At 70.4% G+C, this 57,671-nt stretch carries 49 protein-coding genes (1 of these 49 running past the window's edge); 18 read left to right on the forward strand and 31 right to left on the reverse strand.

The genetic code is table 11. The features are described 5' to 3' along the window. Nucleotides 1-867, reverse strand: an 867-nt coding sequence (gene hemG / locus IE212_RS16775) for a protoporphyrinogen oxidase (RefSeq protein ID WP_229864379.1), incomplete at its 3' end; no start/stop codon positions are given. A gap of 160 nt (nt 868-1,027) precedes the next feature. Here hemG and IE212_RS16780 point away from each other — a divergent pair. Both IE212_RS16780 and IE212_RS16785 read left to right on the forward strand, forming a co-directional pair. Further along, complete coding sequence (locus tag IE212_RS16780) at nt 1,028-2,023, forward strand: DUF4349 domain-containing protein (RefSeq protein ID WP_190198665.1); 996 nt, start codon at nt 1,028-1,030, stop codon at nt 2,021-2,023. Between the two features lie 27 nt (nt 2,024-2,050). Then, on the forward strand, nt 2,051-3,460 hold the full coding sequence (locus IE212_RS16785) for an FAD-dependent oxidoreductase (protein WP_190198666.1): 1,410 nt from the start codon (nt 2,051-2,053) through the stop codon (nt 3,458-3,460). A 95-nt stretch (nt 3,461-3,555) separates the two neighbouring features. On the opposite strand, the gene IE212_RS16790 is transcribed toward IE212_RS16785, so the two are convergent. Further along, entirely contained in the window at nt 3,556-3,888 is a 333-nt protein-coding gene (locus tag IE212_RS16790; protein WP_190198667.1) for a hypothetical protein, read from the reverse strand. Nucleotides 3,889-4,022: 134 nt separating this feature from the next. Here IE212_RS16790 and IE212_RS16795 point away from each other — a divergent pair, with 134 nt between their 5' ends. Continuing rightward, nucleotides 4,023-4,841 carry a rhomboid family intramembrane serine protease gene (locus IE212_RS16795; RefSeq protein ID WP_190198668.1) on the forward strand — a complete coding sequence of 273 codons (819 nt, stop codon included), beginning with the start codon at nt 4,023-4,025 and terminating at the stop codon, nt 4,839-4,841. Between the two features lie 257 nt (nt 4,842-5,098). Here IE212_RS16795 and IE212_RS16800 read toward each other — a convergent pair whose 3' ends face one another. After that, complete coding sequence (locus tag IE212_RS16800; protein ID WP_190198669.1) at nt 5,099-6,022, reverse strand: carbamate kinase; 924 nt, start codon at nt 6,020-6,022, stop codon at nt 5,099-5,101. 250 nt (nt 6,023-6,272) lie between these two features. Between IE212_RS16800 and IE212_RS16805 the strand changes: the two genes are divergently transcribed. Further along, entirely contained in the window at nt 6,273-6,737 is a 465-nt protein-coding gene (locus IE212_RS16805; RefSeq protein ID WP_190198670.1) for a cyclic nucleotide-binding domain-containing protein, read from the forward strand. Between the two features lie 124 nt (nt 6,738-6,861). Here IE212_RS16805 and IE212_RS16810 read toward each other — a convergent pair whose 3' ends face one another. From IE212_RS16810 to hemE, 4 genes are all read right to left on the reverse strand, one after another. Then, nucleotides 6,862-7,542, reverse strand: coding sequence for a DUF305 domain-containing protein (locus tag IE212_RS16810; RefSeq protein ID WP_190198671.1), 681 nt, complete (start codon nt 7,540-7,542; stop codon nt 6,862-6,864). Between the two features lie 92 nt (nt 7,543-7,634). Next, a complete protein-coding gene (locus tag IE212_RS16815) occupies nt 7,635-8,075 on the reverse strand; it encodes a hypothetical protein (protein ID WP_190198672.1) in 441 nt (146 codons plus the stop codon). A 29-nt stretch (nt 8,076-8,104) separates the two neighbouring features. After that, on the reverse strand, nt 8,105-8,848 hold the full coding sequence (locus tag IE212_RS16820) for a ScbR family autoregulator-binding transcription factor (RefSeq protein ID WP_190198673.1): 744 nt from the start codon (nt 8,846-8,848) through the stop codon (nt 8,105-8,107). Between the two features lie 219 nt (nt 8,849-9,067). Then, nucleotides 9,068-10,135, reverse strand: coding sequence for a uroporphyrinogen decarboxylase (gene hemE / locus IE212_RS16825; protein WP_190198674.1), 1,068 nt, complete (start codon nt 10,133-10,135; stop codon nt 9,068-9,070). Between the two features lie 100 nt (nt 10,136-10,235). Here hemE and IE212_RS16830 point away from each other — a divergent pair, with 100 nt between their 5' ends. The 3 genes from IE212_RS16830 to IE212_RS16840 all read left to right on the forward strand — a co-directional run bounded on the left by IE212_RS16830 (nt 10,236) and on the right by IE212_RS16840 (nt 13,361). Next, a complete protein-coding gene (locus tag IE212_RS16830) occupies nt 10,236-10,910 on the forward strand; it encodes a DUF3000 domain-containing protein (RefSeq protein WP_190198675.1) in 675 nt (224 codons plus the stop codon). A gap of 312 nt (nt 10,911-11,222) precedes the next feature. After that, a complete protein-coding gene (locus tag IE212_RS16835) occupies nt 11,223-11,885 on the forward strand; it encodes a response regulator transcription factor (protein ID WP_037671863.1) in 663 nt (220 codons plus the stop codon). A 186-nt stretch (nt 11,886-12,071) separates the two neighbouring features. Then, the gene (locus IE212_RS16840) at nt 12,072-13,361 is read left to right on the forward strand and encodes a ribonuclease D (RefSeq protein ID WP_190198676.1); all 1,290 of its coding nucleotides are present in this window, start codon (nt 12,072-12,074) and stop codon (nt 13,359-13,361) included. Between the two features lie 72 nt (nt 13,362-13,433). Here IE212_RS16840 and IE212_RS16845 read toward each other — a convergent pair whose 3' ends face one another. Genes IE212_RS16845 through IE212_RS16855 form a run of 3 tightly spaced genes read right to left on the reverse strand, consistent with a single transcriptional unit; the run spans nt 13,434 to nt 16,512 of the window. Continuing rightward, nucleotides 13,434-14,264: a carbohydrate ABC transporter permease gene (locus IE212_RS16845; RefSeq protein ID WP_190198677.1), complete on the reverse strand. Its 831-nt coding sequence runs from the start codon at nt 14,262-14,264 to the stop codon at nt 13,434-13,436. Further along, a complete protein-coding gene (locus tag IE212_RS16850; protein ID WP_190198678.1) occupies nt 14,261-15,199 on the reverse strand; it encodes a carbohydrate ABC transporter permease in 939 nt (312 codons plus the stop codon). Before IE212_RS16850 ends, IE212_RS16845 begins: the two co-directional genes overlap by 4 nt. Continuing rightward, nucleotides 15,199-16,512, reverse strand: a complete 1,314-nt coding sequence (locus IE212_RS16855; RefSeq protein WP_373301398.1) for an ABC transporter substrate-binding protein — start codon at nt 16,510-16,512, stop codon at nt 15,199-15,201. Before IE212_RS16855 ends, IE212_RS16850 begins: the two co-directional genes overlap by 1 nt. A gap of 163 nt (nt 16,513-16,675) precedes the next feature. On the opposite strand from IE212_RS16855, the gene IE212_RS16860 reads away from it, so the two are divergent. From IE212_RS16860 to IE212_RS16875, 4 genes are all read left to right on the forward strand, one after another. After that, the gene (locus tag IE212_RS16860) at nt 16,676-19,153 is read left to right on the forward strand and encodes a glycoside hydrolase family 2 protein (RefSeq protein ID WP_190198680.1); all 2,478 of its coding nucleotides are present in this window, start codon (nt 16,676-16,678) and stop codon (nt 19,151-19,153) included. Continuing rightward, nucleotides 19,150-20,187 carry a LacI family DNA-binding transcriptional regulator gene (locus IE212_RS16865; protein ID WP_190198681.1) on the forward strand — a complete coding sequence of 346 codons (1,038 nt, stop codon included), beginning with the start codon at nt 19,150-19,152 and terminating at the stop codon, nt 20,185-20,187. The genes IE212_RS16860 and IE212_RS16865 overlap by 4 nt, the downstream gene beginning before the upstream one ends. Nucleotides 20,188-20,287: 100 nt before the next feature. Further along, nucleotides 20,288-21,505: a thiolase family protein gene (locus IE212_RS16870; protein WP_190198682.1), complete on the forward strand. Its 1,218-nt coding sequence runs from the start codon at nt 20,288-20,290 to the stop codon at nt 21,503-21,505. After that, the gene (locus IE212_RS16875) at nt 21,502-23,631 is read left to right on the forward strand and encodes a 3-hydroxyacyl-CoA dehydrogenase NAD-binding domain-containing protein (protein WP_190198683.1); all 2,130 of its coding nucleotides are present in this window, start codon (nt 21,502-21,504) and stop codon (nt 23,629-23,631) included. The genes IE212_RS16870 and IE212_RS16875 overlap by 4 nt, the downstream gene beginning before the upstream one ends. 53 nt (nt 23,632-23,684) lie before the next feature. On the opposite strand, the gene IE212_RS16880 is transcribed toward IE212_RS16875, so the two are convergent. The 5 genes from IE212_RS16880 to IE212_RS16900 form a co-directional block, all read right to left on the reverse strand. Continuing rightward, on the reverse strand, nt 23,685-23,831 hold the full coding sequence (locus IE212_RS16880) for a hypothetical protein (RefSeq protein ID WP_190198684.1): 147 nt from the start codon (nt 23,829-23,831) through the stop codon (nt 23,685-23,687). Nucleotides 23,832-23,843: 12 nt separating this feature from the next. After that, nucleotides 23,844-24,539, reverse strand: a complete 696-nt coding sequence (locus IE212_RS16885; protein WP_190198685.1) for a hyaluronoglucosaminidase — start codon at nt 24,537-24,539, stop codon at nt 23,844-23,846. 316 nt (nt 24,540-24,855) lie between these two features. Further along, nucleotides 24,856-25,779 carry an NADP-dependent oxidoreductase gene (locus tag IE212_RS16890; RefSeq protein WP_190198686.1) on the reverse strand — a complete coding sequence of 308 codons (924 nt, stop codon included), beginning with the start codon at nt 25,777-25,779 and terminating at the stop codon, nt 24,856-24,858. 106 nt (nt 25,780-25,885) lie between these two features. Then, entirely contained in the window at nt 25,886-26,281 is a 396-nt protein-coding gene (locus IE212_RS16895) for a MerR family transcriptional regulator (RefSeq protein ID WP_190198687.1), read from the reverse strand. Between the two features lie 75 nt (nt 26,282-26,356). Further along, nucleotides 26,357-26,662 carry an SbtR family transcriptional regulator gene (locus tag IE212_RS16900; protein WP_229864381.1) on the reverse strand — a complete coding sequence of 102 codons (306 nt, stop codon included), beginning with the start codon at nt 26,660-26,662 and terminating at the stop codon, nt 26,357-26,359. Nucleotides 26,663-26,668: 6 nt separating this feature from the next. Between IE212_RS16900 and IE212_RS34960 the strand changes: the two genes are divergently transcribed. Next, nucleotides 26,669-26,824, forward strand: a complete 156-nt coding sequence (locus IE212_RS34960; RefSeq protein WP_229864383.1) for a hypothetical protein — start codon at nt 26,669-26,671, stop codon at nt 26,822-26,824. A 42-nt stretch (nt 26,825-26,866) separates the two neighbouring features. Here IE212_RS34960 and IE212_RS16910 read toward each other — a convergent pair whose 3' ends face one another. Continuing rightward, the gene (locus IE212_RS16910; protein ID WP_190198688.1) at nt 26,867-27,886 is read right to left on the reverse strand and encodes a PLL family lectin; all 1,020 of its coding nucleotides are present in this window, start codon (nt 27,884-27,886) and stop codon (nt 26,867-26,869) included. A 51-nt stretch (nt 27,887-27,937) separates the two neighbouring features. On the opposite strand from IE212_RS16910, the gene IE212_RS16915 reads away from it, so the two are divergent. Continuing rightward, on the forward strand, nt 27,938-28,309 hold the full coding sequence (locus IE212_RS16915) for a PIN domain-containing protein (protein WP_190198689.1): 372 nt from the start codon (nt 27,938-27,940) through the stop codon (nt 28,307-28,309). 534 nt (nt 28,310-28,843) lie between these two features. On the opposite strand, the gene IE212_RS16920 is transcribed toward IE212_RS16915, so the two are convergent. The 9 genes from IE212_RS16920 to ngcE all read right to left on the reverse strand — a co-directional run bounded on the left by IE212_RS16920 (nt 28,844) and on the right by ngcE (nt 41,273). After that, nucleotides 28,844-30,346, reverse strand: coding sequence for an amino acid permease (locus tag IE212_RS16920; RefSeq protein WP_190198690.1), 1,503 nt, complete (start codon nt 30,344-30,346; stop codon nt 28,844-28,846). 149 nt (nt 30,347-30,495) lie between these two features. Then, nucleotides 30,496-32,427 carry a 1-deoxy-D-xylulose-5-phosphate synthase gene (dxs, locus tag IE212_RS16925; protein ID WP_190198691.1) on the reverse strand — a complete coding sequence of 644 codons (1,932 nt, stop codon included), beginning with the start codon at nt 32,425-32,427 and terminating at the stop codon, nt 30,496-30,498. A 307-nt stretch (nt 32,428-32,734) separates the two neighbouring features. Next, entirely contained in the window at nt 32,735-34,036 is a 1,302-nt protein-coding gene (locus IE212_RS16930) for a sugar ABC transporter permease (RefSeq protein WP_190198692.1), read from the reverse strand. After that, a complete protein-coding gene (locus IE212_RS16935) occupies nt 34,033-34,824 on the reverse strand; it encodes an ATP-binding cassette domain-containing protein (RefSeq protein ID WP_030244550.1) in 792 nt (263 codons plus the stop codon). The genes IE212_RS16930 and IE212_RS16935 overlap by 4 nt, the downstream gene beginning before the upstream one ends. Nucleotides 34,825-35,022: 198 nt before the next feature. Then, nucleotides 35,023-36,123: an ABC transporter substrate-binding protein gene (locus tag IE212_RS16940; protein WP_190198911.1), complete on the reverse strand. Its 1,101-nt coding sequence runs from the start codon at nt 36,121-36,123 to the stop codon at nt 35,023-35,025. 133 nt (nt 36,124-36,256) lie between these two features. Continuing rightward, complete coding sequence (locus IE212_RS16945; RefSeq protein WP_190198693.1) at nt 36,257-37,468, reverse strand: ROK family transcriptional regulator; 1,212 nt, start codon at nt 37,466-37,468, stop codon at nt 36,257-36,259. Nucleotides 37,469-37,930: 462 nt separating this feature from the next. Beyond that, nucleotides 37,931-38,854 carry a carbohydrate ABC transporter permease gene (locus IE212_RS16950; protein ID WP_190198694.1) on the reverse strand — a complete coding sequence of 308 codons (924 nt, stop codon included), beginning with the start codon at nt 38,852-38,854 and terminating at the stop codon, nt 37,931-37,933. Then, nucleotides 38,854-39,777, reverse strand: a complete 924-nt coding sequence (locus tag IE212_RS16955; RefSeq protein ID WP_190198695.1) for a carbohydrate ABC transporter permease — start codon at nt 39,775-39,777, stop codon at nt 38,854-38,856. The genes IE212_RS16950 and IE212_RS16955 overlap by 1 nt, the downstream gene beginning before the upstream one ends. Before the next feature lie 41 nt (nt 39,778-39,818). Continuing rightward, nucleotides 39,819-41,273 carry an N-acetylglucosamine/diacetylchitobiose ABC transporter substrate-binding protein gene (gene ngcE, locus IE212_RS16960; protein ID WP_190198696.1) on the reverse strand — a complete coding sequence of 485 codons (1,455 nt, stop codon included), beginning with the start codon at nt 41,271-41,273 and terminating at the stop codon, nt 39,819-39,821. Between the two features lie 367 nt (nt 41,274-41,640). Between ngcE and IE212_RS16965 the strand changes: the two genes are divergently transcribed. Further along, nucleotides 41,641-45,438 (forward strand): GH92 family glycosyl hydrolase, encoded by a 3,798-nt coding sequence (locus IE212_RS16965; RefSeq protein WP_190198697.1) that lies wholly within the window; start codon nt 41,641-41,643, stop codon nt 45,436-45,438. A gap of 20 nt (nt 45,439-45,458) precedes the next feature. Next, nucleotides 45,459-47,438 (forward strand): alpha-glucuronidase, encoded by a 1,980-nt coding sequence (locus IE212_RS16970; protein ID WP_190198698.1) that lies wholly within the window; start codon nt 45,459-45,461, stop codon nt 47,436-47,438. On the opposite strand, the gene IE212_RS16975 is transcribed toward IE212_RS16970, so the two are convergent. The 5 genes from IE212_RS16975 to IE212_RS16995 are packed head-to-tail and all read right to left on the reverse strand — an operon-like array spanning nt 47,432 to nt 53,634. Further along, nucleotides 47,432-49,438: a beta-galactosidase gene (locus IE212_RS16975; RefSeq protein WP_190198699.1), complete on the reverse strand. Its 2,007-nt coding sequence runs from the start codon at nt 49,436-49,438 to the stop codon at nt 47,432-47,434. The two genes, IE212_RS16970 and IE212_RS16975, sit on opposite strands and share 7 nt — an antisense overlap. Next, nucleotides 49,435-50,121, reverse strand: coding sequence for a YesL family protein (locus tag IE212_RS16980; RefSeq protein ID WP_190198700.1), 687 nt, complete (start codon nt 50,119-50,121; stop codon nt 49,435-49,437). The genes IE212_RS16975 and IE212_RS16980 overlap by 4 nt, the downstream gene beginning before the upstream one ends. Then, nucleotides 50,118-51,773, reverse strand: coding sequence for an ABC transporter substrate-binding protein (locus tag IE212_RS16985; RefSeq protein ID WP_190198701.1), 1,656 nt, complete (start codon nt 51,771-51,773; stop codon nt 50,118-50,120). Before IE212_RS16985 ends, IE212_RS16980 begins: the two co-directional genes overlap by 4 nt. Nucleotides 51,774-51,787: 14 nt before the next feature. Continuing rightward, entirely contained in the window at nt 51,788-52,660 is an 873-nt protein-coding gene (locus tag IE212_RS16990) for a carbohydrate ABC transporter permease (protein WP_190198702.1), read from the reverse strand. Further along, on the reverse strand, nt 52,654-53,634 hold the full coding sequence (locus IE212_RS16995; protein WP_190198703.1) for an ABC transporter permease: 981 nt from the start codon (nt 53,632-53,634) through the stop codon (nt 52,654-52,656). Before IE212_RS16995 ends, IE212_RS16990 begins: the two co-directional genes overlap by 7 nt. A gap of 229 nt (nt 53,635-53,863) precedes the next feature. Between IE212_RS16995 and IE212_RS17000 the strand changes: the two genes are divergently transcribed. Both IE212_RS17000 and IE212_RS17005 read left to right on the forward strand, forming a co-directional pair. Beyond that, nucleotides 53,864-54,853, forward strand: a complete 990-nt coding sequence (locus IE212_RS17000) for an acetylxylan esterase (protein ID WP_190198704.1) — start codon at nt 53,864-53,866, stop codon at nt 54,851-54,853. 220 nt (nt 54,854-55,073) lie between these two features. After that, entirely contained in the window at nt 55,074-56,165 is a 1,092-nt protein-coding gene (locus tag IE212_RS17005) for a lytic polysaccharide monooxygenase (protein ID WP_190198705.1), read from the forward strand. 76 nt (nt 56,166-56,241) lie between these two features. Here the strand turns inward: IE212_RS17005 and IE212_RS17010 are convergent, their stop codons facing one another. Next, entirely contained in the window at nt 56,242-57,165 is a 924-nt protein-coding gene (locus IE212_RS17010; protein ID WP_190198706.1) for an aminoglycoside phosphotransferase family protein, read from the reverse strand. Between the two features lie 239 nt (nt 57,166-57,404). Here IE212_RS17010 and IE212_RS17015 point away from each other — a divergent pair, with 239 nt between their 5' ends. Next, nucleotides 57,405-57,671: the 5' portion of a SpoIIE family protein phosphatase gene (locus IE212_RS17015; RefSeq protein WP_229864385.1), read on the forward strand. Its footprint extends 2,802 nt past the window's final position; the window shows 267 of its 3,069 coding nt (coding positions 1-267); the start codon lies at nt 57,405-57,407; its stop codon lies off the right edge, out of view.

The following is a 57,671-nucleotide window of genomic DNA, read 5'->3' on the forward strand; positions in this document are numbered from 1 at the left end:
CCCGGCCCGGTCCGGCGCACCCACGCCCCCGACGTCCCGCGACCGGCCCCCGTCGGCCGGAGCCGACCGTCCGAGGCCCGCCGGCTCGCCGGCCGCGTCCGGCGCAGCCGCCCTGCGCAGCTCCGTCACCGGGGTCCCTGTGAGGATCTCGCCCCCGCGGGCCCGGACCGACTCCGCCACCGCGAGGGGCAGGGTGCCGACGCCGCCCTTCAGGCCCATGAACACCGGGCCGGTCTGCTGGGCGGCGGCCGCCCTGGCCTGGATCTCGCGGACTCCCTCCGTCAGGGAGGTGTGGGCCCTGGCCGCCTGGAAGAGCTGCGGGACGGCCGAGCGCATGGAGATGCGGTACGCGTCGCCCGCGTACACGCCGCCCAGCAGGGGTTCGACCAGGCGGTCGACGACCTCGCGACCGAGGCGCGCCGCCACGTACTCCCCCACCGCCACATCGTCGCCGACCTCCGTGCGGGGCAGTTCGGCGTCCCGCCCGATGCGGGCGAGGCCCTCGTCGGACAGCACTCCGGACAGGGCGGCGGCGGTGCCGGGCACACCCATCACATGCCCCTTGGGCATGGGGCGCAGCGCGCCGCGCGTCCAGATCGACGCCGTCGCCGTGGCGGGCGGCTGGAGGCGGTCGGCGAGGCCCACCTCGCGGGCGAGCGCCACCGCCTCGGGGCGGCGGGCCAGCATCGACTCGGCGCCGAGGTCCACGCGGGCGCCCGCGATCTCCCCCGGCAGCAGCTTGCCGCCGACCCGGTCCGAGGCCTCCAGCACGGTCACCCGCGCCCCTCGCTCCACCAGCCGGTGTGCGGCGGCCAGCCCCGCGATACCGGCCCCGATGACGACGACGTGCTCCCCAGCTTCGCGCATGCCCCCAGCCTTTCAGAGACCCCGACGACAGCGCGCCCGGGGCCCGGTGTCCCGCACGAGTCCCGACCGTGACCGCATCGGAACCGTCCCGGGCCAAACGCCCGGGCCGGTCCGTGCGTCGAAGTAGCGTCAGCGAAATCGACCTCCGGGGGATGCCCGCATGCGCACACGACGACCCGCACGACGTTCCGCCCCGCCCCTGGCCGCCCTTCTGCTGGCCGCGGCCCTCGCGGTCACCGGGTGCAGCGCCGCCGACGACTCCGGCGGAGGCTCGGCCGACCAGGGGGCCGCCGCGTCCCGGGCGGACGGCAAGGCCGGCGCGGAGGCCGCCCCGGGCGGCGCCGGAAGCGGCGCCCGGGCGACCGCGCCGCCGAAGCTCGACCAGAACCACATCATCCGCACGGTCTCGCTGACCGTGCAGGTCAAGGACGCCCCGAAGGCGCTGGAGGAGGCCCGCGCCAGCGCCGAGGCCGCGGGCGGCTACGTCGGTGACGAGACCACCACCCGGGACGAGGAGGGCCGCGAACGCACCCGGGTCGTACTGCGCGTCCCCGTCGAGAGGTACGAGGAGGTCCTCACCGCCCTGGAGGGCGCCGGCAAGCTCCTCGACCGCAACGCGAAGGCGCAGGACGTCACCGATCAGGTGGTGGACGTGGAGAGCCGGATCAAGTCGCAGCGTGCCAGCGTGGCCCGGATCCGCGAGCTGATGGACCGGGCGACGAAGCTCAGCGACGTGGTGACGCTGGAGGGTGAGCTGAGCACCCGCCAGGCGGACCTGGAGGCGCTGTTGGCCCGGCAGGCGTCCCTGAAGGACCGCACGAGTCTTGCCACCATCACCCTCTCGCTGTCCGAGACACCGGTGAAGAAGGCGGAGCGGAACGACGACCCGGGGTTCGTGGACGCGCTGGCGGGCGGCTGGAACGCGTTCCTGACGATGCTGCGCTGGCTCGCGGTGGCGCTCGGCGCGATCCTGCCGTTCGCGGCGGTGGCGGCCCTGATCGCGCTGGTCTGGCTGCGCGTCGTACGCCCCCGCCTGCCGCGCCGCCCCCGGCCCGCGCCCGCGCCCGCGTCCGCGACGAGCGCCCTCGGCCCGCTGCCGACGGCCCGCCCGGCGCCGGAGTCCGGGGCTCCGCGATCCCCGGGTGAGCAGAACTGAAATGCCCTGCTCCCGTAGCGTGTTCGCATGAGCATGAGCCGTACACCGGGAACTGCGCGGGGAACGCGGGAACGACTGGTCGTGATCGGCGGCGACGCCGCGGGAATGTCCGCGGCGTCGCAGGCACGCCGTCTGAGGAAGCCCGACGAGCTGGAGATCGTGGCGTTCGAACGCGGCCACTTCACGTCGTACTCGGCGTGCGGCATCCCGTACTGGGTGGGCGGTGACGTCCCGGGCCGGGGCGAGCTCATCGCCCGTACGCCCGAGGAGCACCGCGCGCGCGACATCGATCTCCGGCTGCGCACCGAGGTCGTCGAGCTCGACCTCGACGGGCAGCGGGTGCGCGCGCGTGACGTCGACTCCGGCGCCGAGTCCTGGACGTCGTACGACAAGCTCGTGATCGCGACCGGCGCCCGGCCGATCCGGCCGGACATTCCGGGCATGGACGCCCCCGGGGTGCACGGTGTGCAGACCCTGGGCGACGGGCAGGCGCTGCTCGACACGCTGGCACGCACGCGTGGCCGCCGGGCGGTGGTGGTCGGGGCCGGCTACATCGGTGTGGAGATGGCCGAGGCGCTCATCAACCGCGGCTACGAGGTGACGGTCGTCAACCGCGGCAGCGAGCCCATGTCGACCCTCGACCCCGACATGGGCCGCATGGTGCACGAGGCCATGGAGGGCCTGGGCATCACGATGGTCGACGACGCCGAGGTCACCGAGGTGCTGACGGGGGACGACGGCCGGGTACGCGCGGTCGCGACGAAGGACCGGGAGTTCCCGGCGGACGTCGTCGTGCTCGGCATCGGCGTGCGCCCCGAGACGACCCTCGCGAGGGCGGCCGGTCTCCCCCTGGGCACGCACGACGGTCTTCTCACGGACCGCTCCATGCGGGTGCGCGGCCACGAGAACATCTGGGCCGGCGGCGACTGCGTCGAGGTCCTGGACCTGGTCTCCGGCCAGGAACGGCACATCCCGCTCGGCACCCACGCCAACAAGCACGGCCAGGTCATCGGCACCAACGCCGGCGGCGGATACGCCACGTTCCCGGGCGTGGTCGGCACCGCGGTCAGCAAGGTCTGCGATCTGGAGATCGCGCGCACGGGACTTCGCGAGAAGGACGCGCACCGCGTGGGTCTGCGCTTCGAGGCGGTCACCATCGAGTCGACCAGCCGGGCCGGCTACTACCCGAACGCCTCCCCCATGACGGTCAAGATGCTCGCGGAACACCGCACGGGCCGCCTCCTCGGCGTCCAGATCGTCGGCAGGGAGGGCGCGGGCAAGCGGGTCGACATCGCCGCGGTCGCCCTCACCGCGGGCATGACGGCGGAGCAGATGACGGCCCTGGACCTCGGCTACGCCCCACCGTTCTCCCCCGTCTGGGACCCGGTCCTGGTGGCGGCCCGCAAGGCGGCGGCGAAGGTCATCGGTTCTTTGTGAGGGCTGTGCGGTAACGCCTTCAGGGGCGCGGGGAACTGCGGGAGAAACACAACCGGCCCGCGCCCCGCGACGCACCGCGCCCCTACGGCGAAACCCTAGGCCGTCCCGGCGGTCCCGTTGATCCGGTCAATGGCCTGCCGCGCCTGCTCCGCCGGAGGCCGCGACGGCAGGGACGAAACCGACGCCGACGCGGCGGTCACCGCCGGCGGCTGCTCCCCCGCCGGCTTGGCGTGCGCGGCGACCCGCGAGGAACGCAACCGGTGACTCACCGCCTCGTCCAAGGTCACAGGCCGCCGCATCTGGGACGCCAGCCGGCCCGCCTCCTGGCCGAGGCGGGCCACGTCCTCCCAGGGCAGCCGGACCACCAGCGTCAGCTCGGCCTCACCGTCCGGCAGCGCGTGCATGGGAGGAGTAACTCGGTCGTTCATCGCCTGTTCCTCACGTCGGCCCCGCGGCCCGCCTTCCCCGCGCCGCGGGCGGTTGCCGACACATACGCACGCCCGGACGACTGTGTTCAGCCACGCGTCCGATTCACCGGCGACCCACCGGGCACACGTGTGAGGTGGTAATACCCGTTCATGACGTGAACCCCGTGCGGCGCACCCCCTGGGTGACGTACGCGCTGATCGCCGCCAACATCGTCGTGTTCCTGCTGACCCCCGGCATGGCCGGCTCCGTGACGGGCGGGAGCAGCCTGGCCCAGCTGTGCCACCTCCAGGCGTTCCTGGACCACTACGCGGCGGTGCCACAGGAGCTGATCCACCATCAGATGCCACGGCTGGTGCCCACGGGGGACACCGGGGTGGGCCCGCAGGGAGCCGGCTGCGTGGTCGGCCCGCCGTCCTACGCCAAGTCCCCGGAACTGAGCGTCCTGACGGCGATGTTCCTGCACGGCAGCTGGCTGCACCTGCTGGGCAACATGCTGTTCCTGTGGATCTTCGGCAACAACATCGAGGACCGCATGGGCCACATCCGGTTCCTGCTCTTCTACGTCGTGTGCGGATACGCGGCCGCGTACGTCTTCGCCCTCGCGAACTCCTCCTCGGGCAGCCCCCTGATCGGCGCCTCCGGGGCGATCGCCGGGGTCCTGGGCGCCTACCTCGTGCTGTATCCGAGGGCCCGCGTCTGGGTGCTGGTGCCCTTCCTCATCTTCCTGCCGCTGCGGCTGCCGGCCTGGATCGTGCTGGGACTCTGGTTCGGGCTGCAGGCGGTGTACTCGTCGGGCCAGGGTGTCTCCGCCGCCGGGACCGTGGCCTATCTGGCGCACGTCGTCGGCTTCGTGGCGGGCATGCTGCTGGCCTGGCCCCTGCGGCCCGGCACCCCGCCGCCTCCGGAGCCGCGGGGACTGCTGTTCGGCAGGCGCGCGCGGCCGGGATGGTGAGAGCGGCGGCGCCGGCTCGACTCACGCGGTGGTGTCCGCGGTGCGGTGCCCGCGCCGGCGCCCGGTGCTGCGGCCGCGCTCGATGTACGACATGTCGCGCAGCATGTCCCGTGGACGCGAGGACTGCTACACGAGTGAGCAGCGCCAGAAGGCCGTGGACCACCTCAGCCGGCAGCGCTGGATCGACGCCGGCGGAGGCGGCCTCTCGCTCGCGACACGTGTGACGGTGATGGATGCGGCGCGGGCGTTCTCCGGCGTCACCCGACGGCGAGATCGGGGCGTACCAGGGTCCCCGACCTCCCGTGGACGATCTCGTACGCCGCGTCCAGGGCGCCGATGGCGGCCAGTCCCCCGGTGCGTTCGACGAACCGGGCGGCGGCCTCCGTCTTCGGGCCCATGGAGTCGGCGGGGAAGCCCGCGCGGCGCAGATCGTCAGGGGTGGCGTCGAGGACGGGCTGCGGGTCGTGGGTGTCGTAGCCGGTGTAGACGCACGGGACGTCGGTGAGGATGAGCAGGAAGTCGGCCTTGAGTTCCTCGGCGAGCAGGGCGGCGGTGAGGTCCTTGTCGACGACCGCGTCCACTCCGCGCAGGGCGCCGGTGCCGCTGTCGGCGGTGACCGGCACGCCTCCGCCGCCGGCGCAGATGACCAGCGTTGCGCTGGTGAGCAGCTCGTGGATGGTCTCGGCCTCGACGATCGACTCCGGCATGGGTGAGGCGACGACCTGTCGCCACCCGCTGGCGTCCTCGGCGATATGCCAGCCGCGCCTTCGCGCGAGGGCGCGGGCGACGTCGCGCGGGTACACGGGGCCGACGGGCTTGGCGGGTCGCGCGAAGGCCGGGTCGTCGGCCCGTACCAGGGTGTGGGTGACGAGTGCGACGGCCTTGTGGCCGGGCAGCGTGTCGTGCAGGGCCCGGACCAGCAGCGAGCCGATCAGGCCCTCGGTCTGGGCGCCCAGCAGGTCCAGTGGGTAGGGGGCGGTCAGGACGGGGTCGGCCGCGCTCTCCATGGCGAGCAGGCCGATCTGCGGCTCGTTGCCGTGGGTGACGACGACCTCGTGTTCGAGAGCGAGAGCCGCGACGGCGGTGGTCACCCGGTCGATGTTCGCCTGCAGCACGGCGGCGTCGGGACGTTCGCCCCGGTGCAGCAGGGCGTTGCCGCCGAGAGCGATGACGATGCGCATGGCTTCAATCCTCCAGAGGACACGAGATCGGAGGCCGGTGATGTGCGCCCACGGCACACCCCCTTCCGCTTCCGGTCCGGTTGGCTCTCGTCTCCATCGAACCTCGGGCCCGTCCCGGGCGCAGGGTTCCGAAGGGCCCGGATGCGGTGCCGGGCGGCCCGGTCATGGGGCCGAGTGGCCCCGTGCCCGGGACCGGGCACGGGAACAGGCTGTGCGTGGCAGGTTCGTACGCCCTGACTGGAGGCACGTCATGAACGCTCCCGCCCCGGCCGGCATGCTGCAGGCGCTGCCCGCCGAGCACCGGTCCCGGCTGCTGCGCTTCGCTCGTGAGGTGTCGTTCCCTCAGGGCGCTCGTCTCTTCGAGGAGGGCGGCCGCGCCGACCGCTTCTGGGTCGTCCGTACCGGCGGCGTCGACCTCGAGATGCGTGTGCCGGGGCAGCGCGCCGCCGTCATCGAGACGGTCCGGCACAACGAACTCGTCGGATGGTCCTGGCTGTTCGCCCCGTACGTCTGGCACCTGGGTGCGCGGACGACCAGTCCGGTGCGCGCCTACGAGTTCGACGCCACCACGATCCGCTCGGTGTGCCAGGACGACCCCGCGCTGGGTGCGAGCGTCGCCCGGTGGGTGGGCGGCGTCCTGGTCCACCGGCTGCGCTCGGCCCGCACCCGGCTGCTGGACCTGTACGCCCCCTACGGCAGCGGCAGCCTTCTGTGACCGCGGCCGGGATTCGAAGCACGACAGTCGTCAGGGACGCGCGGTGAGAGGTCCTGGGCGGTGGTGACCGCCCGGGCTCCTTGGCGCGCGCCGTGGAGCCCGGCGGTCGGTGGGTGGATGTGGATCAGAGCCGGTCGAGGATCTTCTCGAGCTTCGCTACCTCGGCGGACTGGGTCTTCACGACGTCGGCGGCGAGCTTCTTGGCCGTGGCGTTGCGGCCGTTCTTCTGCTCGCCCTCCGCCATGGTGATCGCGCCCTCGTGGTGGTCGATCATCATCTCCGCGAACATCCGGTCGAACTCGGTGCCCTTGGCGGCCTGGAGCTTCTTCATGTCACCTTCGGACATCATCCCGGACATCCCGGCCCCGTGGTCCATGCCGCCGGACCCGTGGTCCATGCCCGGCATGCCCTCCTCGGCGGACTCCGGCTTGCCCCAGGCCTTCAGCCAGGACCTCATGGTCCGGATCTCGGGATCCTGGGCCTTCTCGATGTCCGCGACCAGGGCCTTGACCTCCGCGTCGGAGGCCCGGCCGTCCGCGAGCTCGGACATCTCCAGGGCCTGCTCGTGGTGCGGGATCATCATCTGCGCGAACATGACGTCCGCGTCGTTGAACGCGCCGGGCGCCGGGTTGTCGGCCGCCGTCCGGCTGGGGCTGGCGGACGCGGAGCCGGCGCTCCCGTGGTCCATGCCGTCCATGTCGTTTCCGCCGCAGGCGGCGAGGAGCAGTCCGCCCGCCGCGACGGTGCTCACGATCGCCATGCGACGACGAAGGCGGCGGTGCGGGGTGGGGTTGAGGGCAGTCATGTGCGAATACCTCGCTTGATCAGTCGTGTCAGTGAATGTGCGGATACCTGCCTTGCGCACGGGCATGAGGAAGCCCGCGCTGCGGGCCCGGCCTATATCCGCAGCACTGACAACTGAACGAGGAGAGGTCTGGGTGGTGGCGCAAGGGGGCGCACCACGGCCATCGTCCGGGCGAGCAGAGCCGGCAGCCGCTCTCTGCGAAGCGCCGCCGTGCTCAGGAACAACCGGAGCAGCCATCCGGTGAGAACGGCCACGCACACGGACAGCACGTCCATGCCGATCATGGGGCCGCCCGCCGACGGCGCGGTCGACGCCGCAGGCTCGGTCGCGGTATGGGGATCGGCAGTCCGCTGGGCCGTGTCGCCCTGGTGCGTGCCGGCGACGGCATGAGGCGAGCCGCCCGTCACCGGGCCCGACGAGTGCTCAGGATGCCCCATGGTGTGCATGGCTGACACGCCGAACGCGAGCACGGCGACGAGCAGGAGATACCCGAAGGCCCCACCCGCGCTCAGTCGCCTGCCCACACCCAGCATGGCGACATACTACTAAGCCGCTTAATAGATCAGCGGCCCGCCGGGCCCACACGAGCGACGGGCAACCGTCCGGCGACGAGGCGCTGGGGGCCCTGGGCCACCAACGGCCCGTCCTGCGCACGACGGGTGGACTGAGCGCGTTCCGCCTCGGCGATGACGCGCCGTCCCCTGCCCGGCGCCATGTCGAGGGCAGCCAGGACACTCGGCACCGCGATGCTCGGCACGAGGTGCCGGTACAGGAGCGCGGCACGCTTGTCGTGTTCTTCCCGGCTGCCGGTGAAGCGGGCCACGAGGTTGATTCCCGCATAGGCAGCCACGATGACCATGGCGGTCTCGTCGGGATCGACATGCGGCAACAACTCTCCGCCGGTCTTGGCCTGTTGCAGGCTCCGGGCGCTGAGGTCCGCCCAACCGTCGTACGGGCCACTGCGTTTCAGGGCCTGACCGGTGTCCTCCAGCGTGAGGCGGACGCTGGCCCGCACGATCGGGTCGTACGTGAGCCGGTGCGCGAAGACCATCCCGAAGTCGATGGCCTCCTGCAGCCTGGAGGCCTGGGCCGGGAGCGGCGGAACCTCCTCGAGCTGCGCTTCGAGGACGGCGAGAGCCAGGGCCTCCTTGGAGTCGAAGTGGTGGTACAGGGCACCCTTCGTCACCTTCGCCCGGTCCACGATGTCGGTGATCTTGGTCGCCTCGTACCCGTGCTCCTCGAAGACCGAGGCAGCCGCTTCGAGGATGACCCTGCGCGTGCGGATCGCCCTGTCCTGTAAAGCCATGTGACATCTCTCCCCTGGTGGAGGCCCGGCACTCCGACTCGCCGACGACGGCTGAGAGGGGCACACCGGGCGTACATTCAACACCGCGAGGCCGGGGTGGCACGTGCGGGCCGAGCAGGACGGGGAGACCGCCTCCACGCCACGGCCACGGTGGCCGGATCCCGCCGTCACCATGAGACATGCACGGGGACGGTACGGCCCTCCGCGCGCGGCGAGTCGTCAGCGGGCCGTCCGGGTGTGGACGTACTCCACCAGCCGGGTCAGCGCGTCCGGGTTCGTGGACGGCATGACGCCGTGGCCGAGGTTGAAGACGTGGCCCTCCAGGCCCGCCGCCGAGTCCAGCACCTCCCGGGTCTTGGCCTCGACGGCCTCCGCCGGTGCGAAGAGCACGGCCGGGTCGAGGTTGCCCTGGAGCGCCTTGCCGGGGCCGACGCGGCGGGCGGCCTCGTCCAGCGGGACGCGCCAGTCGACACCGACGACGTCGGCGCCCGCCTCGCTCATGAGCGGGAGCAGTTCGCCGGTGCCCACGCCGAAGTGGATGCGCGGGACGCCGTACCCGGCCACGGCGTCGAAGACCTTCGCCGACGCCGGCAGCACCGAACGCCGGTAGTCGGCCGGGGCCAGGGCGCCCGCCCAGGAGTCGAACAGCTGGACCGCGGAGGCACCCGCCTCGATCTGCACCTTCAGGAACGCCGCCGTGATGCCCGCGAGGCGGTCGAGCAGGTCGGCCCAGAGCCGGGGATCGCCGTACATCATCGCCTTGGCGTTCTCGTACGTGCGGGACGGACCGCCCTCGACGAGGTAGCTGGCGAGGGTGAAGGGGGCGCCGGCGAAGCCGATGAGGGGCGTGGCACCGAGTTCCCGGGTGAGCAGGCCGATCGCCTCGGTGACGTAGGAGACGTCCTCGGGGGTCAGATCACGCAGCTGGGCGAGGTCCTCGCGGGTGCGGATCGGCTGCTCGACGACGGGGCCGACACCGGGCTTGATGTCGAGGTCGACGCCGATGGCCTTGAGCGGGACGACGATGTCGCTGAAGTAGATCGCCGCGTCCACGCCGTGCCGGCGCACCGGCTGCAGCGTGATCTCCGTGACCAGGTCCGGCCGCATGCAGGACTCGAGCATCCCGATGCCCTCGCGCACCTTGCGGTACTCCGGCAGTGAGCGCCCGGCCTGCCGCATGAACCACACCGGCGTGTGCGGTACGGGCTCGCGCCGGCAGGCCTTGAGGAAGGCGGAGTCGTACGTGGCGGACGGCTGCTGGGCCCGGGGGGCGTCGTTGGCACTCACGGGCCAAGTTTCGCACGCCCGCGATCGGCGTGATTCAGCCCCTGGAGAGGCGCGGGGTGTCTAGCCCGCGCCCGGGCTCCGGTCCCCGTAATCTTCCCGCATGGCTGCGGCTCAGGGACGAATGTCGGACGGCGCTGGCGGAATGGACGAAGCGAAGGACACCGGGAAAGAACGGCGGGAGGCGGACACCGCCCCGCTGCCCTTCCGGGCCGCCGTCGACGCGCTCAGGACGGCGCGGCTGCGGCCCCAGATCGAGATCGAGCCGACCCCCCCGCCGAAGCGGCTCGCCCCCTACTCGTACGCGCTGGAGGCCGCGGTCGTCGACGGCGACCAGGACCTGGCCGACGGCCGGCTGGTGCTGCTGCACGACCCGGCCGGGCACGACGCCTGGCGGGGCACGTTCCGGCTGGTGACGCTGGTGCGCGCGGAACTGGAGCCGGAGATGGCCGCGGACCCGCTGCTGCCGGAGGTGTGCTGGTCCTGGCTGACCGGCGCGCTGCAGGCGCGCGGCCTGACGTACGGGGAGCCGAGCGGCACGGTCACGCGTGCGAGCTCCCACTACTTCGGCGGACTGTCCGCGCGCCCCGCCGCCTCGCAGATCGAGATCCGGGCGTCGTGGACGCCGCGCGAGGGTCTGGGCGCGGTGCCGGACACGGCCGCGCACCTGGCGTCCTGGTGCGATCTGCTCGCCCAGGTCGCGGGGCTGCCGCCGGCCGGGCCCGGGGACGCGTCGGTGGTGACGCTGCCGCAGCGGCGGGGCCCGCAGTCCCGTTGACCGGCCTCGCCTGATCGACCTTGCACGAGACGGTCAACGCCGACCGGTCGACGATCACACTCAGGTCCCCCCTTTGGCCGAATCACTTTGTCGATACGGCCACTTTCGACCGCGTACCGACGCAGAGCGAAACCGTTCGGCCTTCGAATGGTCGACCGCCTGTCCGAATTGCACGGATTGTTATCACCGATTCGTGATCATTCTCTAAAGGCGGACGCGTTCGGTGCCGAAGACGACTGTGACCTTGAAAAGCACGGTTCGTCCCGGCTTCACCCCCCACGAGCCGGCCCCGTCCCGCACCCAGGAGGCCTGGTGTCCGTTCTCCTCGAGCAGCCCGCAAGCCTGGTCGCCTACCGCCCGAACAAGCCCACCGCCATGGTGGTCGTGGCCGACCCCCGCGTTCGCTCCACCGTCACCCGCCATCTGTGGGCGCTCGGTGTGCGCGACGTCATCGAGGCCTCGTCCGTCGCGGAGGCTCGTCCCCGCATCGGCAACCCCCGAGACATCTGCGTCGCCGACGTCCACCTGCCGGACGGCTCCGGCCTCACCCTGCTGTCGGAGACCCGCGCGGCGGGCTGGCCCAACGGGCTGGCCCTCTCCGCCGCCGACGACATCGGCGCGGTGCGCAACGCGCTCGCCGGCGGTGTGAAGGGCTACGTCGTCACCGGCACCCGCACCAACCTCGGGCTCCCCACCCGGCCGGGCGCCGCCCCCATCGGTGCCGCCGCCGCACGCCTGCACCGTCGCCCCCCGGGTGCTCCGAGCCACCCGGGCGGCTACCGCGAGCTGTCCGGTCGCGAGGTCGAGGTGCTGCGGCTGGTGGCGGAGGGCCAGTCGAACAAGGCGATCGGTGTCTCGATGGGCCTGTCCGCCCTGACGGTCAAGAGCCACCTCGCCCGCATCGCCCGCAAGCTCGGCACGGGCGACCGGGCCGGGATGGTCGCCGTGGCACTGCGGACGGGGATCATCCACTGACCGCTCCCCGACGAACCCCTTGCGATCATTCGTTCACATGAACGGGGCAGGCGTCGATCCCGCTCACGTCTCCCACGGCTCGCCAACCCCTTTCTGCTCCCTACCTGACTGGTTTGCGACCCTCGGGTGCCCGTCGCCGGAACGTTCCGTCGGCGGGCGCTGTCCATGCACGGATACCCTTGACAGGTGACCGACGCCCACGAGACCGCAGCAGACAGCTCACTGCGAACCACCGGAGGCGCCCCTCCGGACGACGGCGGAACTTCTGCTACGGAGGCGCCGACCCCTTTGCTGGAACCGCGTGAGGGCATTCCGCCCGTGATCGCGGACGAGGCCGCCCTGGCCGGCGTCATCGCCGCCTTCGAGGCAGGCACCGGCCCGGTGGCCGTCGACGCCGAGCGGGCGTCGGGTTACCGCTACGGGCAGCGCGCCTACCTGGTGCAGCTGCGCCGCCAGGGAGCCGGGAGCGCGTTGATCGACCCCGTGGCCTGCCCCGACCTGTCGGCCCTGGGCGAGGCCCTGTCCGGCGCCGAGTGGGTGCTGCACGCCGCGAGCCAGGATCTGCCCTGTCTGCGTGAGATAGGCATGGTGCCGACGCGGCTGTTCGACACCGAGCTGGCCGGCCGGCTCGCCGGGTTCCCCCGCGTCGGCCTCGGCGCGATGGTCGAGGGCGTCCTCGGTTTCGTCCTGGAGAAGGGACACTCCGCCGTCGACTGGTCCACCCGTCCGCTGCCCGAGCCCTGGCTGCGGTACGCGGCGCTGGACGTCGAGCTGCTCGTCGACCTGCGCGACGCGCTGGAGAAGGAGCTGGACCGGCAGGGCAAGCTGGAGTGGGCCCGTCAGGAGTTCGACGCGATCGCCTCGGCCCCGCCGCCGGAGCCCCGCAAGGACCCCTGGCGGCGCACCTCCGGGATGCACAAGGTGCGTCGGCGTCGGCAACTCGCCGTCGTGCGGGAGCTGTGGCAGACCCGGGACCGGATCGCGCAGCGGCGGGACGTCTCGCCCGGCAAGGTGCTCGGGGACGCGGCGATCGTGGAGGCGGCACTGGCACTTCCGGCCAACGTGCACGCGCTCGCCGCGCTGAACGGTTTCGGACACCGGATGAGCAAGCGGCAGCTGGAGCAGTGGCAGGCGGCCGTGGACCGGGCGAAGGGACTGAGTGAGGCGCAGTTGCCGCAGCCTGGGCAGCCGGTCGCGGGACCTCCGCCGCCCCGCGCCTGGGCCGACAAGGACCCTGCGGCCGCGGCGCGGTTGTCGGCGGCCCGGGCCGGGGTTTCGGCGCTGGCCGAGCGGCTCAACATGCCGCAGGAGAATCTGATCACGCCGGACACGGTGCGGCGGGTGTGCTGGGAGCCGCCGGCGGTTGTGGACGCGGAGTCCGTCGCGGAGGCGCTGGCCGGTCACGGGGCTCGCCCTTGGCAGGTCGAGCAGGTGACGCCCGTCCTGGTGGAAGCGCTGTCCGCCCAGGCGCCGTAGGGACCTTCCTCGTCGGCGGCTGCGGGTCGCCGGGCTCGTCGCGCGGTTCCCCGCGCCCCTGGGGAGCTGTCCTCACTTGGTCGCTCCCTCGGTGAAGCCGTTGTAGATGAACCGCTGCAGGAGCAGGAAGACGATCAAGGTGGGGACGATGACGAGGACCGCTCCCGCCGAGATGGTCTCCCAGTGGGCGCCGAAGGGGCCCTTGAAGCGGAACAGAGACGTCGAGATCACGCCAAGATCTTCGGAGGGCATGTAGAGGAAGGGGATGTAGAAGTCGTTGTAGACGTTGATCCCCTTCACGATCACGACCGTCGCGATCGCCGGCCTGAGCAACGGCAAGATGATCTTCCAGTAGATGGTGAGGGCATTGGCACCGTCGAGGCGTGCCGACTCGTCCAGTGAGACCGGGATGGATCTCACGAACTGCAGGAAGATGTAGATCGAGACGATGTCCGTGCCCATGTAGAGGGCGATCGGCGCCCAGAGGCTGTCGAACATGCCGAGGCTGTTGACGATCTGGAAGGTGGCCACCTGGGTGGTCACCCCGGGCACCAGCGCGGCGACCAGGAACAGGGCCAGGACCGGTTTCCGGAAGCGGAACCGGAAGCGGTCGACGGCGTACGCCGTCATGGAGCCGATGAGGACCGTGCCGCCGATGGCGACGACCAGGATGACCGCCGTGTTGCCGAAGGCCGGGAGCATCCGGCCGTCCTGGAACGCCGTGACGTAGTTGTGGAAGTTGAGCGGGTCGTCGGGCGGCGTGAGGGCGCCGCTGTCACCGGCCATCTCCCCGGGGGTCTTCAGCGAGGTCAGGAAGACCACCGTGAGCGGCAGGAGCACGACCAGCGTCGCGAGGATCAGGGACAGGTACACGAGGGCACGGGCCACGGCTCTGCGCGTCATACGAGATCCACCTTGTCGTCCGGGACGAGGCGCCGCTGCACCCAGGTCACCGCCAGGATGATCAGCAGCAGTACGACGGCCGCCGCCGAGGCGAGGCCCGTCTTGTTGAACTGGAAGGCCAGCTTCACGGTCTGGATCACGAAGGTCTCGGTGCCGGTCGCGCCTCCGGTCATGACGTACGGGATCTCGAAGACGGACAGGGACCCGGAGACGGAGAGGATCACCGACAGGCTCAGCACGGGCCGGATGCCGGGCGCGATGATGTGCCGGAACTGCTGCCAGCGGTTCGCCCCGTCCAGTTCGGCCGCCTCGTACAGCTCCCCCGGGATGGCCTGGATGGCACCGAGGAAGAGCACGAAGTTCAGGCCCAGGTAGCGCCAGACCGAGACGGCCGCCAGTGAGGTGTTCGCCGACACCGGGGTGCCGAGCCAGGCGCGGTCCGTCTCCACGCCGAGCAGGCCGAGGACGGAGTCGAGGGTGCCGCCGTCCTGGAAGAAGTAGAGGAAGACGAAGCCGATCGCCACTCCGTTGATCAGGTACGGGAAGAACAGCACGCCCTTGAAGAAGTTCCGGAAGCGGACGTTGAAGCTGAGGATCGTGGCGAAGTACAGCGCGGCGGCGATCTGGAAGACCGAGGCCGCCAGGTAGTAGCCGCTGACCCAGAAGACCTCGAACAGGTCGGAGCGGGTGAAGAGTTCGGCGTAGTTCCCGGCGCCCGTGTAACGCAGCTCGGGGCTCACGCCGTCCCAGTCGGTGAAGCTGTACGCGACCATGTTGGCGATCGGCGCGTACGTGAAGACGATCAGCAGCGTGAGCGGGGCGAGCAGGAAGAGCCAGGGGGTGGCCCCGCGCCACCGGCGTGCGGGGCGCGGGGCGGCGGGTGCGGGCGGCCCGGACACCGGCGCACGGGCCGTCTTCTCGGTCGTGTCCGTCATCAGGACCCCAGGGACCGCTGGGTCCCGGTCCACTTCTTCGCGAGGCCGTCCAGGAAGTCGTCCAGGCCGCCCTTGGTGGCGCCGCGGGCGAGGTCGACCAGGTCCTGGCGGTAGTCGGGCTTGTTGATGCCGACCTCGGACTGGTTGTCGATGGTCTTCACCTCGGCGCCCCTGGTGTCGTCGAGGTCGAGGATCCTCACCCCGGCCTCCTCGTACGGCTTCAGAACGTCGGGCAGCGGGGCGGACTTGAGCGGCGACAGCGTCAGGTTGTCCGCCGCGTATCCGGACTTGTCGGTGAACCAGTCGATCCAGGCGCGGGCGGCGGCCTTGTGCTCGGAGTGGATGTTGACGGCCTGGTTGTAGTCGGGCAGCGCCACCGCGCAGAACGTGCCGTTCTTCTGGGCCGGGAAGGGCATGAACCCGATGTCGCCCGGGTTCGCGCCCGCCTGCTTCGCAGCGCCCCGCATCTGGATGACGGCCCAGGAGCCGAGCCACATCGTGGCGATCTCGCCCTTGGCCAGCTTGGGCTTGGACGCCTCCCAGTTGGTGGTCGTCGGGTCCTTCTCGACGAGCCCCTGGCGCACGATGTCGTAAAGCAGCGTGTCGGCTGTGCGCAGGTCGGCGCCCTCGGCCCACGGGTCGCCCTCGGCGAGCTTGGTGGTGGCCTGCTCGTCGCAGCTGACCGAGCCGTTGACCTGCGTCCACTGGGTGAGGGGCCACATGTCCTTGAAGTTGGTGTAGTAAGGGACCGCGTCGGTCCGGGACTTGATCCGCTTGAGGGCGGCGAGGAACTCGGACGGGGTCTTCGGCCACTCGGTGACGCCGGCTTCCCGCCACACCTTCTTGTTGTAGACGAAGCCCGGTACCGCGCCGAGCGGGCTCTGCCCGTAGACCTTGCCCTCGACCGTGGTGTAGTCGGTGAAGCGGTACTTCCTGCTCCGCTCGGCCTGACTGCCCAGGGAGGCGAAGAACCTGGGGTAGTCCTTCTTCTCGATCACCCCGGGGATCATGAGGACGTCGCCGTAGTTCTCCGTGTTCATCCGGATCTTGACTTCGCCCTCGTAGTCGGTGATGCCGTCGAACTCGACTCTCACCTTCGGGTAGGTCTCGTTGAACTCGGCGGCGTACTTCTTCATCGTCCCGTCCTGCACCAGGTCGGTCCGGTGGGTGAGGACGGTGATGGTGCCGGTGACCTCGGCGGGGTCGTCGGGCGCCTCGGCATCGGCGCCCTTCGAGGTGCCCGCGGTGCCGGTGCAGCCGGAGGCCAGCAGGGCGGAGCCCACGGCGAGGGCGAGGACGGTACGGCAGTTCATGTGCATCAGCTCCGTTCGCGGAGAGGAACTCGGGACGGAAGAGCACGTGCGGTATGGCTGGTTCGGCACTCTGACAGCGCTTTCTCAACCGGTAAAGTCCCATTCCCGCCAAGGCTGCGAAACCTGTACACGACTCTTCACTGGACCGGTCAAGGGAGTGCGCATGCTGGAGGCCACACCGCTCGGCGAGGGATGGATCCTGCGGCACGAACCGGACGCGCTGCCGGCGTCCGTGCCGGGCTGCGTACACACCGACCTGATGGCGGCCGGGATGATCCCGGACCCCTTCCTGGGCCGGAACGAGGCCGAGGTCGCCTGGGTGGGGCGCCGGGACTGGACGTACGAGCGGGAACTCACGGCACCGTCCGGGCAGGAGCGGACCGATCTGGTCTTCGACGGGCTCGACACCGTCGCGGAGGTCTCCCTGGACGGGCGGCTGCTGGGCACCGTGCGGAACATGCACCGCTCGTACCGGTTCGATGTGACGGGCCTGTCCGGGCTGCTGTCGGTGCGGTTCGTCTCGGCGTACGCCGAGGCCGAGGCTGTGCGGGAGCGGCTGGGTGAGCGGCCCGCGGCCTACGCCGAGCCCTACCAGTACCTGCGCAAGATGGCCTGCTCGTTCGGCTGGGACTGGGGGCCGACCCTGGTGACGGCGGGGATCTGGCGGCCGGTGCGCCTGGAGCACTGGTCGACGGCCCGGATCGCCCGGGTGCGTCCGCTGGTCACCGTCGAGGAAGGCGCGGGCGTCGTCGAACTGGCCGTCGACATCGAAAGGACCCGGGTCGATGCGCCGCTCACCGTGGAGGGGACGGTGGGCGGCCACCGGATCCGCGCGGAGCTGGACGGCGCGCACGGGGTGGTGCGGCTCCGCATCCCGGACGCGCGCTTGTGGTGGCCGCGCGGATACGGCGAACAGCCGTTGTACGACGTGGAGGTGCGGCTGCTGGACGGTGCGGACGCGCTGGACGTGTGGCGGCGCCGGATCGGCTTCCGCAGCGTGGAGCTGGACCGGCGGCCGGACGCGCACGGCACCGGCTTCACCCTGGTCGTCAACGGCGAGCGGCTGTTCGCGCGGGGCGTCAACTGGATCCCCGACGACGTCTTCCCCTCCCGGATCACCCGTGAGCGCTACCGGCGGCGGCTGGAGCAGGCCGCCGGGGCGGGCGTGGACCTGGTGCGGGTCTGGGGCGGCGGGATCTACGAGAGCGAGGACTTCTACGACGCCTGCGACGAACTCGGGCTGCTGGTCTGGCAGGACTTCCCGTTCGCCTGCGCGGCCTACCCGGAGGAGCAGCCGCTGCGCGGTGAGGTGGAGGCCGAGGCGCGGGAGAACGTGGTACGGCTGATGCCGCATCCGTCGCTGGTGCTGTGGAACGGCAACAACGAGAACTTGTGGGGCTTCCGGGACTGGGAGTGGGAGGCGCGGCTGACCGGGGACTCCTGGGGCGAGGGCTACTACCTCGGTGTACTGCCCCGTGTGGTGGCCGAGTTGGACCCGACCCGGCCGTACACGGCGGGCAGCCCTTGGTCGGGGTCCTGGCGGCACCATCCCAACGACCCGGCGCACGGCACGCACCACTCGTGGGAGGTGTGGAACCGGCAGGACTACGCCGGCTACCGGCTGAGCGTGCCGCGGTTCGTCGCCGAGTTCGGCTGGCAGGCGCCGCCCGCGTACGCCACACTCAGGCGCGCGCTGCCCGGCGAGCAGCTCGCCCCGGACTCGCCCGGCATGCTGCACCACCAGAAGGCGGACGACGGCAACGGCAAGCTGGAACGGGGGCTGGAGCGGCACTTCGCCGTGCCGGACGGGGACTTCGACCGCTGGCACTACCTCACGCAGCTCAACCAGGCGCGGGCGGTCGCGGCCGGGGTCGAGCACTGGCGCGCGCACTGGCCGGTGTGCGCGGGCACGGTCGTCTGGCAGCTCAACGACTGCTGGCCGGTGACCTCCTGGGCGGCGATCGACGGGGACGGCCGCGAGAAGCCGCTGTACCACGAGCTGAAAAGGCTGTACGCGGACCGGTTGCTGACGCTCCGGGCGCGGGACGGCGGGCTGGTGCTGGCCGCGGTCAACCAGGGCGCTGAGGAGTGGCGGGAGACGCTGACCCTGCGGCGGATGTCCGTGGAAGGCGAGGTGCTGGGGCAGGCCGCCGTGGATGTGCGGGCCGGGGGGCGGAGCGTCGCCCGGGTCGACGTCCCCCGGGAGCTGACGCCGGTCGGGGCGAAGGAGTTCCTCGTGGCGGATGCCGGCGCGGGAGCCGGCACGGGTGTCCGGGCGGGCACGGGCGCCGGCACAGGCCCAGGAGACAGGGCGGGCGGGGATGCCGGCGCCGCCGGGGACGCGGGCGCGGGCACCGGCGGGCTGAGGGCGCTGTACTTCCCGGCGCCCGACCGGGACATCCCCTACCCCGAGCCACGGTTCGACGTCGCTCTCGCGCCCGGCGGTGTCACCGTGACCGCCCGCACCCTGGTGCGGGACCTGCTGCTCCAGGCCGACCGGCTGGATCCGGGGGCGCGGGCCGACCGGGGGCTGGTGACGCTGCTGCCGGGCGAAGAGGTGACCTTCGGCGTGCGCGGCTGGAAGACTCCGGACGTGGAGCGTGCCCGTTCGGCCCTGTACTGCGTGGAGCCCACCCGATGACGGCGACGCCGCCCGCGCGCGTCACGATCAGGGACGTCGCCGCGCGCGCCGGCGTGTCCAAGGGTGCCGTGTCGCTCGCCTTCAACCACAAGCCCGGGTTGTCGGAGGCGACCCGGGACCGGATCTTCCGGGCGGCACGGGAGCTGGGCTGGGCGCCGAACCTCACGGCGCGGACGCTGGCCGGTTCGCGCGTGGACGTGATGGGGCTCGCGGTGTGCCGGCCGGCCCGGGCCCTCGGCCTGGAGCCCTGGTACATGGAGTTCGTCTCGGGCGTCGAGAGCGTCCTGGCCGGGCACTCCTGCTCGCTGCTGCTGAGACTCGTACGGGACATGGACGAGGAGGTGGAGGTCCAGGAGGCGTGGTGGCGGGGACGGCAGGTCGGCGGGTCGATCCTGGTCGACTTCCGGGCCGACGACCCCCGGGCGGCACTGGTCGAGCGGCTCGGGCTGCCGGTGGTCGCCGTGGGCCATCCCGCGCTGACCGGGGGCCTGACCTCCGTGTGGACCGACGACGCCACGGCCGTGACGGAGGCGGTGCGGTATCTGGCCGCGCTCGGGCACCGGAGGATCGCCCGGGTCGGCGGGGCGGCGGACCTCGGGCACACGGCGATCCGGACGTCGGCGTTCGAGGAGGCTGCGGGGGCGCTGGCGCTCGCCGGGGCGTGGCAGGTGGCGACGGACTTCTCGGGGGACGCGGGAGCGCGGGCGACGCGGTCGCTGCTGACGGCGGCCGCGCCGGACCGTCCGACGGCGATCGTGTACGACAACGACATCATGGCCGTGGCCGGGCTGTCGGTGGCGGCCGAGATGGGGCTTCGGGTGCCGGAAGACGTGTCGCTGCTGGCCTGGGACGACTCCCAGCTCTGCCGGCTCACGCACCCGACCCTGTCCGCGATGAGCCATGACGTGCACGGGTTCGGGGCGGAAGTGGCCCGGACGTTGTTCTCGGTGGTCACGGGGGGTGAGGGCGTGTCGCACCCCGTTCCCACTCCGGTGCTGACGCCCCGGCGGTCCACGGCCCCGCCGAAGATGTGACCTTCACCGCTCGCCATGTCAGGACTGGGCAGCTACGTTACTGATAAGTAGCATGGGATGAGCAAGCGCTCAGCGTCCTGGACCCTGGAGGAGAGCCATCGTGCCTCGTACCGTCAGGGACGTCGTCTTCGTCGACGGCGTCCGCACCCCGTTCGGCAAGGCGGGCCCGAAGGGCATCTACCACGAGACCCGTGCCGACGACCTCGTCGTGAAGGCGATCCGGGAGCTGCTGCGCCGCAACCCCGGTCTCGACCCGAAGAAGATCGACGAGGTCGCCATCGCCGCGACCACGCAGATCGGTGACCAGGGCCTGACCATCGGCCGCACGGCGGGCATCCTCGCCGGGCTGCCGCAGTCCGTGCCCGGTTACTCCATCGACCGCATGTGCGCCGGCGCCCTGACCGCCGTCACCACGGTGGCCGGCTCCGTCGCCTTCGGCGCGTACGACGTCGCCATCGCCGGCGGCGTCGAGCACATGGGCCGCCACCCCATGGGCGAGGGCGTCGACCCGAACCCCCGGTTCGTCTCCGAGAAGCTGGTCGACGAGTCCGCCCTGTTCATGGGCATGACCGCCGAGAACCTGCACGACCGCTACCCGCAGATCACCAAGCTGCGCGCCGACGAGTACGCCGTGCGCTCGCAGGAGAAGGCCGCCAAGGCGTACGCCAACGGCAAGATCCAGGCCGACCTGGTGCCGATCTCGGTCCGCCGCACCAACGCCGAGGCCGGCGAGACGGGCTGGGGCCTGGTCACCGCCGACGAGCCGATGCGCCCGGGCACGACCCTGGAGAACCTCCAGGGCCTGAAGACCCCGTTCCGCGTCCACGGCCGGGTCACCGCCGGTAACGCGGCCGGTCTGAACGACGGCGCCACCGCCTCGGTCATCGCCTCCGAGGACTTCGCCCGGGAGAACGACCTCCCGGTGAAGATGCGCCTGGTCTCCTACTCCTTCGCGGGCGTGGAGCCGGAGGTCATGGGCTACGGCCCGATCCCGGCGACGGAGAAGGCGCTGGCCCAGGCCGGCCTGTCGATCTCCGACATCGGCCTGTTCGAGATCAACGAGGCCTTCGCCGTCCAGGTGCTGGCCTTCCTCGACCACTACGGCATCGCCGACGACGACGAGCGCGTCAACCAGTACGGCGGCGCCATCGCCTTCGGCCACCCGCTGGCCTCCTCCGGCGTCCGCCTGATGACGCAGCTGGCCCGCCAGTTCGAGGAGCAGCCGCACGTCCGCTACGGCCTGACCACCATGTGCGTCGGCTTCGGCATGGGCGCGACGGTCATCTGGGAGAACCCGCACTTCGAGGGGGACAAGTGAGCACCACCGCCGAGCTTCTGAAGCAGGCTTCCGAACTGTTCCCGGACGAGGTCGTCACGAGTGCGCACGTACGCCACTTCGACCTCCCGCTCGGGGCCGGCCGCTTCGCCCTGATCACCCTGGACAACGGCCTGGACCACACCAAGCCGACCACCTTCGGACCGGCCTCGCTGGCGAACCTGAACACCGCCATCGACCAGGTCGAGAAGGAGGCGGCGGACGGCGAGATCGTCGGTGCCGGTATCACCGGCAAGCCGTTCATCTTCGCGGTCGGCGCCGACCTCAAGGGCGTGGAGATCCTCAAGGAGCACGAGCACGCGCTCGCCATCGGCAAGGGCGGCCACGAGGTCTTCAAGCGGCTGTCCAAGCTGGCCGTGCCGACCTTCGCCTACTACAACGGCGCCGCGATGGGCGGCGGTGTCGAGGTCGGCCTGCACTGCACCTACCGCACCGTCTCCGCGGCCATCCCGGCGTTCTCGCTGCCCGAGGTGTTCCTCGGCCTGGTCCCGGGCTGGGGCGGCTGCACGCTGCTGCCGAACCTGATCGGCCCCGAGAAGGCCGTCTCGGTGATCATCGAGAACAGCCTCAACCAGAACAAGCAGCTCAAGGGCAAGCAGGTCTTCGAGCTCGGGATCGCCGACGCGATCTTCGAGGGCGCGGACTTCCTGGAGCAGTCGCTGATCTGGACCGCGTCCGTCCTCAAGGGCGAGATCGAGATCGAGCGCCCGGTGATCGACCGCGGCGAGGCCTGGGACCAGGCCGTCGCCAAGGGCCGCTTCATCGCCGACTCCAAGGTGCACGGCGCGGCCCCCGCCGCCTACCGCGCCCTGGACATCATCGCCGCCGCCAAGAACGGCGACCTGCAGCAGGGCTACGACGCCGAGGACAAGGCGCTCGCCGACCTCATCATGGGCGGCGAACTGCGCGCCGGCATCTACGCCTTCAACCTGGTGCAGAAGCGCGGCAAGCGCCCCGCCGGCGCCCCGGACAAGAACCTGGCCCGCCCGGTCACCAAGGTCGGTGTCGTCGGCGCCGGTCTGATGGCCAGCCAGCTCGCGCTGCTGTTCCTGCGCCGCCTGGAGGTGCCGGTCGTGCTGACCGACATCGACCAGGAGCGCGTCGACAAGGGCGTGGGCTACGTCCACGCCGAGATCGACAAGCTGCTCGGCAAGGGCCGCATCAACCAGGACAAGGCCAACCGGCTCAAGGCGCTGGTCTCCGGCGTCCTGGACAAGGCCGAGGGCTTCGCGGACGCCGACTTCGTCATCGAAGCGGTCTTCGAGGAGATGGGCGTCAAGCAGAAGGTGTTCGCGGAGGTCGAGGCGGTCGCCCCGGCGCACGCGATCCTCGCCACCAACACCTCCTCGCTGTCGGTGTCGGAGATGGCCTCGAAGCTGCAGCACCCCGAGCGGGTCGTCGGCTTCCACTTCTTCAACCCGGTCGCGGTCCTGCCGCTGCTGGAGATCGTCCGCGGTGAGAAGACCGACGACGCCTCCCTCGCCACGGCGTTCGGCGTCGCCAAGAAGCTGAAGAAGACCGCGGTCCTCACCAAGGACGCCCCGGCGTTCGTCGTGAACCGCATCCTGACCCGCTTCATGGGCGAGATCCAGAACGTCATCGACGAGGGCACCCCCGTCGAGGTCGCCGAGAAGGCGATCGAGCCGCTCGGTCTGCCGATGTCGCCGCTGGTCCTGCTGGAGCTGGTCGGCCCGGCGATCGGCCTGCACGTCTCCGAGACGCTCAACAAGGCGTTCCCGGACCGCTTCACCGTCTCCCCGAACCTCAAGGCGGTCGTCGAGGCGGGCAAGCGCGGCTTCTACGTCTACGACAGCGGCAAGCCCGAGCTCGACCCCGAGGTCGCCGCGCTGCTGAAGCAGGGCGACACCGTCCTGACGGAGGAGCAGGTCCGCACCCGCGTGCTCGACGCGGTGGCGCAGGAGATCGGCATCATGCTCGACGAGGGCGTCGTCGCCGAGGCGCAGGACATCGACCTCTGCCTCATCACGGGCGCCGGCTGGCCGTTCCACCTGGGCGGTATCACGCCGTACCTGGACCGCGAGGGCGTCTCCGAGCGCGTCAACGGCAAGAGGTTCCTGGCTCCGGGCGTGGCGTCGGTTCCGGCGTAACCGCCTGGCGGGATGAGTGAGGAGGGCCTCCGCGGCGTGCGGAGGCCCTCCTCTCATGTGTCGCTCTCCCCGGTGGCCGCGAGCCGCGCTCGCAGCTCGGCGTTCTCCGCCTCCAGGACGGCGATGCGCTTGCGGGCGAAGTACAGCTCCATGACCGCGTCCTGGAACTCGGCGACGAGCTGCTCGGGGGTCAGTTCCATCGGATCCCGCCCCTATGCCTGGGCCAGCAGGGTGACCTTGCCGTTGCCGCCCTTCCAGTACAGGGCACCGCCCCGGGCGAAGAGGGAGCCGCCGCCCGCCTCCTTGGCCGGCTCGGCGGCGTCGTCCAGGCGCGCCGCGCCGTCGAGCCGTGCCGTGCCCTCGACGAGCAGGGCGGGGGCCTCGGACCGCTGCACCACGTGCAGCTGGCCTCCGGGAGTGGCCCCGACTCCGATGCCGATGCCGGTGCGCCCGCTGCCCTTGACGACGAAGTCCTCCACGCCGGGGTTGTTGCGCAGCACGATCAGCGCGCCCTTGGTCGGCGCGTCGGTCGCGGTGACGAAGATGCCCTGGGCTGCGGTCCCCTCTTTCCTGAGGTTGATGGAGAGCCCGGAGGCGCCGTGGTCCGAACCGTCGGCATAGCCGTTGTGGGTGATCTTCAAGGTGCCGCGCTGCGCCCGCTCGGCGCCGCTGATGTACACGGCCGAGGACTCCGGGTTCACCGACGTCACGTTCAGCGCGGCCTTGTCGCCGGACGTGGCCGCGTAGTTGATCTTGACGACGTACTCGGTCGGCGACGCGCCGTAGAACGCCGCCGGGGCTGCGTACTGGGTGTACTCGTCGTCGACCGCAGCCGCCTCCGAGCCGGTGGCGACGGTCACCGCGCCCGCGGTGAAGGCCCCGAGGAACAGTCTTCGTCCCACTGTCATGTGAACTCCGGTTCTCTTGAGGTGCGGTTCAGGAAGCCGGCACCCGAGCGGGCCGCCAGGAAGCGGCCAGGCCCGTTCCCGAGGGCCTCCCGGCCGGCGCGACGGAGCCGCCTTCCCCGAACGCAAGTACGGGAGACCGGGCCGGGCCATCATAAGGTGATCATTCCGTGAACATCGCGGAGTTATCGTGCTCGGCTCCGCTCAATGGCGGGTGAGACGTGCCGAGTTGCGTTCAGGCCGTATCTCCACCAGCGGTGGGAGGAGGGGTGCAGCATCCGCAATGGAAGGTCGGCAGCGTCAGACGGACGGGCACTTCTCATGCCACCTTGATGACGACCTTGCCCGAGGTGTGACCGTTCTCGACGGTGGCGAGGGCGGCCGGGGCGTCGGAGAGCGGATGGACCGCGGTGATCACGGGTGCGAGGAGTCCGTCGAGGGCCAGCCGGGCCGACCGTTCCAGGTTCTCGCGGTCGACGCGACGCTCGACGAAACGCCCGCCGAGATCGGGCACAGACATATCACCCACGGCGATGACGTTGCGGGGATCCTGGGCCAGCGGAGCGACCGTCCGCAGCGAGGTGCCTCCGGCCAGGTCGACGATCCCGTCGAAGCCGTCCGGAACCAGCTCGCGTGCCGCGGCGGCGACGTCCTCGGCGGTGTAGTCGATGAACCGCACCCCGATGGCCTCGGCGTGCTCGCGTTTGGCGGTACTCCCGGTGCCGACCACACGCAGCTCGCGCCCGACAGCCAGCCGGGCGACGGCGAGGCCGACCCCGCCCCCGACTCCGTTGACCAGGACCGTGGCACCGGCCGGGAGGCTGAGCTGGTCGAGCACGTCCACCGCGGTCGTCCCGGCTACTGGCAGCGTTGCCGCCACGGTCGCGGACAGACCCTCCGGGATGCGCGCGGTGTTCGGCGCGGACAGCACCGTCGTCTCGGCGTAGGTGCCGCCACCGGTGAGTGCGAAGCCGAAGACCGCGTCACCCACCTCGAGCCCGTTGACGTCCTCGCCCCGGGCGAGGACGGTTCCGGCTGCCTCCATGCCCAGCACGCGGGGAAACGGACGCCCGCCGTCGAGCCCCTCGACCAGACCCGAGCGCAGAAGGTGGTCGAGGGGATTCACGCCGGCGACGTCGACCCGGATCAGCACCTCACCGCGACCGGGGACAGTGTCGGGACGATCGAAGAACTCCTGCACCTCGGGCCCGCCATACCTGCCGAAACCCCACGCCTGCCCCATCTTCCGCCGCCTCCCGTGTGACCGCCCCGGTGATTCCGGGCGTTGTCGCCATCCTCACCTCTGACATTGATGTGAGGGGCAACCGACTGAGACGCAGATCACAGCATCAGGTCGACTGCGCCACCGGTTCCGGGGCTGTGGACAGCTCCGCCCGGTGCCGGCTGTTGGCCCTGATCAGCACGTCGAGTGCATCCCGGGTCTCGATCAGGTGCGCGATGTCGGCGTCGATCCGGTCGCGCTCGCGCATCATCGCCGTGAACGTCTCCTCGGCGACACCCAGGTCACCCGGGACGTCCACACACGGCAGCACAGTCGCGATCACCCTGCTGGACATACCCGCGTCGAGCAGCTGTCGGATGAGTGACACGCGCTGGACCGCAGCATCGGAATAGTGACGCTGCCCCGCGTCGGAGCGTGAGCTGGTCAGCAGGCCCTGCTCTTCGTAGTACCGCAGCGAGCGCGGACTCACGCCCGTGCGCTTGGACAACTCGCCTATCCGCATCCGTGAGAGCCTACGCCCGCGTGCTCCAATTCAGACCGCCGTCGAGTCATGGACGCTCGCGGCAGCACTCGTCGATCACCGAATCGTGCGCAGGCCGTCGAGGATGACGTTCATCAGAGGCCGTGCGGTTGATTCCCATTTCTCCCGGTCCAGTCGGCCAAGGTAGGCGATGAGCAGGAGGACCCCGTGGGCGTCCACGTCCGTGCGGATGGAACCGGCCGTTTTCCCGGCGTCCAGCAGGTGAGCGAGGGCGCCTTCGATGGGGTTCTGGCTGTGGGTGACGAGGTCCTGCCACGCCGCCGGTTCGAGCGCCGCCAGGACGCCGCGCTTGATCTCGGCGTAGTCGATCACTCGGTCGAGCCAGTGACGCAAGGCTTCCACGGGCTCGTGTTCCGCCGGCAGAGCGGAGGCTGCGGTCACGAGTTCTTCGACGTCGCGCCGGTAGACCTCGGCGAGGAGCGCTTCGCGGTGGCCTTCGCAGTCGAGCAGCCCGACGACGTCGAGATCGGCGAGATCAACGTCCGCCCCACCGCCCAGGCATGACGCTTGCCGTCACCGGTCACGTGAGATTTCCACGGCTCGCATTCAGAGCTCCCGCCACGCGGTGAGCGCCAGTCCCGGTTCGTCCTTGCGTCGCGCGAGCAGGAGCTTCCCGGTGGACGGGGAAAGACTGGCGGCGACGACCTCGTCGTGCTCGTCGAGCGCCAACGCCACCATGGCGTCGGCGGGCAACCGGGGCCCGGACTCGGTCCACCAGGCACCGGCCGGCTCCCGCTCGGTCGGATAGGCGGCGAAGGCGACCCGGCCGCTCGCCGACCGCTGGGCGAGCACGGTGCAGTCGTGCCCCTCGATGTCACAGCGCACGGCGGACACCGGCCCCGGCCCGGCGGCAGCGAGGAGCGTCACCGGCTTCTCGCCCGGTCGCCAGGCGCACAGGTCCCCGGAGAGGTCGGTGAAGAAGAGGGTGGTGTGCCCGGCGGACGTGGCGAGCGCACGCAGGGTCCCAGGACGGACGGCCGCATCCACCCCCTCGCTCCGCACCGGCGCCTTCCCGTCCCCCTCCTGCCGCCAGTGCAGGATCCCTCCGGGCCCGCAGGCGTACACCTCGACCAGCCCCGACTCCCCCGTCACGGCGGCCAGCTCTCCCTCGACGTCCCGCCCTCCGAGGTTCTGCCAGGCTCCCCAGCCGCCCTTCACCTTCTGGTTCCGCAGACTCACCCCGCCGTCCTTGTTCCGCACGAAGACATAGGCACGCCCCGCGCCGTCGACGGTGACGGCCGGCGGGCCCGTCCGGTCGCCCTTCTTGTCGGGGTGCCCGATCGGGACCCAGTCCAGGGGCGCGAGCCGGGGCCGGAAGTGGGTGGAGTGCACAAGGCCCGACTCACCCGGCACGGTGGGCCGCCAGGCGGCCAGGTGAGCGTATCCGTCGGCGCCCTGACCGACCGCCGGGCCCGGGTGCAGTTTCTGGCCGCCGCCGACGGTCCGGGGAGTGTCGTCCCAAGGACCGGCGGGACCGCGCTCCGCACGGCACAGGACGGCGTCGCCGGAGGGCAGGTAGACGGTGAGGCGGCCGTCGCGGCCGCGGATGAGCCAGTCGCCGTTCACCGGTTCACCTTACGTGGGCAGGGCCGGTGGGCGTCGTGCGACCCTGGCCGGATGAACAACAACGCTGCCCTGCTCGTGGTCGTCGACGGCGCGAATGTCGTCGGATCGGTGCCGGACGGCTGGTGGCGGGACCGGCGGGGGGCGGCGGAGCGGCTGCGGGACCGGTTGGCGTCTGTGGGGGTTCCGGGTACGGCCGGGCCGGTGGAGATCGTTCTCGTGGTGGAGGGGGCGGCGCGGGGTGTGGAGTCCGTGGCGGGGGTGCGGGTGGAGTCGGCGCCGGGCAGTGGGGACGATCACATCGTGGAGGTCGTGGCCTCGGCCGGCGAGCGTTCCGTGCTGGTGGTGACGGCGGATCGGGAGTTGCGGAGGCGGGTTGCGGAGCTGGGGGCGGAGGTGGCGGGGCCGCGTACGGTTCGGCCGTAGGGCGGGCTTCTGCGCGACCTGGTGCCGGAGGGTGCTCGGCATCGGTGCTGGGGACGGGGCGTTGCGCGGCCCGGCGTCGCGGGGTGCCGCTGCGGCCACCCTCCCCCAAGCTCTCGGCTTCGCTCGAGCAGGGCCCCCATCGCCCCAGCGGCACGACTGCCCGCAGCGGCGGCGCCCGGTTCCAGGTACCCGGTGGGGGTGCTGGGTGCGGAGCCCGGCGTTGCGAGGTGCTGGGCGTGGGTGCTGGGGGCGGGGCGTTGCGCAACTCGGCGCGACGAGGTGCCGCTGCGCCCACCCGTGCCGCCCAAGCGGCACGACTGCCCGCAGCTAGGGCGGCCACGACTGCCCGCAGTTGGGACGGCCACGACGCGCCCGCAGCCGCGTACGCACGGAAGGGGACGTGTCGGGGGGTGTCCGCCCGCAGCGGTTGGCGCGTCAACGGACAGTCACTCGGCATCCGACTCCATCGCGCCGTTCCGAGGACGGACACCCCCCGGCACGGCCCCGACCCCCCACCCACCCACCGCGGGACGCCTACGGCGCGGCCGGCCGCTCCTCCCCCGCCTCGCGGCGCGCGAGGCGGCTGTGCGTACGCCCGTACAGGAAGTACACGGCGAAGCCCGCGACCATCCAGATACCGAACCGCACCCACGTCTCGGCCGGCAGGTTGATCATGAGCCACAGCGAGGCGCACACCGACAGGATCGGGATCACCGGCACCCAGGGAGTGCGGAACGCCCGGTGCAGGTCAGGGCGGGTCCTGCGGAGGATGATCACCCCGATGGCGACGACCACGAAGGCGAACAGCGTCCCGATGTTCACCAGGGCGGCCAGCTCGGTCAGCGGCGTGAAGCCGGCCAGGACCGCGATGATGACACCGAGCAGGATCGTCGGCCGGTGCGGCGTCTTGAACCGCGGGTGCACGTGCGAGAAGAACCGCGGCAGCAGCCCGTCACGGCTCATCGCGAAGAACACCCGGGTCTGCCCGAGCAACAGGATCATGCACACCGTGGTCAAGCCAACCGCGGCGCCGAAGCTGATGAAGCCCGCGTACCACGGATGCCCGGTCGCCTTGAACGCATCCGCCAACGGCGCGTCCACGGACAGCTTGCTGTAGTGCTGCATGCCGGTGACGACGATCGACACGAGCACGTACAGCGTGGTGCAGATCAGCAGCGACCCCAGGATGCCCCGCGGCATGTCCCGCTGCGGGTTCCTCGTCTCCTCCGCCGCCGTGGCCACGACGTCGAAGCCGATGAAGGCGAAGAACACCACCGACGCCGCGGTGAAGATGCCCATCACGCCGAAGTTGGAGGGAGCCCAGCCGAACATCAGCTGGATGAGCGGGGCGTCGAGACTGCTCCCGGCCTCCACGGGCTGCGCCTTCGGGATGAACGGGTCGTAGTTGTCGCCGTTGATGAGGAACGCCCCCGCGATGATCACGACGAGGACGACCGTCACCTTGATGGCGACGACGAGCGACGTGATCCGCGCCGACAGCTTCATGCCGAGCACCAGGATGCCGGTGAGGACGAGGACGAGCGCGGCGGCGAGGATGTCGAAGCCGAAGCCGGAGGCGCCCTCCCGGCTGCCGAGGGCCGCGGGCATCGCCCAGCCCGCGTTGTCCATGAGCGACTGGATGTAGCCCGACCAGCCGACGGCCACCACCGCCGTCCCGAGTGCGAACTCGAGGACCAGGTCCCAGCCGATGATCCAGGCGGGTAGTTCACCCAGAGAGGCGTACGAGAACGTGTAGGCGGACCCGGCGACCGGGACGGTGGACGCGAATTCCGCGTAACAGAGCGCGGCCAGCGCACAGGCGACGCCGGCGGCGACGAACGCCAGGGCCACCGCCGGCCCGGCGTTGTCCTTCGCGACGGTGCCGGTGAGAACGAAGATGCCGGTGCCGATGATCACGCCGACGCCGAAGACCGTCAGATCCAGCGCGGACAAGGACTTCTTGAGCGCGTGCTCTGGTTCCTCGGTGTCGAGGATGGACTGCTCGACCTTCTTCGTCCGGAAGAGGGTGCTGCTCACGGGGTACCTCCCACGCTTGTCGTCCTCGACATGATCGAGAGGGGGCATCATGCGTATGCCCCGGCGGGGATGCATTCACGCCAATGGGCCGGTTTCCCACCCTCTAACGGTGGAGAAGCCGGCCCATTCAGCGCTGTCGGTCCCAGGTGTCAGTCGCGCGCGGGCTCCACGGACTCCACAGCGTCCGCGGCACCCCGCTCGTACCGCCCGTCCAGCTTGGCGACCAGCCCGGTCACCTGACGGGCGATGTCCGGCGCGGTGAGGCCGATCTCGGCGAGGACCTCGGCGCGGGAGGCGTGGTCGAGGAAGCGCGGCGGGATGCCGAAGTCGCGCAGCGGCACATCGACGCCGCCGTCGCGCAGCGCCTGCGCGATCGCCGAGCCCACGCCACCGACCCGGCTGTTGTCCTCGACGGTGACGACCACGCGGTGCCGCTCGGCGAGCGGGGCCATGGCCTCGTCGACGGGCTTGACCCAGCGCGGGTCGACGACGGTGGTGGAGATGCCCTGCTTGTCGAGCAGCCCGGCGATCTCCAGGCACATCGGCGCCAGAGCGCCGACGGAGACCAGCAGCACGTCCGGCCGGTCGGTGCCTGGCTCGCGCAGCACGTCCATGCCGCCGACGCGGCCCACGGCGGGTACGGCCGGTCCGACAGCGCCCTTGGAGAAGCGGACCACGGTCGGCGCGTCGTCGACCGCGACGGCCTCGCGCAGCTGCGCGCGGACCTGGTCGGCGTCACGCGGCGCGGCCAGCCGCAGCCCGGGGACGACCTGGAGGATCGACATGTCCCACATGCCGTTGTGGGAGGCACCGTCGGTGCCGGTGACACCGGCCCGGTCGAGGACGAAGGTGACACCGCACTTGTGCAGGGCCACGTCCATCAGCACCTGGTCGAAGGCGCGGTTGAGGAAGGTGGCGTACACCGCGAACACCGGATGCGCCCCGCCCGTCGCCAGGCCGGCCGCGGACACGGCGCCGTGCTGCTCGGCGATGCCGACGTCGTAGACCCGCTCGGGGAAGCGCTTGGCGAACTTGTCGAGGCCCACCGGCTGCAGCATGGCGGCGGTGATGGCGACGATGTCCTCGCGCTCCTCACCGAGCTTGACCATCTCCTCGCCGAACACGGACGTCCAGTCCGCGCCGGAGGAGGCGATCGGCAGGCCGGTGTCGGGGTGGATCTTGCCCACGGCGTGGAAACGGTCGGCCTCGTCCTGGAGGGCGGGCTGGTAACCGCGGCCCTTCTCGGTGAGGCAGTGCACGATGACCGGCCCGCCGAACCGCTTGGCACGCGCGAGCGCGGACTCCAGGGCCTCGAGGTCGTGCCCGTCGATCGGGCCGACGTACTTCAGTCCGAGGTCCTCGAACATGCCCTGCGGGGCGATGAAGTCCTTCAGCCCCTTCTTGGCGCCGTGCAGGGTGTCGTAGAGCGCCTGGCCGACGACCGGGGTGCGCTCCAGGACCTCCTTGGTGCGGGCGAGGAACCGCTCGTAGCCGTCCGTGGTGCGCAGCGTCGCCAGGTGGTTGGCGAGGCCGCCGATGGTCGGCGCGTAGGACCGCTCGTTGTCGTTGACGACGATGACGAGCGGGCGGTCCTTGGCGTCGGCGATGTTGTTGAGCGCCTCCCAGGCCATGCCGCCGGTCAGCGCCCCGTCACCGATGACGGCCACGACGTGGCTGTCGCGCTTCATCAGCTGGTTGGCCTTGGCGATGCCGTCGGCCCAGCCGAGGACGGTCGAGGCATGCGAGTTCTCGATGATGTCGTGCTCGGACTCGGCCTGCGAGGGGTAGCCGGACAGGCCGCCCTTCATCTTCAGCTTGGAGAAGTCCTGACGGCCGGTGAGCAGCTTGTGCACGTAGGACTGATGGCCGGTGTCCCAGAGGACCTTGTCCTTGGGCGAGTCGAAAACCCGGTGCAGCGCGATGGTGAGCTCCACCACGCCGAGATTGGGACCGAGGTGACCACCGGTCTTGGAGACCGCTTCGACAAGGAAGCTCCGGATCTCCTCCGCCAGCTGGTTCAGCTCCTCCGGGCTGAGCCGGTCCAGATCGCGCGGTCCCCTGATACGGGTCAGCAGCGGCACCCGTGCCTCCTTGCTGTAGAGCTGATCGAGCTGTTGCCGGGCGTGTCGAGTCTAATGTTCCGCCCTGGAGGACCGTGCCGTGGCCGTGGGTCGTACGTCACGCATTCGGCTGTACCCAACTTGTGCCACGTCTACGACACGACTGTGCCCGGCACCCTTTCGGGCACCGGGCGACAGATTGTCTCAAAGGCGCTGAACCGCATCACCCCTCAGGGGCGCGGGACTGTAGCGACATGCGGCTCCGCCGCGTGGGCGCGACAAGCCACGACGCACCCGCAACCGCAGGACCGGCGAAGCCCCTGCGGCGCTAGGCGCGACCCGCCGTCTTCTGCGTCCTGCGCGTCACCGCGTCGATCACCACCGTGGCCAACAGCACACCACCCGTGATCATGTACTGCACCGGCGAGGCGATGCCCTCGAGCGCGAGCCCGTACTGGATCGACACGATCACCAGCACACCCAGCAGCGCGTTCCACGTGCGACCACGGCCGCCGAAGAGCGACGTGCCGCCGATGACCGCCGCCGCGATCGCGTTCATCAGCAGGTCACCGCCGCCGGCTCCCTGGTTCGCCGCGGCGATCTTCGACGCGATGAACAGACCGCCCACCGCCGCGAAGGTGCCCGAGATCGCGAACACCGAGATCCGCACCAGCTCCACGTTGATACCGGCCCGGCGCGACGCCTCGACGCTGCCGCCGAGCGCGAACACCTTCCGGCCGTACGACGTTCGCCGCAGCACGAAGTCCGTCACCAGCAGTACCGCGATGAAGATCACCACGGCCAGCGGAAGGCCCTTGTACTGGTTGAAGACGATGGCGACGGTGAACGCGAGGACCGCCAGCAGCACCGTCCGCACGATGGTCTCGCTCAGCGGCCTCGACGGCACTCCCGCCGCCTCCCGCCGCCGGTTGCCGAGGAAGGAGCTGAGGAAGTACCCGGCGGTCACCACCGCGGCCAGACCGTACGCGGCGGCCACGTCGGAGAAGTAGTAGCTGGTCAGCTGGGCCACGACCCCGTCCGGGTCGAGGTTGATCGTGCCGTTGTCACCGAGGATCTGGAGCATGAAGCCGTTCCAGAACAGCAGGCCGGCCAGCGTGACGGCGAACGCGGGGACGCCGATCTTCGCGAAGAAGAAGCCGTGCAGCACGCCGGCGACGGTGCCGGTGAGGATGGCCAGCACGAAGGCGAGCCACTCGTTCATGCCGTTGGTGACGTTCAGCACGGCGAAGCTCGCACCGGCGACGCCGGAGACCGATCCGACCGACAGGTCGATCTCGCCGAGCAGCAGCACGAACACGATGCCGACGGCGATCATGCCCGTACCGACCATCGCGACGGACATGTCCGACAGGTTGCCCGCGGTGAGGAAGTTGGAGTTCAGGCTGGTGAAGATGGCCCAGATGATCACCAGGCCGATGACGACCGGGATGGAGCCGAGGTCGCCGGACTTCACCTTCCGCTTGAACTCGGTGACGTAGCCGGCGAGGCCACGCTCGCGCACCAGCAGCCGGGGGTCGACGACGGTGACGGCGGCCTTGGCCGCCTCGGGGTTCTCCACGACATGGTCCTCGGGGGCTCCCGGAGTCGCGGAGGTCTTGTCGATGCTCACTTGGAACCCTCCCCGTTCGTGCGCGCCGCACGGCGGGTCACGGCGTTGTCGGTGGCGCCGGTGATGGCGGAGATGATCTCTTCCTGGGAGGTCGACTTGACCTCGAAGACGCCGTTGTTGCGGCCGAGGCGCAGCACGGCGACCTTGTCCGCGACGGCCTTGACGTCGGCCATGTTGTGGCTGATGAGGATCACGGCGTGGCCGCGCTCGCGCAGCCGCTCGACGAGGTCGAGGACCTGTGCGGTCTGCTCGACGCCGAGGGCGGCGGTGGGCTCGTCGAGGATGACCAGCTTGGGCTCGCCGAGCATGGAGCGGGCGATGGCCACGGTCTGGCGCTGACCGCCGGAGAGCGAGGCGATCGGGATGCGCACGCTCGGGATGCGGATCGACAGCGTGTCGAGCAGCTCGCGGGAGCGGCGCTCCATCTCCACCTCGTCCAGGACTCCGCGCTTGCGGATCTCCCGGCCCAGGTAGAGGTTGCCGACGACGTCGATGTTGTCGCACAGCGCGAGGTCCTGGTAGACGGTCGCGATGCCCAGGTTCTGGGCGTCGTGCGGCTTGTTGATCTGGACGGACCTGCCGTCCCATTCGATGACGCCCTCATCGATGGGGTGCACGCCGGCGATCGTCTTGACCAGCGTGGACTTTCCGGCGCCGTTGTCGCCGACCAGGGCGACCACTTCACCGGCATGGACCTCAAGCTCTACGTCGGTGAGCGCCTGGACGGCACCGAAACGCTTGGAGACCCCGCGCAACGCCAGCACGGGCGTAGCGGACACGTGAACCATCTCCTTCGCCGCCTGACCCGGCGGGAGGTTGTACAGAAGTTGTGGGAGGAGTGATCACTCCGGCGCCCCGCGGAGCTTGCGGGGCTGATGTGGCGGGGCGCCGGAGGAACTCGGGGCAGCCGGTCCCGTACGGGAGTCACGGGAGTCACGGGAGTCCGGATGCGGACTCCCGTGCTCCTGCGGGGACCTGACGGCTGCTTACTTCAGGTTGATCTTGTCGCAGGCGGCCTTGTACTTGCCGGCGCAGATCTCGGCGGCGGTGTAGATGCCGTCCTTTATGACGGTGTCCTTGATGTTGTCCTTGGTCAGGGAGACGACCGGGACCAGGACGGAGGGGACGGCCTTGGTGGTCGGGCTGTCGACCTTGTCCTTGGCGATGGAGTCGAGCGACTTGCCCTGGGCGAGGGCGACGGCCATCTCGGCCGCGACGTCCGCCTCCTGCGGGTAGGGCTTGTAGACGCTCATGTACTGCTCACCGGTGACGATGCGCTGCACGCCGGAGAGTTCCGCGTCCTGGCCGGTGACGGGGATGTCGGCGATGCCGGCGGCCTTCAGGGCCGTGATGATGCCGCCCGCCATGCCGTCGTTGGCCGAGTAGACGCCGACGATCTTGTCCTTGCCGAGGGCGGAGATGGCGCCCTCCATGTTGGCGTTGGCGTTCTCCGGCTTCCACTCCTTGGTGTCGTACTCGCGGCCGATCTTCACCTTGCCGTCGAGGACGGAGTGCGCGCCCTTCTTGAACTGGGCGGCGTTCGGGTCGGTGGACGACCCGTTCATCATGACGATCTGGCCGTCCTTGGCCTTGGAGCCCAGTGCCTTCAGCAGGGCCTCGCCCTGGGTCTTGCCGACGGTCTCGTTGTCGAACGAGGTGTAGGCGTCGATCGGGCCCTCGGCCAGGCGGTCGTAGGCCACGACGGGGATGTTCGCGTCCTTGGCCTTCTTCACCGAGCCGGCGATGGCCTTGGAGTCCACCGCGTCGATGATCAGCACGTCGACCTTGTTGGTCACCATCGTGTCGACCTGCTGGTTCTGCGTGCTGGCGTCCTGCTTGGCGTTGGCGTAGACGACCTCGCCCTTGCCGCCCGTGAGTTCCTTGACCTTCTTCTCGATGAGCGGCCGGTCGAACTTCTCGTACCGCGCGGTCGCGTTCTCCGGAAGGAGCAGACCGACCTTGATGTCGTCGCCCTTCTTGGGGGACCCGGAGGAGTCGGCGTTGCCGCCGGACTCCTTGGCGCTGCCACAGGCAGCAAGCGAAACAGCCATCGCACCGGCGGCAACAGCAACAGCGGCGCGACGCATACGCGTGTTCACTTCAGAAACCTCCCTGACGAGGCCGCGACGTTGCGGCCGAGGTGGCTGGAAGTCAACTCGGCCACACGTGCGACGTCAAGAAGTAAATCCTTAACGAGATGGCAACGGTGCCATCCGTTCTCTAAGTGAAGGCAGGCGCGGCCGCCTGCAGCGCTCCGGCTGCGGTCCCATCCAAAAGTGTTGAATCGCCCATCTCGCTGAGGGCGAGGGCGAGCGCTCCGAGCACCTCCGCACGGCCGCCGAGCGCCCCGGGGAGGACGGACAGGTGGCGTGCCGCACTGGGGATGGCGTAGCGGCCGACGGACTCCCGGATGGGCCCGAGCACCAGCTCACCGGCCTCGGCGAGATCACCGCCGAGGACCATGCGGCTCGGGTTGAGCAGGTTGCAGAGGTTGGCGACTCCGCTTCCGATGTGGCGGCCGACGTCGGCGATCACCCGACGGCAGCCCGGGTCTCCGTCCCGCGCCAGTCGTACGACACCTTCCATCGTCAGGTCGGTGCCGTGGCTGGACTGGAGGAGCGGGAGCACGTAGCGCGCGGCCGCGAAGGTCTCCAGGCAGCCGCGGTTTCCGCAGCGGCAGACGGGGCCGGATTCGTCGAGTGTAATATGTCCGATTTCTCCTGCGGTACCGCCTGGGCCCCGGTAGATTTTGCCGTCGATCACCAGACCGGCGCCGACGCCGCTGGCGACCTTGATGTAGGCCAGGTCGCGGACGCCCCGGCCGCTGCCCCAGACCATCTCGCCCAGGGCGCCGAGGTTGGCGTCGTTGTCCACGTGCACGGGGACGCCGAGGCGGCCGCGGAGCTCCTCCGCGGGCTTGGTGCCGGTCCAGCCGGGCAGGATCGCGGTCGAACCGAGGGTGCCGGATTCGACGTCGATCGGGCCGGGCACGCCGAGACCGACGCCGGCGATCTTGGACCGGTCGACACCGGTGGCCTCGATCAGCCGGCTGACCAGCTGTTCCGCCCGGTCGAAGCCTTGCGACGAGGAGGCGTCCACGTCCAGCGGCTCGGCCTCCTCGGCGAGCACCTGGTGGGCCAGGTTCCCCACCGCGACGCGCAGGTGGGTGTGTCCGAAGTCGACCCCGATGACGATTCCGGCGTCGCCGCTCAGCGAGACGCTCCGGGCGCGGCGACCGCCGGCGGAGGTGGGGGTGACCTCGACGGTGCCGCCGTCCTTCAGCTCCCGGACGATGTTGGAGACCGTCGCCGCGGACAGACCGGTCGTCCGCGCGATCTCGGCCTGGGTGAGGGAGCCCGCCAGGCGCACGGCTCGTACGACCCGCTCCAGGTTGGCTCGGTGCAGCGATGACTGCGACCCCGGAGTCTCCACGACGACCTCCTGCGCGCGGGGTCGCTTCGGTGAGACCCCGTCCATGTCCAACTAGTGAACTCTAAGTCGAGCCGTTCGGGTTGCCTCCCGTCAAGAGGTTGAGCTGTTTCCGGTGTGTGTGCGGGTGGTTGCGCAGGGCTACGTGGTGGTTCGCGGGGGTGTGTGGCGGGCGTCGGTGTTGCGCCTGATGCCGGGTGGGGGTCGGGGACGTGTCGGGGGGTGTCCGTCCTCGGAACGGCGCGATGGAGTCGGATGACGAGTGACTGTCCGTTGACGCGCCAACCGCTGCGGGCGGACACCCCCCGACACGTCCCCTCCCGTGCGTGCGCGGCTGCACGCAGTCTTAGCTGCGGGCAGTCGTGCCGCTGGGGCGGCACGGGTGGGCGCAGCGGCACCCCGCAAACGCCGGGCTGCGAAACGCCCCGCCCCCCGCACCAACGCCGAGCACCCCGAAACGCCGCGTTACTTCAGCGCCCCCGCCGTCAACCCCTGCACAACCTGCCGCTGGAAAACGACGTACGCCGCAAGAACCGGCAGCATCGCCATCACCAGGCCCGCGAAGAGGCCCGACCAGTCGCCCTTGTAACCCTGGCTCACGGCCAGCTGGACAAGGCCCTGCGTGAGGACGCGCTTGTCCGGGTCGGTGTTCAGGACCGTGGGCAGCATGTACTGGTTCCACTGGCCCAGGAAGTTGAAGATGCCGACACTGACCAGACCGGGCTTGGCCATCGGCAGCATGATCTGGAAGAACGTACGGCTGTGGGAGGCACCGTCGACGAAGGCCGCCTCGGCGATCGACGTCGGCAGCGTGCGGAAGAACGCCGTGAGGAAGAACACCGTGAACGGCAGCGAGTAGGCGACGTAGACCAGGATCAGGCCGTGGATGGTGTTCAGCAGGCCCATGTTGTTCACGACGTAGAACAGCGGGACCAGCGCCAGCATGATCGGGAAGCTCATGCCGCCGATGAACAGGTAGTAGATGAAGCGGTTGCCCGGGAAGTCGAAGCGGGCCAGGACATAGGCCGCCATCGAGCCGAGGACCAGCGTGCCGATGAGTGAACCCCCCACCACCAGGACGGTGTTGAGGAAGTAGTCGCTCATGTTGGCCTCGGTCCACGCCCGCGACCAGTTGTCGAAGTGCAGCGAGCCGGGGAGGGACCAGGGCGAGCTGAAGATGGAGCGGTCGTCCTTGAAGGACGTCATGACCGCCCAGAGCAGCGGCATGACCACCATGATCGCCCAGATGACGAGGACACCGTGGGAGAAGACGTTGAGGACCGTGCCTTCCCTCTTCTCCTTGGGCGGTACCGCCGGCGGGAGGCCCTCCTTGGCGAGGACGGCTCCGGACTCGGCCGGGAGCGGAGCAGGGGTTTCTGTCGTCTTCATCAGTACTCCAGCCGCTCGCGACGGCCCAGCCGCATCACCACGGCGGCGAAGGCCAGTGTGACGACGAGCAGGGCGACACCGATGGTGGTGGCGTAGGCGGCCTGCCCGTCACGGAAGGCCTTCTGGTACACGTACAGGACCATGACGGTGGTCGAGTAGTCGGGACCGCCCGGCCCGGTGGTCATGATCTGCACGACTGCGAACGACTCGGCGCCCAGGGCGAGGATGCCCATGTAGACCCAGCCGGACTGCACCGTGTCCCAGAGGAGGGGCAGGGTGATGCGGAAGAACGTGGTGAAGCGGTTCGCGCCGTCCAGCAGGGCCGCCTCGTACATCTCCGCGGGGATGGAGGCCATGCCCGCGGAGAAGAGGACCACGAAGAAGCCGACCGTGGACCAGACGAGGACTCCCATCACGGCCCACAGCGCGAGGTCGGGGTCGCCCAGCCAGAGCGGCTGCACGTCGAGGCCGATCCCGCGCAGGACAGAGTTGATTGCGCCGCTGTCCGGGTTGTACGCGAACGCGAACAGCAGCGCGACGATGGCGATGGACAGCACCTGCGGGAAGAAGTAGACGATCTTGTAGAAGGAGGAGCCGCGGACGCCGGTGACCACCGGGCCGTTCCTTCGCTTTCTGCCGCCTACGTTGATCATGAAGGCGAAGAACAGCGCGAGTGAGATGGTCACCAGCGGCAGCAGGAGGGCGAACAGCAGGCTGTGCTGCAACGACTTCCAGAAGATCTCGTCGTCGAGCATCCGGCTGTAGTTGCCGAACCCGACCATCTTGAATTCGGGGCTGAGGCCGGTCCAGTCCGTGAACGAGTAGTAGATGGACTGGATGAACGGCCAGACCACGAAAAGCGCGTACAGTCCCAGGGGCAGCGCGAGGAAGCCCACGATGAACCGGTACTTGCCGTGCTGCATCGCCACTCCGGTGCCTTTGCGGAATTGGGTTTCCGGTGCCGTTACTGGTGCTTGTAGTGCTTGATGGAGTCGTCCTTGGCGGCCTCGTCGGCGAAGCCCTGGATCTTCTTGATGGTCTCGGCGGGGGTGAGGCGGCCGGCCATCATCTCGCCGAGGCCGGAGACGCCGATCTTCTCCTTCTGCAACTGGACGTACCAGTCCTGGAGGCGGGGGTTCACGACGTTCTGGCCCGCCTTGTCCAGCGCCGCGACGCCCGACTTCAGACCAGGGGTGAGAGAGATGCCGTCCGTGCCGCCGTTGTAGGCGGTCAGCGACTTGACCTTGCTGGTGAAGTTCTTCGAGGACGCCTCGCTGAGCATGATGCGCAGCTGCTCCATACCGCCGGCCGCGTTCCTGGCCTTGGCGGGGACGATGAAGGGCTCGCCGCCGGAGGCCCAGATGGTGCCGAACGGCAGCTTGTCGGAGGAGTCGAGACCGGTGGGCGCGGAGACGGCCAGGTCGAAGTCCTTCGGGATGACGTTGGCCGACTCGTTCTCCACCCAGGAGCCGTTCGGGATGAACAGCGCCTTGCCCTCGGCCCACGCGGTCTGCGACTGGATGTGGTCCAGGCCCGGGGTGCCTTTGAGGACGTAGCCCTTCTTGTAGAGCTCGTAGTACGCGTCGAAGCACGCCTTGACGGCCGGGTGCTTCCAGGCGTTCGGCTCCAGGTTGTCGATGGCGTCGAGGACCTCGCGGCCGCCGACCTTGCCGATCATCGGGTAGAGCGAGAACGGGAGATAGTACGGGTATTTGCCCGCATACGTCCAGCCCGCCATGCCCTTCTTCTTGGCCTTCTCGCAGACCGCGAGCATCTGGTCCCAGGTCTCGGGGTACTGCTCGTCGAGCGAGTCGAGGGCCTTCTGCGAGTACCAGACGCCGTACACCGTGTAGGCGTAGTAGAGGATCCAGACCGGGGCGCCGTCGAACTGGCCCATCTCGACGATGCCGGGGCGCAGTGTGTCGCGGACCTTCTTGGCCGGATCGTCGTAGGACGGCGCGTCCAGCAGCGGAGTGAGGTCGGTGAGCTGGTTCTTGCCGACCAGGACGCCCATGTCCATCTGCTCGGCGCCGGAGTTGTCGATGAGGTCCGGCGGGGTGCCCTGGTTGAAGCGGGGCTGGAGGGTGGACTGGATCTTCTGGGTGGCGGAGAACTTCACCTTCACCTTGGGGAAGTTCTTCTCGTAGATCTTCACCGCGTCCTCGGCGTACTCCTTGCCGAAGCCGCCGTCGAACAGGACGAACTCCATGCCCGCGGTGTCGTTGACGGCGAGCGGGTTCTTCGCGGTCTTCTTGCCGGCCTTGGCCTTGTCACCGCTGTCGTCGCCGCCGCTGCTCGCGCAGGCGGACAGGAAGCTCATCGTCGGTACGGAGATCAGTCCGAGCGCGGCTGACCTCTTGATCAGATCACGGCGGCCGACACCCTCGGTGCCGTGGTTCTCGGCGGAAGTGGATCCCATGCTCAAGTCCTCGCCTTCTCCAGGACTCAGGCGGTGAACCGGATCCTCCCGGCACCGCGATCGGGTCAAGCTGGGTCGTGCAGGGAAGTGCGGGTGGTGATGTGCGGATCGCGTGAAGCGCCCGACAGGTATAGTCCACTTCCCGCCGACGGATCAACATCGAACACAAGGTTGGCCACGGGTCTTATCCGAGTTGAGACCTCACGGAATGGCGAGGGGGCCGGGTGCCGCCCGGCGGAGAAAACCCGGCTCCCGCCTCCGACTTCCACCGCCAACACCCTTGACACCCTTCACCACTTGAGCAACTACTGGTCCTTGCGCATCCGAGTTGACAACGTTGTCCACTGCGCAGGGAGGGTACCCGTTGATGCAGCGGAAAGCTCGGCACAGATGGGGTTCGGCGGTCGTGTCGGCGACCGCCTTCGCTTTGGCTCTGAGCTCGCAGGGCGTCGCGGTCGCACTGCCCGAGGCCCCGGAGGCCGCCGACCGGAAGTTCGCGTCCTCCTTCGAGGTGGACGACCCGGTTCCGGACTGGTTGAGCACCGTCGACACCGCCCCCGACGGCGGCAAGCGCGCCTCGGGCGTCGACGGCGGCTACAGCAGCGGCATACCGGGCAATGTCACGGACCGCGTCACCGACGTCCGGGCGGGCGCCGAGAACACGGGCGGCGGCGAGGTGAAGGAGAACCTCGTCGACGGCGAGCCGAGCACCAAGTGGCTCACGTTCGAGCCCACCGGATGGGTCGAGTTCGATCTGGATGAACCGGTGGGATTGGCGCGTTACGCGCTGACGTCGGCGAACGACCACGACGAGCGTGACCCGAGGGACTGGACCCTGAAGGGCTCCTTGGACGGCAAGGAGTGGAAGACGCTCGACACCCGCTCCGGAGAGTCCTTCGGCGAGCGGTTCCAGACGAGGACGTACGACCTCGCGGAACCCGCCGAGTACCGGCACCTCCGGCTCGAGGTCACCGGCAACAACGGCGGCGACATCCTCCAGCTCGCCGATGTGCAGTTCTCCACGGGCGGCGGCGACGGGCCCGTCCCGCCGGACATGCTCACGCTCGTGGACCGTGGTCCGAGCGGGTCCCCCACCGCCAGGGCGGGCGCCGGGTTCACCGGAAAGCGGGCCCTGCGTTACGCCGGCCGGCACACCGCCGGCGGGCGGGCGTACTCGTACAACAAGGTCTTCGACGTCGACGTGGCCGTCGGGCGGCACACGCGGCTGTCGTACCGGATCTTCCCGTCGATGGCGGACGGCGACCTCGACTACGACGCGACGAACGTCGCCATCGACCTCGCGTTCACCGACGGCACCCATCTGAGCGGCCTTCGGGCCACCGACCAGCACGGCTTCCCGCTGACTCCGCGGGGGCAGGGCGCCTCGAAGATCCTGTACGTCAACCAGTGGAACAACGTGGTCTCGCGGATCGGGTCGGTCGCGGCCGGGAAGACCGTGGACCGGATCCTGGTGGCGTACGACTCACCCGAGGGCCCGGCGAGGTTCCGGGGCTGGCTGGACGACGTGACCATCGAGTCCGTCGCTCCCGAGCGCCCGAAGGCCCATCTGTCCGACTACGCGGTGACGACGCGCGGCACGAACTCCAGCGGCGGCTTCTCCCGGGGCAACAACTTCCCGGCGACAGCGCTGCCCCACGGGTTCAACTTCTGGACTCCGGTGACCAACGCGGGCTCGCTGAGCTGGCTGTACGACTACGCCCGTGCCAACAACGCGGACAACCTGCCGACGATCCAGGCGTTCAGCGCGAGCCACGAGCCGAGTCCCTGGATGGGTGACCGGCAGACCTTCCAGGTGATGCCGTCCGCCGCGGCCGGTACCCCGGACCTGGGCCGGGAGGCCCGGGAGCTGGCCTTCCGGCACGAGAACGAGACCGCGCGGCCGTACTACTACGGGGTGCGGTTCGAGAACGGGCTGAAGGCCGAGATGGCACCGACCGACCACGCGGCGGTTCTCCGGTTCACCTACCCCGGCGATGACGCGAGCGTCGTCTTCGACAACGTGACGGATCAGGCGGGACTCACGCTCGACGAGAAAAGCGGGACCGTCACCGGCTACTCCGATGTGAAGTCCGGTCTGTCGACGGGCGCTACCCGGCTGTTCGTCTACGGCGAGTTCGACCAGCCGGTGACCGAGGCGTCGTCGTCCGGTGTGAAGGGCTACCTGCGGTTCGAGGCCGACGACCGGACCGTCACCCTGCGTCTCGCGACCTCGCTCATCAGCGTCGACCAGGCCAGGGACAACCTCCGCCAGGAGATCCCGGACGGCACCTCCTTCGAGGCGGTCGAGCGGAGCGCCCAGCGGCAGTGGGACCGGCTGCTCGGCAAGGTCGAGGTCGAGGGCGCGACCCCCGACCAGCTCACCACGCTGTACTCCGGCCTCTACCGGCTGTACCTGTACCCGAACTCCGGTTTCGAGAAGGTCGGCGGGAAGGACCGTTACGCCTCGCCCTTCTCCCCCATGCCGGACCAGGACACCCCGACCCACACCGGCGCGAAGATCGTCGACGGCAAGGTTTACGTCAACAACGGCTTCTGGGACACGTACCGGACGACCTGGCCGGCCTACTCGTTCCTCACTCCGTCCCGGGCGGGCGAACTGGCCGACGGGTTCGTGCAGCAGTACAGGGACGGCGGCTGGACCTCCCGCTGGTCCTCCCCCGGCTACGCGGACCTCATGACGGGCACGTCCTCGGACGTGGCGTTCGCCGACGCGTACGTGAAGGGCGTCGACTTCGACGCGAAGGCGGCGTACGACGCGGCCGTGAAGAACGCGACGGTCGTACCGCCGAACCCGGGTGTAGGCCGCAAGGGCATGGCCACGTCCCCCTTCCTCGGCTACACCAGCACCGAGACGCACGAGGGCCTGTCCTGGGCGATGGAGGGCTACCTCAACGACTACGGCATCTCCCGCATGGGGCAGAGGCTCTACGAGGAGACCGGCGAGCGGCGCTACCAGGAGGAGTCGCAGTACTTCCTGAACCGGGCCCGTCACTACGTGAACCTCTTCGACACGAAGGCCGGGTTCTTCCAGGGCCGGGACTCCGAGGGCGACTGGCGGGTCGAGTCGCCGCGGTACGACCCTCGGGTGTGGGGCCACGACTACACCGAGACCAACGGGTGGGGGTACGCCTTCACCGTGCCTCAGGACAGCCGGGGGCTGGCGAACCTGTACGGCGGCCGGAAGGGACTCGCCGACAAGCTCGACGAGTACTTCTCCACACCGGAGACCGCCTCCCCCGAGTTCGTCGGCTCGTACGGCGGCGTCATCCATGAGATGACGGAGGCGCGGGACGTGCGCATGGGCATGTACGGGCACTCCAACCAGGTCGCCCACCACGCGATCTACATGTACGACGCGGCCGGGCAGCCCTGGAAGGCGCAGAGGAACGTCCGCGAGGTGCTGTCCCGGCTGTACACCGGCAGCGAGATCGGGCAGGGCTACCACGGCGACGAGGACAACGGCGAGCAGTCTGCCTGGTTCCTGTTCTCCGCGCTCGGCTTCTACCCGCTGGTGATGGGCAGCGGCGAGTACGCCATCGGCTCACCGCTGTTCCGGAAGGCGACCGTGCACCTGGAGAACGGGCGCGAGCTGGTGGTGAGGGCGCCGCGGAACAGCGCCGGGAACGTCTACGTGCAGGGGCTGAGGGTCAACGGCCGGACGTGGACGAAGACCTCGCTGCCGCACTCGGTGGTCGCCGGGGGCGGCGTCCTGGAGTTCGACATGGGTCCGCGGCCCTCGTCGTGGGGCACGGGCAGGCACGCGGCGCCCGTGTCGGTCACCCGGGACGAGAAGGTGCCGACGCCCCGGGCGGACGTGCTGGAGGGTGAGGGCGCCCTGTTCGACGACACGTCGGCGACGGACGCGGTGGTGACCTCGGTGGACCTGCCGGCCGGTGAACGGGCGCAGGCGGTGCAGTACACCCTGACGTCGTCGTCGGACCGGGCGAAGGCGCCGACCGGCTGGACGCTCCAGGGCTCCTCCGACGGCACCACCTGGCGGACGCTGGACCGGCGCTCCGAGGAGTCCTTCTCCTGGGACAGGCAGACCCGCGCGTTCACGGTGAGGTCGCCGGGTACGTACGAGAGGTACCGCCTGGTCCTCGACGGCGAGGGCACCCTGGCGGAGGTCGAACTGCTCGCATGAGCAGCTGAGTTGGGGGTGTCATGCCGCTTCCCGTGCCCGTCCTGCCGGAGGGTGTCGACCCGGCCTGGCTGCCGCCCGCCGCCTTCCGGGCGGTCGGCGGCAGGCGGACGCTGATCCGCGGCTCGGGTCCGCTGGTGGAGACGGTGCACGGGGAGGTGGCGCAGGCCTGCCAACTGTTCGGGGGCCGGGTCGTACGGGACGCCGCGCCGGACGGCGCCTACGACCTGGTCCTCGGCCCCGGCGCCGAGGACCTCGGTGACGAGGGGTTCACCCTCGCCCGCGAGGGCGGCACGACGACCGTCGGGGCCTGCGGCGGGCGTGGGTTGCTGTACGGCCTCTTCCATGTCGTACGGCTCGGCGAGGACGCCTTCCGCGGTGAGCGGGCCCGCGTGGTGCACCGCCCCGCGCTCGCCCTGCGCATGCTCGACCACTGGGACAACGTGGCGGTGCATCCCGTGATGGGCCAGGTGGAGCGCGGATACGCGGGCGGCTCGCTGTTCTGGGAGGACGGGCGGGCCCGCGGCGGCCTGGAGCGGGTGCGGGCGTACGGCAGGCTGCTGGCGGCGTGCGGGATCAACGCGGTCGCCGTCAACAACGTCAACGTGCACGAGACCGAGGCGCGTCTGCTGACCGACCGGATCGGCGAAGTGGCCCGCTTGGCCGACGCGTTCCGGCCCTACGGCATCCGCACGCACCTGTCGGTCACGTTCGCCGCGCCGATGCTGCTCGGCGGGCTGCTCACGGCCGACCCGCTGGACGGGACGGTGCGGGACTGGTGGGCCGGGGCGACGCGGCGGGTGTACGAGGCGATACCCGACTTCGGCGGGTACGTGGTGAAGGCCGACTCGGAGGGCCGGCCGGGGCCGTTCGCCTACGGCCGCAGTCACGCGGACGGAGCGAACATGCTGGCGGCGGCCCTGGATCCGTTCGGCGGCACCGTGCACTGGCGGGCCTTCGTCTACGACCACCGTCAGGACTGGCGGGACCGGACGACCGACCGGGCGCGTGCCGCGTACGACCACTTCGTGCCGCTGGACGGCGAGTTCGCCGGCAATGCCGTGCTCCAGGTGAAGCACGGGCCGATGGACTTCCAGGCGCGCGAGCCGGTCTCGCCGTTGATCGGCGCGATGCCGCGCACTCGGCTGGCGGTGGAGTTGCAGGTCACCCAGGAGTACACCGGGCAGCAGCGGCATGTCTGCTGGCTGGGGCCGATGTGGAGCGAGGTGCTGCGGTTCCGGTACGACGACACGAGGGTCGGCGGGCTCGCCCGGGGCGGGCTGGTGGCGGTCTCCAACGCGGGCGACGACCCGTTCTGGACCGGGCATCCGCTGGCGCAGGCGAACCTGTACACCTTCGGGCGGCTGGCCTGGCGGCCGGACGCCGGGCCGCGCGAGGTGCTCGACGAGTGGATCCAGCTCACCTTCCCGGACGCCCCGGCCCGGTTGGCCGGTGGACTGCACGCCGTGCTGGACGGCTCGTGGCGGACGTACGAGAAGTACACCGCTCCCCTCGGCGTGGGCTTCATGGTGCAGCCGGGGCACCACTACGGGCCGAGCGTCGACGGGTACGAGTACAGCCCGTGGGGGACGTACCACTTCGCCGACCGGGACGGCGTCGGGGTGGACCGCAGTGCGGCGACCGGCACCGGGTACGCCGGGCAGTACGGCAAGCCGTGGTCCGAGCTGTACGAGTCGCCGGACACCTGTCCGGACGAGCTGCTGCTGTTCTTCCACCATGTGCCGTACGGGCATGTGCTGAGGAGCGGGAAGACCGTGATCCAGCACATCTACGACACGCACTTCGAGGGTGTGGCGGAGGTCGAGGAGGCCCGGGCGACGTGGGCCTCGCTCGCCGGGCTGGTGGATCCGGCGCGCCACGCGCGGGTGGCGGAGCGGTACGAGGAGCAGCTGCGCTGCGCCCGTGAGTGGCGCGACCAGGTCAACAGCTACTTCTTCCGCAAGTCCGGAGTGCCCGACGCGCGGGGGCGGCGGGTCTACTGAAGGACCACGACGCCGTAGGGGTCCAGGACCAGGGGTTGGCCCCGGTCCACGCGCTTGCCGGTGAGCAGGTCGGTGGCGGTGGCGTGGGCCGTGAGGCGGGCCGGTTCGCAGGCATGGTTGAGGAGGAAGAACAGCCGGGTTCCGTCCGGGGCGACGCGGGTCGCCGTCTCCACCGCCGGGTGCCCCGCGTAGGGGCCGAGCAGTTCGTGCCGGGTCAGGATGCGGCGGACCACCTCGTCGACGCCCGGTTGGTCCAGGGCGGTGGCGACGTACCAGCCCTCGCCGGCACCGAACCGGTTGCGGGTGACGGCGGGGGTGCCCGCGTAGAAGTCGGTGCCGTAGGTGGCGACCGGTTCGGCGCCGCGCGGCCGCACGATCTCGAAGACGAGCCGGGCCTCGCTGCGCAGCTCGGGGACGGGCTGGGCGAACTCCGGCGGGCGGGCGTCCCACTCGTCCACGCGGACGCCCATGAGGGGTGCGAGGGGGCCGGGGACGTCGGTGAGGAAGGCGCGGTCGTGTTCGTCGACGCGGCCGGAGAGGAAGGTGGTCAGGACGGTGCCGCCGCGTTCGGCCACTGCTTCGAGGCGGGCGGCGAGGTCGCCCTTGACCATGTGCAGGGCCGGGGCGAGGACCACGTCGTAGGGGGTCAGGTCGGCGGTCTGCGGGATCACGTCCACGTCGGCGCCCGCCTCGCGGGCGGCCCGGTAGTGGGCGTGGACCACGTCCGGGTACTTCACCAGCCGGGACGGGCCGTCGGAGATCTCCAGGGACCACCAGCTGTCCCAGTCGAAGAGGAGGGCGGTGCGCGCCGGGGTCCGGGCCCCGAGGGTGCGGTCTCCCAGCGCCGCCAGTTCCTGTCCCAGCTCGGTCGCTTCACCAAAGACCCGGGTGTCGTCGCGGCCCGCGTGGCCGATGACCGCCCCGTGGTACTTCTCGCAGGCGCCCCGCGAGGCGCGCATCTGGAAGTAGAGGGCGGCGTCCGCGCCGTGGGCGATCGCCTGGAAGGTGGCGAGGCGCAGTTCGCCCGGCCGGCGGAGCGGATTGACGTCCCGGCAGGCCGTCGTCGACGGCGTCTGTTCCATCAGCCAGAAGGGGGCGCCGTCCTTCAGGCCGCGCATCAGGTCGTGGGCGAGGGCGGGGCGGGTCGGTGGGGCGTCCGGGGGCGGGTAGTTGTCCCAGGAGGCGAAGTCGAGGTGGGGCGCCCAGCGGTGGTAGTCGAGAGGCCGAAAGGCGCCCATGAAGTTGGTGGTGACCGGGGTGTCCGGGTCGTGGGCGCGGATCACCTCCTTCTCGGCCAGGAAGCAGCCGAGGAGGGCGTCGGTGGTGAAGCGCGAGTAGTCGAGGGTGATGCCCTGGAAGGCGGTGTGGTCGGGGCCGCGCCAGTGCTCGGTGAGGGCGTTGGGCGGCTCGATCTGGTCCCAGTCGGTGTAGCGGTGCGACCAGAAGGCCGTGCACCAGGCGTCGTTGAGGGCGTCGAGGGTGCCGTGCCGGTCCCGGAGCCACGCCCTGAACGCCTCGGCGCACAGGCCGCAGTAACAGGCGCCGCCGTACTCGTTGTTGACGTGCCAGGCGAGCAGGGCCGGGTGGTGCGCGTACCGTTCGGCGAGGCGGGAGGCCAGCTCGGTGGCGTGCGCGCGGTACGCCGGGGAGCTGGGGCAGAAGTTGTGGCGCTGGCCGTAGCGGTGGCGGCGGCCCTCGAAGTCGGTGCGGTTGACCTCGGGGTGCCGCTTGGCGAGCCAGGGCGGGAGGGCGGCGGTGCCGGTGGCCAGGCAGACCCGGCGGCCCTCGGCGGCGGCCCGGTCCAGGATCCGGTCCAGGACGGTGAAGTCGTAGGTGTCCGGGGCGGGCTGGGTGAGGGACCAGGTGAAGACGCCGACGGTGAGCGTGTCGATGCCGGCCCGGGTGAACAGGCGGTGGTCGTCGTCCATGACCGCCTCGGGCCACTGCTCGGGGTTGTAGTCGCCGCCGTACGGGATCTTCGGGGTGCGGGGCGTGGTCATGCCGTGAAGTTCTCCTGGGTCTCGGTGATCACCGCGCGGCTGCCGTGCAGCAGGGACAGCAGCAGGGGGGCGGCCAGCAGGGCGGGCAGGGCCTCGGTCAGCACGGCGGTCAGAGCGGCGGTGAGGACCAGCAGGGAGGCGGCGGCGAGGGTGGCGCGGCCGTGCCGGAACAGGAAGTATCCGGCGAGGCGGGCGGTGTCGCGGGCGCGGAAGGCGAACAGCGAGGTGAGGACGAGGGCGTGCGCGCCCCAGAGGAGGCCGCCGGCGCCGGTCGCTCCGAGCAGCAGCGCCCACCAGCCGGGCAGACCGCTGGCGGAGAAGTGGGTGAGGGTGAAGGCGACGACCGTCAGCCAGGCCAGCAAGGGTGCCCACAGTTTCAGCGCCGGCACGGCGTTGAGCCGCCAGCCGCGCGCGTAGGTGCGGGCCGGGTGCAGGTCGGTGAGGTCGCGGCCGCGGTGGTGCAGGGCGTACAGCGCGGCGGACAGGGCCGGGCCGAGCGGAAGGAGGCATACGGCGGCCAGCGGCAGGTTGGCCGGGTCGGGGGCGAGCAGGAGCAGGCCGGCCAGGCCCGGCGCGGCGGCGAGGAGCAGCAGCGTCTCCACCGTGACCAGGGTGTGGATCAGGCTCGCGGCCCGGGAGAGGACTCCGGTACCGAAGTCGGCCGCGCGTACGCCGCCGCTCACCCGTTCTCCTTCTTGTAGCGCTCGTACGCCTTGTTGTGGAGGTCGACGAACCGCTGCATGTTCTTCGCCTTCAACTCGGCGAGGTAGGCGGCCCATTCGGACAGCGGACGCTTGCCGAGGACGAACTTGAGGGTGTTCTGGGTGACGTGGTCGCGCAGCGGTGTCTCCCACAGGGAGGCCTGTTCCTGCTCGAAGGACTGCAGCGGGTGGGCCGGGGCGATGGGCGTCTGGGCGCGCTGGGCCATGGCGTCCTGGAACCTCTTCTCGTCCGGGCCGAACATGGAGGAGACGAGTTCCCAGCTGCCGCCGTAGGCGAAGACGCCGTTGTAGAAGCCGTAGTCCTTCTGCATGTCCTCGGGGGCGTCCGGGTCGGAACCCATGAGGCTGATGCCGGGCTTCGGCTTGTACCGGCCCGCGGAGCGGGTGTGGGTGACACCCTCGACGCCCCACCGCGCGAACCGCTGGCCCTCGTCCGAGTACCAGAGCCAGTCGACGAACTGCATCATCGCGACGAAGCTGTCGCTCTTGAGGGCCTTGCTGGAGATCATGACGCCGTTCTCCAGCCGGGCGCCGCCCAGCACCACGGGACCGGCGGGTCCCAGCGGCACCGGGATCATCTCGATCTCCGCGCCCTTGACCTGCTTTCGCAGGTTGTACCGGTATTCCTGCACCAGCGCCTGCGGGTTGGCGCTGATCGCGAACGACTTCTCGCCGAGCAGCTTCTGCGTGGCCTCGTCGTCGGTCTGGGTGAAGCTCTCCGGGTCCACCAGCTTCTCGGCGACCAGCTTCCGCACGTACTCGATCATCTGCCGGAAGGCGTCCGTCGCTCCGGTGAAGACGAACTTCCGCGCGTTCGGGTCCCAGCTGATGTTGTCGTACGCCCATCCGGCCCGGACGCCGTAGGCCTGGCCGAGGTAGCTGAAGAGGGCGGCGGCGGGATAGGGCGTGTTCTTGCTCCAGCGGTCGGAGAACGGGTAGCGGTCCGGGTACTCCTCCTTGATCGCCTTGAAGACCTCGTACACCTCGTCCCAGGTGCCGGGCCGGCCCAGACCGAGCCGGTCGAGGACGTCCGTGCGCAGCGCCAGCGAGTAGCCCGACCTGACCTTCTCGTGCAGGCCGGGCAGCAGATAGAACTTGCCGTCGGACTGGCGGATGGAGTCGATCTCGGGCTCCAGTCTCCAGCGCTTGACCTTGTCTCTGAAGTTGGGCATCAGGTGCACGTAGTCGCTGACCGGGAGGATCGCGCCCGACGACACGAAGGCGACCTCGGAGGGGTGGTACGTCTTGGGGATCAGGAAGGGGGCATCGCCCGAGCCGATGAGGACACTGCGCTTCTTCTCGTAGTCGGCCAGGGGGACGGCGACGGGCTCGAAGGTGACGCCCGTGCGCTTGGTGAGCTCCTTCCAGAACAGCCAGCCCTTCTTCATCGGGTAGACCGGGTTGTCGTTGTGCAGGACCGAGAAGGACAGCGGCTTGGTCGCCTTGAACTGCTGGCCGACGCGGTACTCCTTCATCGCGCCGTTCCTCTTCTTCGACAGGTCCTTGGAGTCCCCGCCGTCGTCGCCGCTGCCGCAGCCGGTGAGGCCGGCGAGGCCGATGAAACCGGCGGCGGCGAGGACCTGACGACGCGACAGTTGCCCTGCGTTCTTCACGGTTGCTCCTTCGGTTAGCCCTTGACCGCGCCGAGCATCACGCCCGAGACGAAGTAGCGCTGGACGAGCGGATAGACACAGAGGATGGGCAGCGAGGTCAGCACGATGGTGACGGCCTGGATGTTCGCGCCCACCTGGCTGAGCTGTGCGTCGGCGGCACCGGCGTTGCCGCCCGTGGTGGCGCCGGAGATGAGGTTGCGCAGATAGACGGTGACCGGCATCAGCTCGGACTTGTCCATGTACAGGAAGGCGCTGAACCAGGAGTTCCAGAAGGACACCGAGTAGAACAGCACCATCGTCGCGACGACCGCCTTGGACAGGGGCAGCACGATCCGCAGCAGGATGCCGTACGTACTCAGGCCGTCGATCTGCGCGGCCTCCTCCAGCTCGGTCGGCAGGCTCTCGAAGAAGGCCTTCATCACCAGCAGGTTGAACACGCTGATCGCGTTGGGGAGCGCTATGGCCCAGACGCTGTTCTTCAGGCCGAGGCTGGTGACCAGGACGTAGTTGGGGATCAGGCCGCCGGTGAAGAACATGGTGAACACGGCGACACCGACCAGCACGCCGCGTCCCTTGAGGTGCTTCTTCGACAGGACGTAGGCGTAGCACGTGGTCAGGACCATGGCGACGGCGGTCGCGACCACGGTGTACAGCACGGTGTTGCCGTAGTTCCGCCAGAACATGGAGTCCTGGAACACGATCTTGTATGTGGTGAGGTTGAACCCCTCGGGCCACAGGGTCACTTCACCGGCCCGGATCTGCCGCTCCGAACTGAACGAGCGGGCGATGATGTTGGCGAACGGGTACAGGGTGACGATCACGACCAGGGTGAGGATGACGCCGTTGACCCCCTGGAACACCCGGTAGGAGCGGCTCGGCCTCACCACAGGCTCGTCCCCACTGTGCGGCGCGAGAGCTGGTTGGCGGAGGTGATGAGGACCAGGCCGATGACCGCCTCGAAGAGACCGATGGCGGCGGCGTAGCTGAAACTGTTGGACTCCACACCGGAGCGGTAGACGTACGTCGAGATCACGTCGGCGGTCGGGTATGTCAGCGGGTTGTACAGCAGCAGCACCTTCTCGAAGCCGACCGCCATGAACGTGCCGATGTTGAGGATCAGCAGCGTGACCATGGTGGGCCGGATGCCGGGCAGGGTGACGTGCCAGATCTGCTGCCAGCGGTTGGCGCCGTCGATGCGCGCGGCCTCGTACAGGTCCTCGTCGATCGTGGTGAGCGCGGCGAGGTAGAGGATCGTGCCCCAGCCGGCGGTCTGCCAGATCTCCGAGCCGACGTAGACGGTCCGGAACCACTCGGGTTCCTGGATGAAGCGGATCGGTTCGTGGCCGAACCAGCCGAGGACGTGGTTGACGGGTCCGTCACTGGCCAGCATCTGCAGGGTGATGCCCGCGACGATCACGATCGACAGGAAGTGCGGCAGGTACGACACCGACTGGACGAACCGTTTCAGCGAGCGCCGGCGCACCTCGTTGAGCAGCAGCGCCAGCACGATCGGCACCGGGAAGCAGAACAGCAGCGTGAGCCCGCCGATCCAGAGGGTGTTGCGGAACACCTGCCAGAAGGTGGGGTCGCTGAGGAACATCCGCACATAGCGCAGCCCGACCCAGTCCTCGCCGAAGAGCGAACCCCCGGGCTCGAAGCGCCGGAAGGCGATGACGTTGCCGATCATCGGCAGGTAGCGGAAGACCAGGAAGAACAGCAGCGGCAGGATCGCCAGCGAGTACAACTGCCAGTCGCGGCGCAGCGCCCGCCGCCAGCCGGTCCGGGCGGTGCGGCGGGGCGCGGCTCTCGCCGGAGGCGGGTCCTGGGTGCCCGGCGGGGCCGGCGTGGTGGACGTGCTCATTGCTCGGGCCTCCCGTGGGCATGGGACGCGGAACCGAAACTTTCGAGCGCTTACCGGTAACTTCGCGGCAACCTAAGGCCCGGGGAAAGCGCTGTCAATGGGGCCGCGATGGCCACAAGGGGCGCCTGCGGCGCGTTGGATTCCTGACGAAGCTGGGTAGGCCCCAGGACGCATCCCCGTTGCCCGTCGCAAGTTTCTGGATGACCACCGACTCCTGCGAGGTGCCGCAGTGCCCGCGTTCGACCTGTCGCTGACCCAACTGGAGCACCATCACCCGGACATCGAGGAGCCCGCCGACTTCGACGCGTTCTGGCTGAGCACCCTGAAGGAGTCCGGCCATGCCGACCCGCTGGTCTCGGTGCGGCCGGTGGAGACGGGACTGAGGCTGACGCGGACCTGGGACGTGACGTTCCGGGGCTTCGCGGGCGACCCGGTGCGCGCCTGGTACAGCAGGCCGACGGGAGCCGGTGAACTCCTGCCCGCGGTCGTCGAGTTCGCCGGCTACGGACGCGGCCGGGGCCTCCCCCACGAGCGCCTGACCTGGGTCAACGCCGGGTACGCGCATCTGCTCATGGACAATCGCGGCCAGGGCGACCAGTACGGGTGCGGCGGCGACACCCCCGACCCGCACACCGGCGCCCCGGGCGGCCCCGGCCCGGCGGTGCGCGGCCTGCTCGCCCCCGAGGACTACCACTACCGGCGTCTGATCACGGACGCGGTGCGTGCGGTCGCGGCGGTGCGGAGTCTGCCCGGCGCGGACCCCGGGCAGACCGTCGCCGTCGGCAACAGCCAGGGGGGCGGGCTGGCTCTGGCGGTCGCGGGGCTCGTCCCGGACCTGGCGGCGCTGCTCGTCACGGCTCCGCTGCTGTGCGGGATCCGGCGGGCGCTCGACCTCACGGACGCGGGGCCGTACGGCGAGATCACCGCGTACCTGTCCGTCCATCGGGGGGCGGAGCGTGAGGCCCTTCGCACGCTGTCCTACGTCGAGGGCGTGTCGTTCGCCCGCCGTGCGCAGGCGCCGGCTCATTTCGGTGTGGGGCTGCGGGACGTGGTGTGTCCGCCCAGTGGCGCGTACGGGGCGTTCAACCGCTATGGCGAGTTGGCCGGAGTGGACGTGCGCAAGGAGATCCACGCGTACCCGTTCAACGGGCACGAGGGCGGGGAGGCGGTGCACGTGCGACGTCAACTGGACTGGCTGGCCGGGTCGCTCGGGCGGTAGCGCGAACGGTGCGGGAGCGGCGCGGGAGCCGGTGAGGGCCTGACACCAGCTTGTCCGCCGCAGCCGTTTACATCTGCGCCGCCCGGCGCTAACTTCCGCAGCAGGCGGAGTGGGAGCGCTCCCATCCAGGTGGACCGGAACCCGCCTCCGGGTCGCTCCCACTCCGCCCATCCCCACACTCGCATCCGCAGGCCCGCCCCAAGGAACGGATGATGCTGTCATGATCCCGACAAAAGAGTCGGGGGGCTCCGTGCTGCCCCGATCTGCGCTCCCCACCCGGGCCAGATCCTTTTTCCTGGTCCTGCTGTCCTTGCTGGTCACCATCCCGGCCCTGGGTCTGGTCATGACGTCCGGAGGTGAGGCGGAGGCGCACGGCACGCCCATGAAACCGGGCAGCCGTACGTTCCTGTGCTGGCAGGACGCTCTGACCGACACCGGTGAGATCAAGCCGGTCAACCCGGCGTGCAGAACCGCGCAGCAGGTCAGCGGTACCACGCCGTTCTACAACTGGTTCTCCGTGCTCCGCTCGGACGGCGCCGGCCGCACCCGGGGCTTCGTGCCGGACGGCCAGCTGTGCAGCGGCGGCAACCCCAACTTCACCGGATTCAACACGCCCAGCAAGGACTGGCCGCTCACCCACCTCACCGCGGGCGCGACGGTCGACTTCTCGTACAACGCGTGGGCCGCGCACCCGGGTTGGTTCCACGTCTACATCACCAAGGACGGCTTCGACCCGGCCAAGCCGCTCACCTGGAACGACATGGAGGAGCGGCCGTTCCTGAGCGTCGACCACCCGCCGCTCAACGGCTCCCCCGGCACGGTCGAGGCCAACTACTCCTGGACCGGCAAGCTCCCCTCCGGCAAGGACGGCCGCCACATCATCTACATGGTCTGGCAACGCTCCGACAGCCAGGAGACCTTCTACTCCTGCTCCGACATCGTCTTCGACGGCGGCAAGGGCGAGGTGACCGGCATCAGGCAGCCGGGCACCCCCTCCGAACCGGTGCCCGGCACGTGCACGGCGACCCGGAAGACGACCGGCACCTGGAACGGCGGCTACCAGTCCGAGGTGACGGTCACCAACACCGGCACGGTCCCGATGCTCGGCTGGATGGTCGACTGGACGCTCCCGGCCGGTCAGAGGGTCGAGAGCCTGTGGAGCGGCAACGCGACGTACAACGGCCAGGCGGTGATGGTCCACAACGTCGGGTGGAACGGCTCACTCGCCCCGGGCCGGAGCACGACCTTCGGCTATGTCGTCTCCGGCTCCGGAGGTGACAGCACGACGAGCCTGCCCTGCCGGGTGGGCTGAACCGTGGGGCGGGCCCGCGACCGGGGAGACCCGGCCGGCGGGTCCGCCCGCTTCGCCGTCGCCCGGTCGCAGGTGGTCAGCCGGGCTGTCCGGCCGTCGCGACGAGGCGGTCGAGCGCCGCCCGGGCGGGGGGACCCCAGGTGGCTTTGCCGCCGGGGCGGCCGTGGACGCCCGCATGGCCGATGAGCATGCACGCAACGGCGCGCATCAGCGCCCAGCCACGGGCGCGGCGGCGGGTCGCGGTGTCGGCGGTCGGCTGGTAGGCGGCGTAGAAGCGGTCGGCGGCACCGTCCGGGAGCAGGTTCCAGGCGGCGGCGAGGTCACAGGCCGGGTCGCCCGCGCAGAGGTCGCCGAAGTCGATCACGCCGCAGAAGGTGCCGCCCGCGGTGAGGATGTTGGCGGCGTGCAGGTCGCCGTGGAGCCACAGAGCCGGCCCTGTCCAGTCGGGCGCGGCCAGGGCGTCCTCCCAGACCGCGCGGACGGCGTCCGGGTCCGGTATCAGGCCGGCCTCGACGGCGGAGGCGAGGTGCCTGGCGAATCCGTCGGCGCTGTCGGCCAGGGGGCCGCCGCGGCCCCGGCCCACGGGAGCGTCGCCGGGAGCGGGGCGGTGGAGCGCCGTCAGGAATCCCGCGAGGGCGTCGGCCGACTCCGCGGCACGTGTGGCGGGGGCACGGTCGGCGGGCGTGCCGGGGACCCAGGTGGTGACGGTCCAGGGCCGCGGGAAACGCTCGGAGGGTTCGCCGAGGCGCTGCGGGACGGGGACCTCGAGAGGGAGCCGCGGGGCGAGGACGGGCATCCAGGTGTGCTCCTTGCGGAGCAGCTCGTCCGCGGACTCGGTGGCCCAGGGCAGCCGAACGGCCAGGTCGTCGCCGAGGCGCCAGAGCTGGTTGTCCCAGCCGCGCGCGCCGAGCCGCAGGGGCCGGTCGGCCAGGTCGGGGTGCTGGTCGTGCAGCAGGTCCCGGATCAGCGCGGCCGTGATCTCGATCTCCGTGTGGGTCATGCCACGGCACGCTAGACGGGTGGCGGCTCGCGCCGTGGGCGTGCGTTCACGAACGGCCGGATGCGTCCACCCTGGCTGACTTTTTCAGCTCATATGTCGTGGTTATCCATATATGCGATTCTGTTGGGGAGGGTGCCCTGCCGCTCAGGTGCGGCGTGGAGCTGCCGCGTCGTCGTCGTGTGAGTTCCGGGGACTCCCCCTACCGGTGGCCGCGGTGTGGACGGGAGGTGGATGGGGAGATGCCCCGCTACGGCGATACCAGGGCTTCCGTCCCCGGTCCGTCCCGCCCTCCCGCTGCGGAGACGGCCGCGAGGGAGCGGGTACTGGCGTTCGCCGGGGTGGCGCTGGCCGCGGTGTACGCGCGGAGCGAGGACGGGGCGGAGCTGCGGCTGGTGGAATCGGCCGGGGCGGCCGAGCCCGGCACGTACGGGCTGCCGATTCGTGTCCCGGTGGCCATGGGCGCTGTGGTGGCGGCGGGACGGGGTTCGCCGGAGGCGGACGGCCCG

Origin of the sequence: Streptomyces djakartensis, assembly GCF_014651075.1 — a bacterium.
GTDB classification, from domain to species: Bacteria; Actinomycetota; Actinomycetes; order Streptomycetales; family Streptomycetaceae; genus Streptomyces; species Streptomyces djakartensis.

Coding starts and splice junctions, on each gene's coding strand:
- IE212_RS16780 (WP_190198665.1), top strand. CDS start 1,028: ATGCGCACACGACGACCCGCACGACGTTCCGCCCCGCCCCTGGCCGCC.
- IE212_RS16785 (WP_190198666.1), top strand. CDS start 2,051: ATGAGCATGAGCCGTACACCGGGAACTGCGCGGGGAACGCGGGAACGA.
- IE212_RS16790 (WP_190198667.1), bottom strand. CDS start 3,888: ATGAACGACCGAGTTACTCCTCCCATGCACGCGCTGCCGGACGGTGAG.
- IE212_RS16800 (WP_190198669.1), bottom strand. CDS start 6,022: ATGCGCATCGTCATCGCTCTCGGCGGCAACGCCCTGCTGCACCGGGGC.
- IE212_RS16805 (WP_190198670.1), top strand. CDS start 6,273: ATGAACGCTCCCGCCCCGGCCGGCATGCTGCAGGCGCTGCCCGCCGAG.
- IE212_RS16810 (WP_190198671.1), bottom strand. CDS start 7,542: ATGACTGCCCTCAACCCCACCCCGCACCGCCGCCTTCGTCGTCGCATG.
- IE212_RS16815 (WP_190198672.1), bottom strand. CDS start 8,075: ATGCTGGGTGTGGGCAGGCGACTGAGCGCGGGTGGGGCCTTCGGGTAT.
- IE212_RS16820 (WP_190198673.1), bottom strand. CDS start 8,848: ATGGCTTTACAGGACAGGGCGATCCGCACGCGCAGGGTCATCCTCGAA.
- IE212_RS16830 (WP_190198675.1), top strand. CDS start 10,236: ATGGCTGCGGCTCAGGGACGAATGTCGGACGGCGCTGGCGGAATGGAC.
- IE212_RS16845 (WP_190198677.1), bottom strand. CDS start 14,264: ATGACGCGCAGAGCCGTGGCCCGTGCCCTCGTGTACCTGTCCCTGATC.
- IE212_RS16850 (WP_190198678.1), bottom strand. CDS start 15,199: ATGACGGACACGACCGAGAAGACGGCCCGTGCGCCGGTGTCCGGGCCG.
- IE212_RS16855 (WP_373301398.1), bottom strand. CDS start 16,512: ATGAACTGCCGTACCGTCCTCGCCCTCGCCGTGGGCTCCGCCCTGCTG.
- IE212_RS16860 (WP_190198680.1), top strand. CDS start 16,676: ATGCTGGAGGCCACACCGCTCGGCGAGGGATGGATCCTGCGGCACGAA.
- IE212_RS16865 (WP_190198681.1), top strand. CDS start 19,150: ATGACGGCGACGCCGCCCGCGCGCGTCACGATCAGGGACGTCGCCGCG.
- IE212_RS16880 (WP_190198684.1), bottom strand. CDS start 23,831: ATGGAACTGACCCCCGAGCAGCTCGTCGCCGAGTTCCAGGACGCGGTC.
- IE212_RS16885 (WP_190198685.1), bottom strand. CDS start 24,539: ATGACAGTGGGACGAAGACTGTTCCTCGGGGCCTTCACCGCGGGCGCG.
- IE212_RS16890 (WP_190198686.1), bottom strand. CDS start 25,779: ATGGGGCAGGCGTGGGGTTTCGGCAGGTATGGCGGGCCCGAGGTGCAG.
- IE212_RS16895 (WP_190198687.1), bottom strand. CDS start 26,281: ATGCGGATAGGCGAGTTGTCCAAGCGCACGGGCGTGAGTCCGCGCTCG.
- IE212_RS16915 (WP_190198689.1), top strand. CDS start 27,938: ATGAACAACAACGCTGCCCTGCTCGTGGTCGTCGACGGCGCGAATGTC.
- IE212_RS16935 (WP_030244550.1), bottom strand. CDS start 34,824: ATGGTTCACGTGTCCGCTACGCCCGTGCTGGCGTTGCGCGGGGTCTCC.
- IE212_RS16940 (WP_190198911.1), bottom strand. CDS start 36,123: ATGCGTCGCGCCGCTGTTGCTGTTGCCGCCGGTGCGATGGCTGTTTCG.
- IE212_RS16950 (WP_190198694.1), bottom strand. CDS start 38,854: ATGAAGACGACAGAAACCCCTGCTCCGCTCCCGGCCGAGTCCGGAGCC.
- IE212_RS16955 (WP_190198695.1), bottom strand. CDS start 39,777: ATGCAGCACGGCAAGTACCGGTTCATCGTGGGCTTCCTCGCGCTGCCC.
- ngcE (WP_190198696.1), bottom strand. CDS start 41,273: ATGGGATCCACTTCCGCCGAGAACCACGGCACCGAGGGTGTCGGCCGC.
- IE212_RS16965 (WP_190198697.1), top strand. CDS start 41,641: ATGCAGCGGAAAGCTCGGCACAGATGGGGTTCGGCGGTCGTGTCGGCG.
- IE212_RS16970 (WP_190198698.1), top strand. CDS start 45,459: ATGCCGCTTCCCGTGCCCGTCCTGCCGGAGGGTGTCGACCCGGCCTGG.
- IE212_RS16975 (WP_190198699.1), bottom strand. CDS start 49,438: ATGACCACGCCCCGCACCCCGAAGATCCCGTACGGCGGCGACTACAAC.
- IE212_RS16995 (WP_190198703.1), bottom strand. CDS start 53,634: ATGAGCACGTCCACCACGCCGGCCCCGCCGGGCACCCAGGACCCGCCT.
- IE212_RS17005 (WP_190198705.1), top strand. CDS start 55,074: ATGATCCCGACAAAAGAGTCGGGGGGCTCCGTGCTGCCCCGATCTGCG.
- IE212_RS17010 (WP_190198706.1), bottom strand. CDS start 57,165: ATGACCCACACGGAGATCGAGATCACGGCCGCGCTGATCCGGGACCTG.